We start from the raw sequence: 46153 nt of genomic DNA on the forward strand, positions 1-46153 counted from the left end.
AGGCATCCGCCACCAGCGGGCTGCGCGGCGCGTACCGGCCCCGACCCAGATCCCGCAGGAAACCGCCGTCCAGCGCGGTGAGCAGCGCATCGGTGATCCCGTCCACTTCGGACACCGCCGCGAGCGCCTCGTCGCCCGCCGGACGGCCGAGCACCACGGCGGCCTCGACGAGCGCGGCGCAGTCCGGATCCACTTCCGCGAACCGGGCGACGAGCGTGGCGGACCAGGCCGCGGGAACGATGTCGCCGGGTGCCTGGAGTACGGCGTGGACGGCGCCGCGCACTCCACCGGTCCGGCGGTGGACCCGCTCGCCGAGCTCCCGCGAGCCCGCCAGCGCCGCGACGTCGTCGACGTCCAACGGAGACAAGGTGAACCGCGCTGTCACTCCCGATCGGGGAGGCCACCAGGAACCGCCTCGCGCGGGCTGTCGCGTCAACGTCGCCGACGTGGTGACGACGGCCAGCCCAGGGGAAGGGTTGTCGGCCAGGAACCGAAGGAGGTCTTGGGTTTCCTCGTCGGCGTCGTGGGCGTCGTCGACGAGCAGGACAGTGCGTTCGAGCGTGGTCAGGAGCTCGCGAAGCGCCCGGAACACCAAGTGGCGGCCGGGAGGTTCGGGGAGCGGCGCCGGCAGCACTTCGCCCAGCTCGGGCACTATCGGCCGAAGAGAGCCGCCGAGCGGGGAAAGACGCGAGGCGGCGGCGCTCCATCGGCCGACGTCCGCGGCCAGCGCCTCGATCACCGGGCCGAGCGGGACCGGCCGTCGCCGCCGGGCACACCGGACGTGGAGTACGGCCACGTCCGGGCCTTCGCGGCGGCCCAGTGCGTCGAGAAGGCGGGTTCGCCCGGCTCCCGGTTCGCCCTCGACCACCACGAACGCGGGCGGTTCGACGGCGAAGTCCGGGGTCGTACCGCTCATGGCACGACCCTAAGCGGAAAACACCCGCGCGGGAGTTCACTAAGGACCCTCATTTATTGCGGGGAGGGCCGCGCCAGTTCGACGAGGCTGTCGAACAACACCTCCGCCGCCCGGCAGACGGCCGACGACGGCGCGTCGAACGGGCCGATGACGCCGGAGAGTTGTTCCCAGGCGAATCGGCCCAGCACCCGTGCCATCACCGCCCGGACCGCCGCCGGTTCGCCGGGACGGGGTCGCAGCGCCTGCTCGCCATCGCTGAGGTGGCCACCGGGCTCGAGCACGTCGAGACACCGCGACAGGACCTCACTCGTCAGCCTGGCCGCGACCGCGCGCGACGGCCCCCGCAGGTAAGGGGCGACGTCCGCGAGACCCGCCATCCGCCGAAGCGCGCCGATCACCAGGCGATCCCGGAGTTCGCGCGCTCCGAGGCCGGACGCCGTCGCGGGCTCCTCGAATCGCTGCGACACGTTCTCCCCTTCGGCCGGACACTCTTCCCCTCCACCTTCACGCGCGCGGGCGACGACGGCCAGCCCGCGCGCGATAGATGAGGACCCGTAGAGAAAGCGGTGACCGTCGGTCCCGCCTGGAAGACTGATACCCGGGGGCAGGCAGAAGGGAGCGAGCGTGGCGGAGGACCTGAAGATCCGGCTCGGGGTCGGGCTGGGGACCGGGACGGCGCCGGAGGAGTTCGGCGCGGCCGTCGATCTGCTGGAGCGCGCGGGTGTCGATTCGCTCTGGCTGCCGGAGGCGGTGTACTCGCCCAGGATCGACCCGGTCGTCGGGCTGACGCACGCGCTGGCGAGAACGGCGAACCTGAAGGTCGGCACCGGCGTGATGGTCCTGCCGGGCCGCGATCCGGTGCTGGTCGCCAAGCAACTCGCCTCGCTGGCCGCGCTCGCACCGAAACGGGTCTTGCCGGTCTTCGGGCTGAAACCCGCGCGCGACGCGGAACTACCGTTGTTCCCGGTGCCGCAGGGCCGCCGCGCCGCGGTGTTCGACGAGTCGTTGCGGCTGATCAGGGCGTTGCTGGAGCGGGAAGAGGTGACCTTCGAGGGCGAGTTCTTCCGCGTCGAGGGCGTGGGGCTGGGCATGCGCCCGCTCAAGCGGCTCGACCTCTGGCTCGGCGGGAAGGCGCCGGGCGCGCTGCGCCGGATCGGCAGGCTCGCGGACGGCTGGCTGGCCAGTTTCATCACGCCGGAAGAGGCCCGCGCCGGCCGCGAGGCGATCCAGAAGGCCGCGGCGGAGGCGGGCCGCGAGGTCGAGGCCGACCACTTCGGGATCAGCCTCATCGTCGCCGAGGACGGCATCCCGGACGCGCTCGCCGCGTCGATCGCCGCTCGTTCGGACGCCGATCCGTCCCGGCTGATCGCGGGCAGCTGGGCGGCCGCCCGCGATCTGATCGCCGAGTACATCGACGCGGGGCTGAGCAAGTTCGTGCTCTACCCGGCCGGGCCGGAGCCGATCGAACGGTTCGTCGAGAACTTCGTCGAGCACGCCGTCCCGATCCAGAACTGAGGAGGCCGCTCGCCCGGCGAGGGGGCTTCCGGTGCGGGGCGAGCGGCTCTAGCCGTGTCCCAGGGACGGTGTTGCGAAAGCCACTTTCGCAACCTTCAACGTTGCGAAAGTGGCTTTCGCAACCTCTCCTGCGGGCCCGCCTCCTGGTGTCCGATCGTGACCACCCCCTGGAGAACGCGGCTTCCGAAAGGTCAGTCGAACTTCAGCTGTTCGGTCCGCCGCGGCATCAGCAGCAGCGCGCCGACACTGAGCACGGCGACCACCAGCATCGCCAGGAAGACGTGGTGTGTGGCGTCCGCGAGGGCGTCGCGCACGAACGTCGTGGTCGGGGTGGCCGGGCCGTTGCCCTCCAGGACGACGCTGGTCGCGTCGACGCCGGAAGGCAGATTCGCGACACCCTCGGGCGGGTTCGCGAAACGGTTCGCGAGGGTGGCGTTCGCGATCGCGCCGAACATGGCCGCGCCGACGGCGCTGCCCAGTGAACGGCTGAACATGTTGGTCGCGGTGACCACGCCTCGGCGTTCCCAGCCGATGGTGGACTGCACCGCGACCAGTGTCGGACTCGACGCCAGGCCCAGGCCGACGCCGAGGACGAAAGCGGCCCCGGCCGCCAGCCAGATCGACGATCCCGCCGCCAGGAACACGGTGATGGCCGCGCCGGCGATGACGATCCCGCTGCCGATCAGGGCGGTGTCCCGGAATCCGATCCGCATGTAGACCCGCCCCGCGAGCGATGCCGAGATCGGCCAGCCGACGGTCAAGGCCGCCAGCGCGAACCCGGCGACGAGCGCGCCGGTGCCGAGCACGCCCTGCGCGTAGGTCGGCAGGTACGACGTGAGGCCCATCAGCAGCATGCCGACGACGACGGCGATCAGGTTCCCGCCGATCAGGGTCCGTTTGGTGAAGATCCACAGTGGCAGCACCGGTTCGTCCGCCTTGCGCTCCACCAGCACGAACGACACCAGCAGGACCAGGGCGACGCCGAAGATCACCAGGCTCGGCGCGGACGCCCAGCCCCAGGCGACCCCGCCTTCGAGCAGGCCGAGGATCAGCAGCGAGCAGCCGAGGGTGAGCAGGGTGGCGCCGAGGTAGTCGATGCGGTGCGAGCGGCGTTCGACGCGCTCGCGGAAGTTCCGGAACAGCATCCACGCCGCCAGCGCGCCGAGCGGCAGGTTGATGAAGAAGATCCAGCGCCAGTCCAGGTACTCGGCGAACACGCCGCCCAGCGTCGGCCCGACCACCGAGGAGATGGCCCACACGCTGGCGAGATAGCCCTGCACCCGGGCGCGTTCCTCGACCGTGTACATGTCGCCGACCATGGTCAGCGCGATCGGCTGGATGGCACCGGCGCCGATGCCCTGCACGGCGCGGGCGGCGATCAGCACCGGCATGCTCCAGGCGGCGCCGCAGAGCACCGAGCCGAGCAGGAACGCCGCGATCCCGAAGAACATCACCGGGCGCCTGCCGAGCACGTCGGCGAACTTGCCGTACAGCGGCACGGTGACCGCCTGCGTCAGCAGATAGATGGAGAACAGCCACGGGAACTGTGAGAACCCGCCCAGGTCGGCGACCACCGAGGGCACCGCGGTCGCGATGATGGTCGAGTCCAGCGCGATCAGGCCGGAACACAGCATCACGGCGATGAGGACGGGGCCGCGTTCGGACCGGAAACCGACCCCTTCCTTCGCGGTGACCGGGGCCGGGGTGGTCATCTGTGGCGGTCTCCTCAGGCTCATGGACGACGTCAACTGCTTCGCATGGGTAAGCATTCCACGGAGACACCCGGTCATGGGACCGATTTTTTCCGTGAGGTATCCCGCAAAATGGATCGGATGAGCACCTGGATCCGCCCGATCGACCGTGGCTGGGTTGTCCGCGACGCCGTCCCCGGACCCGACGTCGACGAGTTCGCCGACCCGGACCGGGTGGTCGCCGCGCTCGCCGGGGCCCGCGGCGACAGCCTGCTGGCGGTCCAGCATCCGGCCAGGACCCCGGCCGCGCTGGCGGGCGGCCTGTCCGTCGAGGCGGCCTTGCCGCAGGCTCGCGTCACGCTCGAACGCGTCCGGGAGGCGCACTACCGCCCCGTGCCGGACGTCGTCGCGCCTTATCGCATCGACGGGCCGGACGGCGTCGCGCTCGGCGTACTGTGCCTGGTCGACCCGGCGGCGGTCCGGGACGACGGGGTGACGCGCGTCCGGCACACCGAGGACGTCTACCCGGACGTCGTCGCGGAACGGGCCGCGATGCTCGCCGGGCTCGGTGTCGCGACCAGCGCCGCGATGCTGGTCCCCACGACCGGCGGTCGTGAGTTCACCGCGCTGGTCGAACGGGTCTGCCGCGGACAGGTGCCCGCGTTGTCCACAGTGGACGGCGTGGGCCGGAAGCACGAGCTGTGGCTCGCCGGTCCGGGTGAAGACCAGGACGCGTTGCTGGCGGCGCTGGACGAAATGGACCTGCTGGTCGCGGACGGCAATCACCGGGTCGCGGCCGCCGCGGCGTCGGGCCGCAGCGCGTTGCTCGCGTTGGTGACCGGGGGACCGGGGCTGCGGATCGGCCCCATCCACCGGGTGCTCACCGGCACCGGTTTCGACGCGGACACGCTGGTCCGGCGCTGGACGGCGGCGGGGTTCGACGTCCGTCCCGGCCCGCCCGCGCCGCCCGCCGAAGCCGGCGAGGTGACCGTCCTGGTGGGAGGGTCGGCGTTCCGGGTGGGGCTCGGCAAGGCGGGCGGCGATCACGCCGTCGTCGAACAGGATCTGCTCCGCGACGCGCTCGGCGTCGATCCGGAAGGGCCTGCCGTGCGGCCGCTGCTGCCGGGCGCTCCGGTGCCGGAGGACGCCGACGCGGTACTCCTCCTGGCCCCGGTCCCGTACGCGGAGGTGCTCGCCGTCCACGCGGCCGGGCAGCGGATGCCGAGGAAGGCCACCTATTTCACGCCGAAACCACGCAGCGGGCTGTTGCTGGCGGATCTCTAGCGGGAGCTTTTGTCGGTGGCCCGGCCTAGGATCACCTCGTGGAACTGCCCGTGATGCCGCCCGTCAAGCCGATGCTGGCCAAGGCCGTGCACGAACTGCCGCGCACGCCGGGGCTGCTGTACGAGCCGAAATGGGACGGCTTCCGGTGCGTGGTCTTCCGCGACGGTGACGAGGTCGTGCTCGGCTCACGCAACGACAGGCCGCTCACCCGCTATTTCCCGGAGCTGGTCGACCTGCTCAAGGAGGCGCTGCCCGAACGTTGCGTCGTCGACGGCGAGATCGTGCTGGTCACCGAAGGCGGGCTCGACTTCGAAAAGCTGCAGCTGCGTCTTCACCCGGCGGCGTCCCGGGTGAACAAACTGGCCACTGAGACACCGACGAGTTTCGTGGTGTTCGACCTGCTCGCCCTCGACGACCGCGATCTCACCCCGGAACCGTTCGGCGAGCGGCGGAAGCTGCTCGAAAGCGTCGTCGACACGAAGTTCGCCCGCGTGCACCTCACCCCGCTGTCGGAGGACGCCGACCTCGCCCAGGACTGGTTCACCCGGTTCGAGGGCGCGGGTTTCGACGGCGTGATGGCCAAACCGGCCGACGCGCCGTACGAACAGGACAAGCGGGTGATGTGGAAGGTCAAGCACCAGCGGACCGCGGACTGCGTCGTCGCAGGGTTCCGGTGGCACAAGGACGGCGTCGGCTCGCTGTTACTCGGGCTCTACAACGACGAAGGCGTCCTGCAGCACGTCGGGGTGGCCAGCAGTTTCACCGCCGCGAGGCGTCGCGAGCTGGTGGACGAACTCGCGCCGTTGAGGGAAGGCGCGCTGGAGAGCCATCCCTGGCGTGAATGGGCCGAGGCCCATGAGGAGGCCGGTGGGCGTATGCCCGGTGCGGGCAGCCGGTGGGCACCGGGGAAGGACCTGAGCTGGGAGCCGGTCCGGATCGAATGGGTCGCCGAGGTCCGCTACGAACACGTGGAGGGCACGCGGTTCCGTCACGGCGGCAGGCTCGTGCGCTTCCGCCCGGACCGTGAACCGGCGTCGTGCACGTACGCGCAGCTGGAAGAGGTCCCGCCCGCCGAGCTGGCCACGATGTTCACCGAGCTGGGGGAAACATGAAGGCAGAGCCGGTCACGCTGGACCTCGACGGCGTCGAGTTCACGGTGTCCAATCCGGGCAAGGTCTACTTCTCGCAGAACGGCGAGACCAAACTGGACCTCGTCGAGTACTACCGCGCGGTGTCGGTGCCGCTGCTGGCGCAGCTCGGTGGACGGCCGCTGCTGCTGGAGCGCTATCCCGACGGCGCCGGCGGGAAGTCGTGGTTCCAGAAACGCGTCCCGAAGAACGCTCCCGAGTGGCTGACGACGACGGTGGTGTCCACCCCGAACGGGACCACTTCGGACGCTCTCGTGGCGAAGGACCTCGCACACGTCATCTGGGCGGTCAACCAGGGCTGTCTCGGCTTCCATGTCTGGCCCAACCGGGCCGACGCGCCGGACATCAGCGACCAGTTGCGTGTCGACCTCGACCCGTCGCCCGGGATCGGTTTCCCCGAATTGCGGCACGGCGCCGTCCTGACGAAGGCGTTGCTCGAAGAGCTGGGCATCACCGCGCAGCTGAAGACGTCGGGCTCGCGCGGCCTGCATCTCTACGTGCCGCTGGAGCCGAAGTGGGACGGCTACGAGGTCCGCGCCGCCGCCGTCGCGCTCGCCCGTGAACTGGAGCGCCGCCACCCGGATCTGATGACGGCGCAGTGGTGGAAGGAAGAACGCGGCTCCCGGGTGTTCGTGGACTTCAACCAGAACGCGCCGCACAAGACGGTGTTCGGCGCGTGGTGCGTGCGGCCGCGGGTCGGCGGGCAGGTGTCGACGCCGATCGCCTGGGACGAACTGGAGACCATCGAGCCGGACAAGCTCACGCTGTCCACGGTCCCCGCCCGGTTCGCCGAACGCGGGGACCCTTGGGCGGAAACGAAACCGCAGTCGATCGAGCCGTTGCTGGAGATGTCCCGGAAGGACATGGAGAGCGGACTCATGGACGCGCCCTGGCCGCCTGTCTACCCGAAGATGCCGAACGAACCGCCCCGCGTCGCTCCCAGCCGGGCGAAGAAGGAGTAAGGCGCCTCGGACAGCCCGCGTTTAGTCCTCTGAATGCGGTACTTGCGCGTGCAAGTACCGCATTCAGAGGACTAAACGCGGTCAGAGTGGCAGGTCGAAGGCGAGTTGGGTGTTCGCGGCGGGCTCGGCCTTGCGCGTGGACCGGTGGCCCGGCAGGGTCGCGGCGCAGCGAGGGCACGGGGCGACGTCGGTGGTGGTGAGATCCACCGGTGTCCACATCCGGGATTCCTTGGCCCCGCAGGCGGAACGCCGGTAGCGGAGGTCTTCGGAGCGGGTCATCAGATGCGCGGCGGGGGAGTCCTCCGGCAGCGCGCCGACCAGGTACCAGCGTCCTGCGGTGCTCGTCATGGAACTGTCCTCCCGATACAGGTGGTCCAGCTCGAGATTCCTTCCACCTTCCAGTGTCAAGGAGACTCGCGACGATTCCCGCCATTTCACACCTTTCGGCGTGTCCGTCCGTCCACTAAAGAATGTATAACGCCCTATACGGCAAGGTGGGAGCCTGCCGAAGGGGGTTACATGAATCAAAAGAACGCGAAGACGGCGACGGGATTGGCGATCGTCGTGTCGCTGCTGGCGGGGTGTGCGGCGGAGAGTCCGGTCGACGGGGAGGACGTGAACCTGGCCGGGAAGATCGCGTGCCACCTTTTCGACAGGTCGCGACTGGCGGACTACGGGGTCCGTGAAGTCACGCAACAGGCGGACGAGGCGACGCTTTCCCGATGCGTCTGGCAAAGCCGGGCGGCGATGGGGAGCGTGTTGCTCACTCTGCACCTCGACTACGAAGACGGTTACGCGTACGAGTCCACCCGGAAGCGGATCAATGGTCACATCGGCGGGTTCCCCGCCGACATCGTCGGAACCCAGATCAAGCTCGTCACCGCGGAGCGGGAAGGCTCTGCTCTGCTCAACGCGCAGGGCACGAAGGTGTCCGCGGGGGTGATCGCCGAGGAGCTCGCGAAGATCCTTCGCCGCGGCTGACCTCAGTCCTGGATGAAGCGCAGGACGCGCAGCATTCCGCGCTCGTCGACGACGTCGGGATCGTCGGCGACGCATTCCTGAAGGCGTGCGGTGACGGCCTCGGCGTCGATACCCGAGCCGATCAGGACGAGTTCGCTCCGCCGCGGTTTGCCGGACGGCCACACCGACCGTTCCACCTGGACGAACGAGCCCACCGTGTGGAGACCGAACCGGGACCGCGGGCCGTTCGGGCCGAAGTCGAGGAACCCCTTGATCCGGTAGAGCCCGCCCGGGCGCCCTTCGAGGAAGTCCATCAGCCGGCGCGGGTCCAGCGGCCGGTCCGAAGTGAACGCGACGCTTTCGTATGTGGTGTGGAAGTGGTGCTCGTGATCGTGCTCCTCCTCGCGGAGGTCGTCGAACGACATCTGCCCCGCGCGCTCGCGCGGGCGCGCGTCGAAGAACAGTGTGGGGTCGATCCGGCCGTGGGAGGTCGCGATCACCGGCGTGCCGGGGGCGACCTCGTCGAGGGTGCCGCGCAGTTTGGCGAGCGCGTCCTCGTCGGCCCGGTCGGTCTTGTTGAGCACGACCAGATCGGCGAACCCGAGGTGCTCGTCCAGTTCGGGATGCCGCCGCCTGGTCTCCTCGAACTCGGCCGCGTCGACGAGTTCGACCAGGCCGCCGTACGCGATGCGGGGGTTCTCGCTGGCGATCATCAGGCGGATCAGGTCGCGCGGTTCGGCCAGACCGCTGGCTTCGATCACGATGACGTCGATACCCGCTTCGGCCTCGGAAAGCTTGGCGAGCATGGCGTCGAGGCCGCTCGCGTCGACGGCGCAGCACAGGCAGCCGTTACCGAACGACATCATCGTGTCGACCTGGCCGGAGACGGCCATCGCGTCGACGGCGATGCTCCCGAAGTCGTTCACCACGACGCCGATCCGGGCGCCCTGGCGGTTGGCCAGGAGGTGGTTGAGGAGGGTGGTCTTCCCGGAACCGAGGAAGCCCGCGACCAGGATGACCGGGATCCGCCTGTCGACCACGAGTTTCCTTTCCGCCGGGGGAGTTCCCCGCACTCTAGCGACGGCCGGTGCGCGTCAATACACCGGTCCGGGGAATGAACAGAAGGCCGGGCGGGTAAATACACTCGAAAGAGTGACGAATGCTTTTCGGTAAAACGATCATAATGGGATCTTGGCAGGCTTGATCATTTCTCTGTGGACAATTCGGTGAATCTTCCGCAAAGTCGGAAGCGATTCCAAATATTGTCGTCAGCAAGCATTCTACCTGCGTAAACCTCGCCTAGTGCTGGCCTTCTGCCATTTGGTGGAGCGTGTCCTTGTTTCTGTGGGGTATCGTCTTCCGTCTGGTCCGGACCCGGCCAGCTCGCCGAGCAGGCCGAGTCCTCCGGGCATTTCCGAAGTGCAGGAGGAATGGTGATCGTTCCCGCCACCGGCGCCGGCGTCGAATTCGGAGAGTGGGAGACCGAAGTATCGACTGCCTCCATGCGGGTGACGGATATCCCCCGCTTGCCTCCGGACGCGGGTCGCCGGGGACGCAGCGTGGACGTCGCCGAGGCCGAGGACTTCCTCCGGCTCTTCCACGAAGAGACCGGCGGCGGGGACGCGCTGCTGCGTGAGCGGCTCGACCGGGTTCGGGCCGAGATCCACGAGACCGGTACGTATCGGCACACCGCCGCCGAGGTCGAGTTCGGCGCGCGCGTGGCCTGGCGGAACTCGGCCCGCTGCATCGGCAGGCTGTACTGGCAGGGACTGAAGGTGCGGGACCGCCGTGACGTCACCGGCGCCGCCGCCATCGCCGAGGAGTGCGTCGGCCATTTGCGCGACGCGACCCGGGGCGGCCGGATCCGCTCGACCATCACGGTGTTCGCGCCGGACGGCCCGGCCGGACCCGGCCCGAAGATCCACAACGACCAGCTCATCCGCTACGCCGGCTACCGGCTCAGCGACGGCTCCGTACTGGGCGATCCGCGCTACGCCGACTTCACCGAGGACGTCCGGAGGCACGGCTGGCACGCGCCCGAACGCAAGGGTTCCTTCGACATCCTGCCGTTGCTCATCGAGTCCGAACCGGGGGAGCGGCGGCTGTTCCGGCTGCCGTCCGACGCCGTCCTCGAGGTCCCGCTCTCGCATCCGGACCACCGCTGGTTCGCCGGACTCGGGCTGCGCTGGCACGCGGTTCCGGCGATCAGCAACATGCGCCTGGTCATCGGCGGTATCACCTACCCCGCGGCGCCGTTCAACGGCTGGTACCTCGGCACCGAGGTCGGCGCGCGCAATCTGGCCGACGCCGACCGCTACGACCTGCTGCCGGTGATCGCGGACCTGATGGGCCTCTCGACGGCGTCGGAGCGCACCCTGTGGCGCGACCGCGCGCTGGTCGAGCTGACCTTGGCGGTCCAGCACTCCTTCGACGCGGCGGGCGTGACCGTCGCCGACCATCACACCGAATCGCGGCGGTTCCTCACGCATATCGCCAAGGAGGAACGCGCGGGCAGGCGGTGCCAGGCGGAATGGAGCTGGATCGTCCCGCCGATGTCGGGCGGGCAGACCGCGGTGTTCCATCGCTACTACGACGAACCCGATCCGGATCTGCGGCCGGCGTTCCTGCCTCCTGAGTAACCGGCGCTCCATGCGCCCCGATGGGTGAAGGGGTGAGCCGAATGCGGCGTGTCGACAGGCCGGACGGCGGCACGGCTTGCGGCCGCGCGGACAATGGGGGCATGACCGCTGTGCTCGTCGCCCACGCCGGGAGGTCCGGCGGGACAAAGGAGATCGCCGAGGTGATCGCCGCCGAGCTGCGCGAGAGCGGGCTGATGGTCGACATGGTGGACGCCGCCGAGGTCGACGACGTCGCACCGTACGGCGCGGTGATCGTCGGGAGCGCGTTGCACCACCGGAGGTGGCGCCCCGAGGCGGTCCAGCTCCTGACCGAGCACGAAGAGGCACTCCGGCATCGTCCGGTCTGGCTGTTCCACAGCGGTCCCTGCGGGCCGCTCGCCGCCGGCAAGCGGGTCAGCCTGCCCGCGGGGGTCGCCCTGCTGGCCGCCCGGATCGACGCCGAGCGCACGGCCACCTTCGGGGGCAGGCTCACCCCGGCCACCGCGAGCGGCCTCTTCTGGAAGATCATGGCGGCGGGTCCCTGGGCGGGCGACTTCCGCGACTGGCCCTCGATCCGGGCCTGGGCCCGCGACGTCGGCCGCCGTGTCCGGATCCGCGTCAGTCTCTGAAACGCCGGTTTCGTCGGTGCTTTGTCGTAGGGTGCCGGTATGGACAAACGGTTCACCGCGCCGCTGCAGAAGAGCCCGGAAAAGGGTGGCTGGACGTACGTCGTCATGCCCGGCTCCGCCGAATACTTCGGCACGAGGGGGCTGGTCAAGGTGCGCGGCACCATCGACGGGCATCCGTTCCGGAGCTCGTTCATGGCGCTGGGCGACGGCACCCACAAGCTCCCGGTGAAGGCCGAGGTCCGCAAGGCGATCGGCAAGGAAGAGGGCGACACCGTCGACGTCGTGCTCCTCGAAAGGCTGGAGGGCTGAGTGGCCGCGGAATGGAAACCGTCGCCGGTCATCAAGATCTACGAGGCGCTCGGCGCGGTGGCCGACGGGCGCGTCGAGCTCGAAGGTGACACGGCGCGCGTCGCGTCGTCGGACAAGGCGAAGACGTACGACGTGCGCCACGATCCGGCCGCGGGCTCGATCACGGCCAACGACAACGGGTCCTATTGGCAGGGTTATCTCGGCTACCCGGGGATCGCGTACCTGATGGAACGCGGCGCGCTCACCTACGACCGTGCCCTCGCCGACGAGCTGGCCGGGGTGCCGTGGAAGGAACTCGCCACCCGGTATCGCAACGACTGGGCGAAGGTCGAGAAGCACGTCCGCGACGACCTGTCCACGCGTGGCGTGGATCTGGACCGGTTCGACGCCGGGCTCGCGGAAATCTCCGGACAGCTGGAGAAGCTGGCGCTCACCAAGCTTTCCCCGCGCTTGAGGCCACCGAAGTCGTGAATGGTGAGGGCGGTTCTCTTGACCGGTAAGGCAAAGGTGGCGTGGGTGGTCGGTCGTCGCGTCCGGCCGGGTGGGAGCGGGCGCGTGTCTCGTGTGCTCGGGTCCGGATCTCGTGTGCTTGGAGACGTGACTCGCGTGCTTGGTCACCGCACTGGGGGTTTACGGCTCCGAGCACGCGAGATCCGTCTTCCGGCACGCGAGATCCGTCTTCGAGCACGCGAGTGCGCCGCGCAGGCCACCGCCTGGCCCGAGACACGCCACGTTCGCCTGACCTCTCAATAACCGTCCTCACCATTCACGACCTCCGAACTCAGCCGCAGTGTTCGAACGGGCTGTCGTACGCCGTCCCGCCCGCGGAACCACCCCACCGGACGCATTTGTCGGCCGCGGTGGCGCGGACGGGGCCCGCGAACCAGGAGAACGAGCCGGAGTCGGTGGTCCGCGCCGAACCCTTGACCTCGAGGTAGGCCGAAGTCGTAGTCGCGGTGCCGGCGGAGGTGCTCTTCATCGTGCTGACACAGTTCTGTCCGTTGGAAGCGTTGTAGGACAGGTAAACCGTGCCCGCCGTTCCGAGTGGGGCCGAGTCGATGACGCCGTAACCGCTGCCGCAGGCCGGGGCGCCGAGCGTCGCTTCGGTGACGGTCGAGAAGCGGATGGTCTCGTTGGCGTTGCCCGCCGGGCCCGCTTCGTACAGCACGCCGACCGAGCCCGAGGACAGCTGGACCATGTCGGAGTACGCGGCGTCGCCGCCCCACACCAGCGTTCCGGCGGACTTGCCCTGCCAGTTCGCGCCTTCGTCGAACGACGAGCGCACGACCAGTTCCTTGCGGCGGTCGCAGACCGAGGGTCCGGCGAACAGGATCCGGTTGTACTTGCCCGCCTTGTCGGTCGCGGTCATCCGCGCGGTCGAGGCCTGCACGACCGGCGTGATCAAGTCCTCCTCGAAGGTGAACTTCGTCGAGAAGCTCGCCCCGCCGTCGGAACTGATGGCGTACACACGGTTCTTCGCGCCGCCGCTGAGGCATTTGTCGCCGTCGTTGGCCTGGTTGCGTGCCGCGGCGTAGACCCGGCCGTCGAGTAGTTCGGTGACACTGATCTCCTGCGGGTTCACCGTCGCCGCCGGGCTGTCGGTGGCGCCGCGTTTCCACGTGACGCCCTGGTCGTCGCTGTAGATCAGCGCGCCGCTGTTCTTGCCGCCGGTGGTGTAACTCATCCCGGCGACGATCCGGCCCGCATGCGCGCCGCGCGCCAGTACGATGCCGTGCGACGGGCCGGTCGCGAGCCATTCCGGCGCGGTACCGAACCCGAGCTGGGTGGTGAGCACCTTCGGCGCGGTCCAGGTCTTTCCGTGGTCGTCGCTGATCGAGACGCGCGGAATCCGGTTGCAGTCCGGGTTCTTGACGCATTCCATCACCGACAGCAGCACGATCCGCCCGGTGGACGGAATCACGATCGGTGTCGGGTTTCCTTTGGTGTCACCGAAACCTTCGATGACGACCTTCGACGCGCTCCAGCTCTTCCCGTTGTCGGCCGAGCGTTTCACGACGAGATCGATGTCGCCGCGGTCGTTGCAAAAGCCGGCGCCACCCTTGCGGCCTTCCGCGAAAGCGAGCAGTTCACCGTTGCCCGCCTTGACCACGGCGGGGATTCTGAAGCAGTCGTAACCTTCTGTTTTCTCTTTGTACACCACCGTGTTTCCGACGGCTGCGGCCGAGATCCGGTCGGTGGAGACGGGTGCGGCGAGGGAGGTGGCCGGGGAGGCGCCGACCGCCGCGGTGGCGACGAGGACCGCGAACAGGCCCTGTGCGACGCGGGAGATCTTCACGGGAGTACTCCGTTCTGGATTCGACTCCGGGTGAGTCGGAGACGAGAGTCCTTCCGGCTCGTACAGCCGTCGTACAAGCCATGTACAACCCGGTCTCGCGTTGTGTGTCAGGTGACGCAGAACCCGAGCCTGGTTCCTGCCAGAGTTCCTTCAGCCGGCCACGGCGCGGCATCGGAAGGGGAGGGCCGAATGAAGGTGATCGATCCCGAGGGGCGCAAGTGGGAGATCAATCGCCGTTTCGCGCCGTGGCGCCGGTGGGTCCAGCCGTTCGCGGCGCTCACCGGCGGCTACCGGCGCTACAAGATCACCGCGGACTGGACGCTGTACCTCAAGGACCTTCCCGTGGACCGAGATGGGCGCGAGGACGCCGAGGACGGGCCCATGAGCAAGGCGGCAGGCGGACTGCTGGCGGTGCTGGTGCTCCTGCAGGCGCTCGTCGAATTCCCGGTCTATCTGCTACTGGGGATCGCGCTGGTGCCGGTCATGGTGCTGGAGATGTTGTGCCAGGGCGTCGCGGGGTCGGTCGCGTGGGCCATCCGATGGTTCCGGAAGGCACCGGAGCGGGTCGACGTCGCCGGCTGGAACAAGGACAAGGACGGCCTCGTCTCGCTGACGATCCTCAAGGTGCACGGCAAGCTCGCCGACCCGTTGACCACCGAACTGCGTGACCTGTTCCGTGACCGTGTCATGTTCGACCCGGGGGATCCGGAGGTGCACGACGCGCTCACCCGGTTCGGCGCGCGGGCCGAGCGGCATCGCACGCTGCTACGGCGCCGGGTCGCCCGAAGTGCCGCACGATGACCGGCGATCTGTGCCAAGATCCCGTCACCGAGGAGGGGGACTGCGATGCGGGTGTCCGGCGCGGACGGCGGCGAGTGGCTGATCGTGCGCCGCTTCGCGCCGTGGCTTCGCCGGATCCGCCCGTTCGCCATCGTCACCGAAAGCGAGCGGTACCGCGAAGTGTCGTTCACCCGGCACCGCGGCCGGCCCGCCGCCGAAGAACGCCTGGGCTTCGAGGACTGGCTGATGCTGGCGATCGCCGGTGCGCACGCGGCAGGGCTCGCGCTGGTCGTCTCGCCGGCACTGCTGGTGGAACTCGTCGCCTGGACTTCGGCGGGAGCCTTCCTCTGGCTCGCGAGGCTGACCGGACTCGTCCGCGCCCGCGTCGATCTGATCGCCCCGCCGCCCGCGACGCGCAGTCTCGCGCCGGTGCGGGTGTTGTCGGTGCCGCGGTCGGCCGCGGACAGGCTCACGCGGGAACTCGGCGAGCTGATCGAGAGCACGCCGGACTTCGACCCGGAGAACGAGCCGCGTGTCCGGAAGCTGTTCTCCGCCACCGGCGCGCGCGTCGACCGGCATTTCGGCCTGCCGTGGCGGCTCAGTGGTCGTCGGGTGCCAGCTGCCTGAGGTCGCGCAGGCTCCGGACGACCAGTCGTTGGCGCCCGGTGCTGAGCAGTCCGTCGGCGCGCAGGGTCCGCAGGGTCCGCGCGACGGCTTCCCGTGACGCGGACGCGAGTCCCGCGAGATCGCGCTGGCTGATCCGCAACGCGATCAACGTGCCGTCGGGAACGGGGACGCCGTACCGCTCGGCGAGATCGACCAGGATCGCGGCGATGCGTTCGGCGGCGGTGCTGTCGCCGAACTCGGTGCGCCGCGAGTTGGCGTAGCGCAGGCGGGAGGTGATGATCCGGAGCAGGACCACGGAGATCCCAGGGTGCTGGTGAAGCACCGAGTTGAACGCCCGCGAGGACAGCCACAACCCGCTGACCGGTTCGACGGCGACCGCGGTGGCCGAGCGCAGGCTGCCGTCCATCGAGGCCATCTCGCCGATGATGTCGCCCGGATCGCGGACCGCGAGCACGGCGTCGTAACCGCCGGTGGACACCGACGTGATCTTGACCCGCCCGGTCATCAGGATCAGCACCCAGTCCGACCGGTCGCCCTCGCGGATGATCACCGTCCCGGCCGGGTACCGGCGCAGTTCGGCTCCGGCGCGCAGCGCCTTGCGCTGGCCGTCGTCGAGCAGTTCCCAGAGCCTGCCGGGTCCGTCGTGCGGCTCCGCCGCCGGCTGTGTCATGCCTGTCGTTCGCCTCCGTGCGCGATCGTACGAGCAGAACCAGCCGGACGCTCGGGCAGGGTTAGCCGGGGATTTCCTGGTACGCCTGGGAAAGGCGCCGGACGCCGTCCCGGACCTGCGCGCTGGTCGCGGTGCTGACGTAACTCAGGCGCAGATACGGTCCGGGCGCCTCGGCGGCGAAGTAGAGCCTGCCGGGAGTGACCGCTACTCCGGCGCGGAAAGCAGCGCTGGTCAAAGCCACCTCGTCGGCGAATCCGGGCAGCGGCTGCCACAGGTGATAGCCGCCGGTCGGCACCGGGACGGTGCTCCAGGACGGCAGGAACTCCCGCAGCGCGGAGACGGCGACGTCGCGGCGTTCACGCAGCGCGGCGACGAGCGTCCGGAGATGACGGGACCAGGCGGGCGAGCTCACCAGTTCCAGAGCGGTTTCCTGCAAAGGCCGGGGCACGAAGAAGCTTTCGACGGCGTGGAGCCCGCGCAGCCGCTCGAGCGCCGGGCCGCGGGCGGCGAGCGCGCTGATCCGCAGGCTGGGCGATGCCGGTTTCGTCAGCGAGCGGATGTGCACCACGACGCCGTCGGGGTCGTCCGCGACCAGTGGTGCCGGGGGAGCGGGACTGCCGGGATGCGCCATCAGCCGGGCGAAGTCGTCCTCGACGACGAAAGCGCCCGCGTCACGGGCGATCCGCAGGACCTCGGCCCGGCGTTCGGCGGACAGGACCGCGCCGGTCGGGTTCTGGAACGCGGGCTGGCAGACGAACAACCGGGCGCCGGTGTCGCGGAAGGCGTCCGCGAGCAGTTCGGGCCGGACGCCGTCACGGTCGATCGGCACCGGCACCGGCCGCAGCCCCGACGCCCTGGCGATGGCCAGCATCCCCGGGTACGTCGGGGACTCCACCAGTACCGGCGCACCCGGGGCGCCGAGCGCGCGCAACGCCGTGGTCAAGGCACTCTGCCCGCCCGCGGTGACCAGGACGTTCTCGACGTTCACCGGACTGCCGATGTCGCGGGCGAACCAGGCGCGCAGTTCGGGCAGACCGCAGATCGGCGGGCGGGTCCAGGCGCCGGGACGGCGTCCGGCTCGGGCCGAAGCCGCCGCGAGTTCCCGTTCCGGCTGCAGGCTGGGATGCGTGTAGCCGCCGTTGAGGTCGATGACGCCCGACGGCGGATCGCTGAGCGCGGTCTGCACCCCGGTCGCGTCGATCGCGCGGATCCCGGTCTGCGAGCTGAGCGCGACCTCCTGCCACGAGACATCACCGGTCGGCACCACCGAGCGCGGCGGCGGTGCGCGGAAGACGCCGGCGCCGGGGCGGGCGATCACCAGGCCCTCGGCGGCCAGCGCGGAAATGGCGCGCGACACCGTCACCGGGCTCACTTTCAGCTGCCGGACAAGCTCCCGGCTCGACGGGAGCTTTCCCTCTATCGGATAGCGCTCAAGCTCGGAACGCAGCTGTGTGACCAGGCTGGCGACGCTGCTACCATCGGACATGAGACTGGATGATAGCGCTATCGCGGACCGGGCAGTAGCGGTCCGCTCCGGGACCGTGCTGGCGGCGTTGGGTGTCCTCGCCTTCTCGTTCACGTTCCCCGCCACCGTCTGGGCGCTCAAGGGCTTCGGCCCGTGGACCGCCACAGGCGCGCGCAGCGTCCTCGCCGCGCTGGTCGCCGCCGCCTGTCTTCGGGCTTTCCGGGTCCCGTTGCCGAAGCGTGAGCAGTGGCGCGGCCTGGCCATGGTCGCCCTCGGTTGTGTCCTCGCGTTCCCGATCCTGACCACGCTCGCGCTGCAGACGTCGTCGACGGCGCATTCCGCGGTGGTGATCGGCTTGCTGCCGCTGGCCACCGCCATCGTCTCGTCGAGGCTGACCGGGCATCGGCCGTCCCGCCGCTTCTGGCTCGCCGCCGGCGTGGGCGCCGTCGCGGTGGTGGTGTTCACCGTGAGCCAGAGCGGCGGTGGACTGTCCACGGCGGACCTGTTCCTGTTCGGCGCGCTCGTGCTGTGCGCGTTCGGCTATGCCGAGGGCGGCAGACTGGCCAGGGAGATGCCCGGATGGCAGGTGATCGCCTGGGCGCTGGTCCTCGCGTTACCGGTCACCGCCGTGTTCGGCGTCTTCGGGCTCGTGACCGAGCCGCCCCCGCATATCGGCGGCGAGGCGATCGTCGGCCTCCTGTACGTCGCGCTCATCTCGCAGTTCGGCGGGTTCTTCGTCTGGTACCGGGGAATGGCCGAGATCGGTGTCGCGCGGGCGAGTCAGCTGCAACTGGCCCAGCCGCTGCTGACCCTGATCTGGGCGGTGCTGTTCCTGGGCGAACACCTGCCCGCGGCCGCGCCGGTGACGGCGCTGATCGTGGTCGGCTGCATCGTGGTGACCCAGCGGTCCCGGAGCTCTTGAGAGGCAAGGCAAAGGTGACGGCACACGTGATCAGACGGACGCCACACGTGATCAGACGGACGGCACACGTGATTAGCCGGACGGCACACGTGATTAGCCGGACGCCACACGTGATCAGACGGACGGCACACGTGACGTCCATTGGCTCACGCGTGCCGTCCGTTCAATCACGCGTGACGTCCGGCTGGTCACGGGAGACCGCCGATTCCGGTCCATCGGGCTGACGAGACCACGGCCCTCTCGCGACCGGACAGGTTTCCCTTTCGGTCCGATAACCCCTACGGCGCTCACATCCACGTCGCGATTCCGCCAGACCGCGGTGCCCGCGCGGTGATGGGCTGGGGCACATGACCGCCTCGACCCTCGACACCACCGCCCGGACTCCGCTGAAGGGATGGCTCGCCGTCCTCGCGGTGACACTGGGGATCTTCTCCCTCGTCACCACCGAAATCCTCCCGATCGGCCTCCTGACCCCGATCGGTGAGGACTTCCGGATCTCGCCGGGGACGGCGGGCCTGACCATGACCCTGCCCGGTTTCCTCGCCGCGCTCGCCGCACCGGCCGTCACCGTCGCCGCCGGCCGCCTCGACCGGCGTGGCCTGTTGTGCGCGCTGATGGTGGTGCTGGCACTCGCCGACCTCGTCGCGGCGACGGCGCAGGCGTACTGGGCGGTGCTGCTCTCGCGTGTCCTGGTCGGACTGGTGATCGGCGCGTTCTGGGCGATCGGTTCCGGGATCGCCACCCGGCTGGTCGGTCCCGAACGCGCCGGGACCGCGACCGCGGTGATCTTTTCGGCCGTGCCGCTCGGTTCCGTTCTCGGCGTGCCGGCGGGGACGTTCGTCGGCGAACTGTTCGGCTGGCGGGCGGCGTTCGCGGTGATGGGCGTGTTCACCCTCGGCGTGCTCGCCGCGCTGGCCCTCTCCCTGCCGCCGCTGCCGTCGGCGCGGGCGACCCGGCTCGACGTCCTGCGCGAGATGACGCGCGGACGGGCGACCCGGCTCGGACTGCTCGTCACGGTGCTCGTCGTGCTCGCCCATTTCGGGACCTACACCTACGTCACGCCGCTGCTGCGCCAGGTGACGCAGGTGAGCCCGGAGCTGATCACGGTGTTCCTGCTGGTCTACGGCACCGCCGGGATCGCGGGCAACTTCGTCGCGGGGGCGGCGATCGCGCGCGACCTCCGCCGGACCTTCCTCACCGCGGCCGGATTGATCGGTGTCGCGACCTTGGCGTTGCCGTTTCTCGGCACTACGGACGCCGGCGCGCTCGTGCTGCTCGTCGTCTGGGGCTTCGCCTACGGAGCCGTCCCGGTCTGCTCGGGAACGTGGTTCGCGAAGGCGGCGCCGCACGCGCCCGAAGCGGCGTCGGTGCTGTTCACGTCGTCGTTCCAGGCGACGCTCTCGGCGGGCGCGCTGCTCGGCGGGCTCGTCGTCGACTCGGTCTCCGTCCCGGCCGTGATGATCGTGGGCGGAGTGGTCGCGCTGCTCGCGGCGGGTGTCCTCAGCCGAGCACGGCCAGCGTGACCAGCGCGGTCGTCCCGACCAGCAGCGTGGACAGCAGGCCGAGCAGCAGGGCGCGTCCGCCGGTGCGGACCAGCGTGCCGATCCGCACCGCGCAGCCGAGTCCGAACAGCGCCCCGGCCAGCAGCAGCGTGCAGGTGACCTTGGCGAGGTCGAGGGCGAACCCCGGCACGATCCCGATGCTGCGCACGGCGGCCATCGCGAGGAAACCGAGGACGAACAGCGGGACCAGCGGCGGGCGCTTTCCTTCGGTGGGACGGTGGCGTTCGTGCACGCCGACCGCGGCGACCATCGGGGCCAGCAGGACCACGCGGCTGAGCTTGATCACGATGGCGACCGCGACGGCGGCACCACCGGCCGGGGTGGCCGCCGCGACGACCTGCGCGACCTCGTGCACGCTGAGCCCGGCCCATTCACCGATCCGGACCGCGTCCAGGCCGAGCAGGCCGCCGAACAGCGGGACGGCCGCGATGGCGAGCCCGCCGTAGAGGGTGACCAGCGCGACCGCGGTCGCGACGTCGGAGTCCTTCCGCTTGACGACACCCTCCATGGCGGCGATGGCCGACGCGCCGCAGATCGAGAATCCGGTCGCGACCAGCATCGCGAGACCGCGGGGCACGCCGAGCAACCTGCCGAGGCCGATCGTGCCGAGGAACGTGATGCCCACCGTGAGCACGACGGCGAGCAGGGTGCCGGGGCCGAGGGCGAGCACCGCCGGGAGTGAGAGCTGTAGCCCCAGCAACACGACTCCGGCACGAAGGAGCTTCTTCGTGACACCGGAGATCGCCTTGCGCGTCTCGTCCGACAGCGAGAGCAGGGAACCGGCGAGGATGCCGAGTACGACCGCGATGGTGAGCGCGCTGAGGACCGGGATCGCGGTGCTGACCAGGTACGCGGCGGCCACGCCCGCCCCGGTGACGGCCAGGGCGGTGAGGTAGGGGTGGGTCCGTCTCGCGTGCGTGGTGCTCATGGTTCGAGCTTCGCCCGGCCGGGGTGGCCTCGGTAGCCGGGAAAGCGAGGGGTAGGTCATAGACTTGGGCTATGACCGCACCCGACCTGGACTCGCTGCGCCTGCTGGTGCTCGTCGACGAACTCGGCAGTATCGGACAGGCCGCGGCCAGGCTCGGGATCGCGCAGCCATCGGCGAGCAAACGTCTGTCCACAGTCGAGCGACGGCTGGGGCTGGTGCTGGTCGACCGCACGCGGCGGGGATCCGTGCTCACCCCCGACGGCCGCGTCATCGCGGGCTGGGCGCATCGCGTGCTGTCCGAACTCGACGGACTGCTCGACGGCGCCGAAGCCCTGCGCACCCAGCACGAGGCGCAACTCCGGGTCGCGGCGAGTATGACGCTGGCCGAGCACCTGGTCCCCGGCTGGATCGGCGAGCTCAAACGTGGGAATCCCGGGCTGTATCTCGGACTGGAGGTGACGAATTCCGATCAGGCCGCCGAATTGGCCAGGGAGGGCAAGGTCGACCTCGGGTTCGTCGAGTCGCCCGGCGCGCTGCCCGGTCTGTCGTCGAAGCGGGTCGCCACCGATCACCTCGTCCTCGTCGTGGCCGGAAGTCACCCGTGGGCGCGCCGGCGCCGTCCGCTCACCGCGGCCGAATTGGCGATCACACCGCTGGTGGTCCGCGAACCCGGTTCCGGCACCAGGGAAACCGTCGACACAGCGCTGCGCAGGGCCGGTGCGGGGCCGGCGAAACCGTTGCTGGAACTGGGTTCGGCCTCCGCGGTCCGTAATGCCGTGATCGCGGGCGCCGGCCCGGCGGTGATCAGCGAGCTGGACGTCGCCCGCGATGTCGCCGACCGCAGGCTCGTACCGGTCGCCGTCGAGGGCGTCGACTTCGGCCGGGAACTGCGTGCGGTGTGGCCCGCCGGGCGGCGGCTCGCCGGTCCGGCCGCGGCGTTGCTGGCACTGGCCGTCCGTTCCCGGCGGACTTGACGCGGAATGCGAAATCCCGGAGAGTCCCTTCATGTTTCTCCGTGAACGGCCCGTTAATCGCGCGTGATACCGAAAGGCCCGTCGGCGCGATACCGACGATAGGGCGAATTGCCGTCAATTCCCCCGGAATGGCGGCGGACCACTATTTCCGGGGTCCGGCGAAAGCGGAATGGTGAACTCCGGGTAACACGCCGGATGGCGTATCGGATGTTGGGACACCTGGTCGTTGACTGTTCTTCCCTGCTACTGCGGGAAATCCGGGCGTCCTCCATGTCGTCCGTGTATCCGGAACGCTAATTTTCCGCGTCGAACACCGCTTTCCGGCAGGTCGGCGTACCGCCATCCGGTTCCTGTGACCGGAAACCCTACTGCCGAGTATTGACGTGAAGCGTCGCCTGCGTTTAAGTACGCCCGGTAACTACGTCACTCTTCCGTGTGCTCGGAGGCTTCCCGTGGGTAAGTCGATTCGTGGCGCCGATGCCTCAATGTTGACCGGTACGGCGGATCTGCTCATCGCGGTGCACCCTTTCGGTGTGCCTTCCGCGCGGTTCGCCGCGGCGGCGGCGCGTGCCGGAGCACTCGGCGTGCTCGACCTGACCAGCGGGAATCGTGCCGCGCGCGAAGAACTGGACCTGGCAGGGGACTGGCTCGGGACGGGATTCGGCGTCCGCGTCGCGGGAGCCGTCGAGCTTCCCGCGGCGGCGCACACGGTTCTCCTCGCGGTGGGCACCTCTGTGTCCACTGTGGACTTCGGTGATCGGCGGGTGCTCGCGGAGGTCACCGACCGGGACGAGGCCGCCGAAGCCGTGGCGGCCGGGGCGGACGGCCTCATCCTGCGAGGGCACGAGGCGGGTGGCCGGGTCGGCGAGCTCAGTACGTTCGTCTTCCTGCAGCAGGTGCTGGCCGACCCGGGGATCACCGTCCCGGTCTGGGCGTACGGCGGAATAGGCGAGCACACGGCGGCCGCCGCGATCGCGGGCGGTGCGGCGGGGGTCGTCCTCGACACCGTGTTCGCGCTGCTCCCCGAGGCGGAACTCCCGTCGGACGTCACGTTGGCGTTGGAAGGGCTCGACGGCTCCGAGACCACTGTGGACGGCGGGATCCGTGCCGTCCGTCGTCAGGGCGGCGTGGTGGAAGCGGGGCAGGACGCGTTTCTGCCCCAGCGTTTCCGTGACACCTGGGGAACGCTCCCGGCGGCGATCCGCGGCGTCCACGCGTCGATCGCCGAAGGACTCGGGTCCGACGGCACCGCGTTGCCGCTCGCGCAGGGACCCATGACCAGGGTCAGCGACCAGCCGGAATTCGCCGGAGCCGTCGCCGCCGGGGGAGCGTTGCCGTTCCTGGCACTCGCGCTGTCCGGCCCGGCGCAGACCCGCGAGATGCTCGAAAAGACCAAGGCCGCACTGGGCGACGCGCCCTGGGGTGTCGGCGTGCTCGGCTTCGCGGCCGAGGAGGTCCGCACCGCGCAACTCGACGTGATCCGGGAGATCCGGCCGAGTCACGCGATCATCGCCGGTGGCCGGCCGGCGCAGGCGAAAGCACTGGAGGACGTCGGCATCTCGACGTTCCTGCACGTCCCGTCGCCGGGACTGTTGCGGCAGTTCCTCGAAGCGGGGGCGCGCAAGTTCGTCTTCGAAGGTTCCGAATGCGGCGGGCACGTCGGCCCGAGGACCAGTTTTCCCTTGTGGGAGGCGCAGATCGGGGTACTCCTCGAATACGGTGCCGACATCGAGGTGTTCTTCGCCGGCGGTGTGCACGACGAGCGCTCGGCCGCGATGGTCACCGCGGCGGCCGCACCGCTGACCCGGCGCGGCGCCACGGTCGGGCTCCTGATGGGAACCGCGTACCTGTTCACAGAGGAGGCCGTCCGTGCGGGCGCCGTCCTGCCGTTGTTCCAGCGCCAGATCGTCGAAGCCACGCGTACCGATCTCCTGGAGACGGCGCCGGGACACGCGACGCGGTGTGTGCGTTCGGCGTTCACGACCGAGTACGCGGAGCTCAAACGCGATCTCAAAGCCCAGGACATCCCGGATCGCGAGGCCTGGGAACGGCTGGAGAGGCTCAACGTCGGGCGGCTTCGGCTGGCCAGCAAGGGGATCGAACGAGCCGGGGACGTACTACGAGAAGTCGAGGAAGACCGGCAACTGGCCGAGGGCATGTTCATGGCGGGCGACGTCGCCGTCCTCCGGTCCGAGGTCACGACGATCGCCCGGCTGCACGAGTCCGTCGGCCCGGGAGCGGTCTCCTTCCTCGAAGCCAGGGCAGCCGAGCTTCTGGACCCGCGCGAAGAAGAGGCCGCGCCGGAACCACTCGACATCGCCATCGTCGGCATGGCCTGTCTCTTCCCGCAGGCCGGTGACCTGCCGTCGTTCTGGTCGAACGTGCTGTCCGGAGTGGACTCGGTCACCGAGGTCCCGGCGCAGCGCTGGGACCCCTCGCTCTACTACGCGCCCGACGGTGACGGGGAGAAGACGCCGTCGCGCTGGGGCGGCTTCCTGCCCGAGATCCCGTTCGACCCGCTCGACTACGGCATCCCGCCCGCGTCGCTCGCGAGCATCGAGCCCGTCCAGTTGCTTGCGCTGGAGGTCTCGCGGCGCGCGCTCGCCGACGCCGGGTACGCCGAGCGTGCCTTCGACCGGTCGAGGACGTCGGTGGTGTTCGGCGCGGAGGCGGGCAGCGACCTGTCCAACGCGATGACCCTGCGGACCGTGCTCCCGTCGTACCTCGGTGAACTCCCGGCCGACCTCGACGGCCAGTTGCCGCGCCTGACCGAGGACTCGTTCCCCGGCGTGCTCGCCAACGTCATCGCCGGGCGGGTCGCGAACCGGCTCGACCTCGGCGGCGCGAACTACACCGTCGACGCGGCGTGCGCGTCCTCGCTGACCGCCGTCGACGTCGCCTGCAAAGAACTCACCGCCGGCACCAGCGACCTCGTCCTGTGCGGGGGCGCCGATCTGCACAACGGCATCAACGACTACCTGCTCTTCTCCTCGGTCCACGCGCTTTCGCCGTCCGGCCGCTCGGCGACCTTCGACAGCGACGCGGACGGGATCGCGCTGGGCGAGGGCGTCGCGTGCGTGGCCTTGAAGCGGCTCGCGGACGCCGAACGCGACGGTGACCGGGTCTACGCGGTCATCAAGGGTGTCGGCAGCGCCAGCGACGGGCGCGCGCTCGGGCTCACCGCGCCGCGGCCGGAGGGCCAGCACAACGCGCTGACCAGGGCTTATCGCAATGCTGGGATCTCCCCGGCGCAGGTCGGGCTCGTCGAGGCGCACGGCACCGGGACCGTCGTCGGCGACCGGACCGAACTCGGCACGCTCACCCAGGTGTTCACCGAAGCGGGCGCGGAACCCGGCGGCTGCGCGCTCGGTTCGGTGAAATCCCAGATCGGGCACACCAAATGCGCCGCCGGACTGGCCGGGCTGATCAAGGCGACCCTGGCACTGCACACCGGCGTCAAACCTCCGACGCTGCACCTGGCGAAGCCGAACCCCGCGTGGGATCCGGCGAGCAGTCCGTTCGCGTTCCACGCCGAGGCCAGGCCGTGGGCCGCACGGGAGCGCGTCGCCGGGGTGAGCGCGTTCGGTTTCGGTGGTACCAACTTCCACGTCGTGCTCACCGCGTACGACGGCGGCGTCCCGCCCGCGAAGACCCTCGACGAATGGCCCGCGGAACTTTTCCTGTTCGCAGGCAAGGACGACGCGGCCGCGATCAAAGCGGCGCAGGACCTCCTGGCCGCCACCGGCGAGGGATGGCGGCTGCGTGATCTGGCGCTGGCGGCGTCACGGCGTGCGGAAAGCCGGGGCGGGCGGACGAGGTTCGCCATCCTCGCGTCCACTGTGGATGAACTCGCCGTGTCGCTCCGGCGGGCGATCGCCGGTGAACGCGACGAGAAGGCGGGGATCTTCGGCGCCGACGGCGAACCGGCCGGCGACGTCGCGTTCCTCTTCCCCGGGCAGGGGAGCCAGCGGCCCGGGATGTTCGCGGACCTGTTCGTCGCGTTCCCCGAACTCGGACGGTATCTGGCCCGAGGCGGTGACGTCGTCGACGTCCTGTTCCCGCCCACCGCGTTCGACGAGGCCGAACGCAAGGCCCAGCTCGCGCGGCTCACCGACACCCGGGCCGCGCAACCCGCGCTCGGGATCGTGGGCCTCGCCGCGCACCACCTGCTGGGGAAGGCCGGCGTGCGGCCGTCGATGGTCGCGGGCCACAGCTACGGCGAGTTGATCGCGCTGACCGCCGCGGGAGCACTGAGTTCGGCGGCACTGATCGAGTGCAGCCAGGCGCGGGCGGCGGCGATCCTCGGCGCGACCGGTACCGGCGACCCGGGGACGATGGCGGCCATCGCCGCGAGTGCCACCGAAGTGGCCGACGCGCTCGCCGCCGAGGGCCTGGCCGACACCATCGTCACCGCCAACCGGAACTCGCCGAAGCAGACGGTGATCTCCGGTCCGACCGCCGCCGTCGGCACCGCGGTGGAACGGCTCCGCGCCGGTGGTCTCGGCGCGAAGACCATCCCGGTCGCCTGCGCCTTCCACAGCCCGCTGGTCGCCTCTGCGGAGGCGGACTTCGCCCGCGTGCTCGACGTCGTCCCGGTCAGCGAACCGGAGATCCCGGTGTGGGCCAACCGGACCGCGACGACCTACCCGTCCGGCCCGGCGGCGATCCGCGCCGAACTGGCCGCGCAGATCGGCGCCCCGGTGCGGTTCGCCGACCAGATCGAAGCCATGTACGAGGCAGGTGCGCGGACCTTCGTCGAAACGGGACCCGGATCCGTGCTCACCCGGCTCGTCGACGTCATCCTCGACGGCCGTCCACATCGGACGGTCACCTTCGAAGGCGGCCGCCGCGACGGTGTTCCCGGCTTCCTCGCCGCCTTGGCGCGACTGGCCGTCGCGGGTGCCGACGTCCGCACCGGCTGGCTGTTCACCGGTCGTGCCTGCGAGGACGCGCTGTCCGCGCGGCCGCCGAAGAAGGCAGGCTGGACCGTCGACGGCCACCTCGTCCGCACCCGCGACGGCCGGATCCCCGACGCGGCCCTGCATCCAGCTCAGCGAATCTCCCCGGAGGCGATCGTGACATCCCGGCCAGGCCCCGACGGCGAGGCACTCGTGTCGGAGTTCCTCCGCACCAGCCGCGAGATGATCGCCGCGCAACGGGACGTGCTGCTCGGCTACTTCGGCACGGACCCCGGCGTCCGCCCGGCCGCTCCCGTGGTCCTTCCCGCGGTCCCCGAGCCGGTCCGCGTCGAGCCGGTCCGCCTCGAGGATGCCGTCTCCGTGTCTGTCGAGCGGTCGGTGTTCGACGTCGTCGTCGAGGTCATCGGGGAGCGCACCGGCTACCCGGCCGACATGATCGAGCCGGATCTGGATCTGGAAGCGGATCTGAGCGTCGATTCGATCAAACGTGCCGAGATCGCCGGGGAACTGGCGACCCGGCTGGGCTTGACCGAGGGCGATCCCGAGGTGCTGGCCAAGGCACGGACGGCGGCGGAACTGGCCGGCCTGCTCGGCGGTGAGCCCGTCCCGGAGACACCCGACGTCCTCGCGATGATCGTGGCGGTCATCGGGGAGCGCACCGGCTACCCGGCCGACATGATCGAGCCGGATCTGGATCTGGAAGCGGATCTGAGCGTCGATTCGATCAAACGTGCCGAGATCGCCGGGGAACTCGCGACGCGGCTGGGCTTGACCGGCGGCGACCCCGAGGCCCTCGCCAAGGCCAGGACCGCCGCCGCTCTCGCGGACCTGATCACCGGCGGCAGTGCCGAAGTGACCCAGCCCGTCGATGACACGGACGCCATCGTGGTGGCGCCGAAGCGGTACCTGATGCGGGAATTCGACCTCGCCGACGCCACCCCCGCCGACGAGGACCTCGCCGGGCTCCGGTTCGCCGTCATCGGCGAAGGCCAGGTGGCGGAAATGCTCGCCGCCCGGCTCGCCGGGTTCGGCGCCGCAACCGAACTCGTCCAAGGTGTCCCGGAGCACGGGGCGGACGGCGTGTTCCATCTGTCGCCGTCGTTCCCCGACGATTTCCCGCTGTACCAGGCCGTGCTGGCCGGTGGGCCGCGCTGGCTCATCGCGAACGGTCCCGTCGACGGTGCCCGAGGGTTCTTCCGGACGGTGACCCGCGAGTACCCGGACACGGTCGCCCGCGTGGTCGAGCAGCATCCCGAGTCCACTGTGGACGAGCAGGTGGAGACCCTGCTCGCCGAACTGTCCGCCGGGGATGGGGAACCGGTCGTCGTCAGCCGGGGTGGCACGCGACGTGGAGTGCGGATGACCGAGGAAGGATTGGGCCTGCTCGGCAGCACGGGCGCCGGCCCGGCGGGCAATGGCGCCGCCGAGGCCGAAGCACTCGGCCTGGACCGTGATTCCGTGGTGCTGCTGGTCGGCGGGGCCAAGGGCATCGCCGCCAGGCTGGCGACCACGCTGGCCTCGGCGTCCCGGTGCCGCATCGAGTTGTTCGGCCGCACCGCCGTCCCGATCGACAGGGAGGAGCCGGCGATCGCCGCGGCGTCCACGACGGCGGAACTGCGCGCGGCCCTGATCGCGAACGAGCTGACGAAACCCGCCGAGATCGAACGGACCATCCGGATCATCGAGGCCGAACGGGAGGTGCGCGGCACGCTGAGCCGGATCACCGCACTCGGCAGCCCGGTGCGCTACCACTCGGTGGACATGCTCGACGCGGAGGCCGTGCACCGCGCCGTCAAGGAGATCCACGCCGAACACGGCCGGATCGACGGCATCGTCTACGCGGCGGGCGTCATCGAGGACAAGCTGATCGCGGAGAAGGACCCCGCGTCGTTCAACCGCGTCTTCGGCACCAAGGTGGAAGGGGCGAGCACGTTGCTCGCGGCGGCGGGAGAACTGCCGGAAGCGCCGAAGTTCGCCGTCCTGTTCGGCAGTATCGCCGCGACACTGGGCAACCGCGGGCAGTCCGACTACGCGGCCGCGAACGACGCGCTGGAGACACTCGGGCACCGCTGGTCCACCGTGTACGGACGTCGCGGGCTCACCGTCCACTGGGGACCGTGGGCGCCGACCGGGGTCAACAACGGGATGGTCACCCCGGAACTCATGCGGGACTACGCCCGGCGCGGGATCGAGCTGATCGACCCCGAGGAAGGCACGTTGAGCCTGCTGCGCGAACTGGCGTGGGGCGACGAGGGCCTGACGGCCGTCACCTACACCGCGTCGGGGTGGTGAGCGGTGGCCGAAACGCCCCCGATCGCGATCGTCGGGATGTCGGTGCTGTTCCCGGGAGCGCCCGACCTCGACACCTACTGGCGCAACATCGTCGACGGCGCCGATTCGATCACCGAGGTTCCGGCGGATCGCTGGGATCCTGGGTTCTACGCGCCGGACGCGCCCGCGCGGGCGGACCGGATCTATTGCCGTCGTGGCGGTTTCGTCGGTGAACTGGCCGAGGTGGACGTCACCGGTTTCGGCGTGATGCCGTCGTCCGTCCCGGGCACCGAACCCGATCAGCTGATCGCCCTGCGGGTGGCCGCGCAGGCCATCGCCGACGCGGGCGGCGAACACCGGCTGCCCGCCGACCGGCAGCGGGCCGGTGTCATCCTCGGCCGCGGTGGCTACCTCACGCCGGGCCTGGTGCGGCTCGACCAGCGCGTCCGCACGGCCGCCCAGGTGGTCCGCACCCTCGGCGAGCTGATGCCCGAACTCGGCGGCGAGCGGCTCGAAGAACTCCGGCAAGCGTTCACCGACCGGCTCGGCCCCGAGGCGCCGGAGGCCGCGATCGGGCTCGTGCCCAACCTCGCCGCGTCCCGGCTGGCGAACCGGCTCGACCTGCGCGGCCCGGCGTACACGGTGGACGCCGCCTGTGCCTCCTCACTCGTAGCCGTCGACCACGCGGTGCGCGAACTGGCGTCCGGACGGTGCGACGTCGTCCTGGCCGGCGGCGTGCACCACTGCCACGACGTCACGTTCTGGAGTGTGTTCTCGCAGCTCGGCGCGTTGTCGCGCAGTCAGCGGATCCGGCCGTTCCACAAGGACGCGGACGGGGTGCTGATCGGCGAGGGCACCGGCGTCGTCGTGCTGAAGCGGCTCGCGGACGCCGAACGCGACGGCGACCGGGTCTACGCCGTCGTCACCGGGACCGGGGTGGCCAGTGACGGCCGGACCGCCGGACTGTCCAATCCGGACTCCGCCGGGCAGGTCCGCGCGGTGCGGCAGGCCTGGACCGCGGCCGGGATCGATCCGGCGACCATCGGGCTGCTCGAAGCGCACGGGACCGCGACGCCGGCGGGCGACGCCGCCGAACTCGCGACGATCGCGGAGGTCTTCGGTGCGGCGGACGTGCCGACGGCGGTGCTGGGCTCGGTCAAGTCGATGATCGGGCACACCATGCCCGCGGCGGGCGTCGCCGGGCTGGTCAAGGCCGCTTTGGCCGTCTACCACGGGGTTCTGCCGCCGACATTGCACTGCGAGGAACCGCATCCGGCGCTGGACCGGACCCGGTTCGAGACACTCGACGCCGCGAAGGTGTGGGAGACCGACGATCGGCGGCCGGTGCGGCGGGCCGGGGTCAACGCGTTCGGCTTCGGCGGGATCAACGCGCACGTCGTGCTGGAACAGGCCGCCACGCGTCCCGCCGTCGAGGTCCGCGAGCCCGAACGCGTCCTGCGGCTCTCCGCGCCGACCATCGCCGAGATGGGCTGCCTGCTCGACAGGGACGACCTCCTGAGCGCCGGGGAGGCCGGCCGCGGCCGGATCCGGCTGGGGCTGGTCGAACCGACACCCAAACGCCTCAACCTGGCCCGGAAAGTGGTCGCGAAGGGCAGACCCTGGCGCGGCCGCAACGATCTCTGGTTCGTCCCGGAACCGCTGCTCGGACCCGGCGGCGGCAAGCTCGCCTTCGTCTTCCCCGGACTGGAGAACGAGTTCGAGGCCCATTCCGACGACATCGCGCGGCATTTCGGGCTCCGGTGGGAATCGCCGGACGTCACGATCGGGGACGTCGGCAGGCACGGGACCGGTGTCTTCCAGCTCGGCAGGCTGCTCGACACCGCGTTGCGCAAGCTCCGGGTGATCCCGGACGCGCTCGCCGGGCACAGCCTGGGGGAGTGGACCGCCATGGCCGTCGCGGGCATTCACGCCGACGACGAGGTCGACGCGTTCCTCGCGGGCTTCGATCCCGACGCGCTCAAGGTGCCGGGACTGGCCTTCGCGGTGATCGGCGCGGCCGCGCCCGCAGTCATCGACGTCCTCAAAGGACAGTCCGAAGTGGTCTTGTCGCACGACAACGCGCCCAACCAGTCGATGATCTGCGGCCCCGCGGAAGCCGTCGACCACTTCGTGCGCGGATTCCGCGGTGAAGGCGTGATCTCCCAGGTCCTGCCGTTCCGGTCCGGGTTCCACACGCCGATGCTCGCACCGTATCTCGGCCCGATCCGCGAGGCCGCCGAGCGCTACTCCCTGCATCCGGCGAAACTCCCGGTCTGGTCGGCGACCACCGGACGGCCCTACCCGGCCGAGCCCGGTGAGGTGCGGGACCTGTTCGTCCGGCATCTGCTGGAGCCCGTGCGATTCCGAGGGCTCATCGACACCATGTACGCGGCCGGGTTCCGCGCGTTCGTGCAGGCGGGTGCCGGGCAGCTCGGCTCGCTGATCGGAAACACCCTGCACAACCGCGACCACCTCGTCGTCGCGGCGCATTCCACGCACCGGCCGGGGCTCGCGCAACTGCTGCGGGTCGCCACGGCCTTGTGGGCCGAGGGCGCCGACCCGGCGGTCGATCTCCTGCCGGGCCAAGGCGGCGGCAAACGTGGCCGGGCCATCCGGCTCGACCTCGGCGGTGCGCTGGTGTCGCTCGACGAGACCACACGACGCGGCTTCCGGCCCGCCGCGGCCAAGACGTCCACTTTGGACCGCATCGGGGAGCGGAACCCGCTGGCGGCCGAGTTCTCCGGGCTGCTGGCCGACACCGCCGGCCTGGCGGCGGAGCTGTTCGCAGCCAGGCCGGCGCCCCGGATCCGGCCGTTGCGCACCGAACTCCGTGTTTCCGTCGAGACGATGCCGTACCTGCTCGACCACTGCTTCTTCCGGCAGCCGCAGGGCGCCGAGCCCGCCGACGCGTGGCCGGTCGTGCCCGCCACGACGGTGATCGGGCACCTGATGGACTTCGCCGAGCAGGCGGCGCTGGGACGGCGTGCCGTCGCGCTGGAAGACGTCCGGCTGAATCAGTGGATCGCCGCGACGCCGGCGTTGGACGTGCCGGTGTCCGTGGTGCCCCAAGGGCCTTCGCGGGTCAGCACGTCCCTCGGCGAGTACTCCCAGGCCGTCATCGAACTGGCCGACGGTTTCCCGCCCGAGCCGCCCACGCCATGGACGTTTCCCGTCGACGCCGAGGAAACTCCGGACCTGCGCGCGGAACAGCTCTACACCGAACGCTGGATGTTCCACGGGCCCAAGTTCCAGGGTGTCTCGGAACTGGTCGCGGTGGGGGAGCGGCATGTCCGCGGGGTGCTGCGGACGCCCGAGGCGCCGGGAGCGTTGCTGGACAACGCCGGGCAGCTGCTCGGGTACTGGATCATGTCCCGGCTTCCCGAGCGCACCACCGTGTTCCCGGTCGGGATGCGGCGGATCCGGTTCTACGGTGAGCATCCCGTACCTGGGGAGTGGCTCGACTGCGTCATCCGTGTCGTTTCGGTGACCGACGCCGAACTCGAAGCGGACGTCCAGCTGATCCGCGGCGGCCGGGTCTGGGCCGAGGTCGACGGCTGGCGCGATCGCCGGTTCGACAGCAATCCCGTGATCCGCGCGGTGGACCGGCGGCCCGAGCGCGCCACGTTGTCCGAAGCGCGGCCCGAAGGCTGGGCGCTGGTGCGCGAGCAGTGGCCGGATCTGGCGACCCGCGACCTGATCATGCGGAACCTGCTGGCGGGTAAGGAAAGAGAGCTGTACGCCGGGCAGCCGCCGCGTCGGAAACGGGCCTGGCTGCTCGGCCGGATCGCGGCGAAGGACGCGATCCGCCGCATGCTCTGGGCGGACGGCGAAGGCGATGTCTTCCCCGCCGAGCTCCGGATCGGTAACGACTCCTCAGGCGCGCCCGTCGTTTCGGGAGCCTATGGCCGGCAGCTTCCCGAGCTCACCGTGTCGATCGCCCACCGGGACGCGCTCGGCGTCGCCATCGCCCGACCCGGACCATGCGGGATCGACATCGAAGCCGTCGAAGAGCGCCCTCGCGGCACCGTTTCCGCGGCGCTCTCCGATGCCGAGCTACCGCTGCGCGGTGAGCCGGAAGCCTTGTGGTTCACCAGATTCTGGGCCGCGAAGGAGGCCGTCGCGAAACGGCTCCGGACCGGCCTGCGCGGGGATCCGCGCGCTTTCACCGTCGTCGGCGCGGACGACAGGCGGCTCACCGTGGCGGTGGGCGGCACCCGGTATCCGGTGTGGCACACCACGATCAGCACACCGGCGAAGGACTACGTCGTGGCTTGGACGGAGAACGAAGATGACCACTGAAACCGTATCGGCCGACACCGTCTTGGCCGACATCACCGCGATGCTGCGTGAACTGCTCGAGGAATACGGGCTGGACGACGCCGAGATCGACCGGGACACCAAGTTCCACGACGACCTCGAACTGGAGAGCATCGACCTCGTCGCGCTGTCCGGGCAGCTGCGCGACCACTACGGCGACAAGGTCAACTTCGCCGAGTTCATCGCGGAACGCGAACTGGACGAGATCATCGCGCTGACCGTCGGCGAACTGGTGGACCACGTCGTCACCTCCCTGGCCGGGGAGGGCTGAGCATGGCGAAGGTCAAGGTCGGCGACCTCGACGTCCACGTTCAACGTTTGGGACCTTCGGACGGCGAGGCGCCGGTCGTCGTGTTCGTCCACGGCCTCCTCACCGACAGCCTGGCGAGCTATTACTTCACCCTCGGGCCCGCCTTCGCGGCGCAGGGGATCGACGTCGTCATGTACGACCTTCGCGGGCATGGGCGTACTACGCGCCCCGCGACGGGTTACCGGCTCGAAGAGTTCGTCGCCGATCTCGACGGCCTGCTCACCGTGCTCGACATCGACCGGCCGGTGCACGTGGTCGGGAATTCGTTCGGCGGTTCGGTGGCCTTCGGTCTCGCCGCGGAGCGCCCCTCGCGGGTCGCGAGCGTCGTCGCGATCGAGGCGGAACCGCCGGTGCGGGCCTGGATCGGGCATATGGCCGAAGGGCTGGCCGACGCCAAGTCGCGGCTCGGGCACGACGAGGTGATCGGCTGGATCGCCGAGAACCACGGCGCGCACACCGCCCGGCTGTCGAAGTCGGCGTTCAAGATCCTCGCGGCCACCACACTGGCCGAGGACATCCCGCTGAGCCGGACCATCGACGACGACCTGTCGGTGGTGACCTGCCCGGTGTTCGCGCTGTTCGGCGATCTGTCCGGGCTGGCGGCGCAGGTCCCGGACCTGGAGGCGAACCTCGCCCGCTGTCGCACCGTCGTCCTGCCGGACCAGGGACATTCGGTGCTGGTCGAGCGCACCGCGGAGACCTCGGAGCTGATCCTGGACTGGGTCCGGGAGCACTCGCGCGCGACGGCGGGGGTCGACTAGGTGAGCCGGTTCCTCTTCGTCACGCCGCCGCTGACCGGGCATGTGAACCCGGCCGTGGGGGTGGCGGCCGCGCTGACCGCACGCGGGCACGAGGTCGCCTGGGCGGGGCGGCCGGAGGTCATCCGGCGGCTCGCGGGCGACGGCGCCGAGGTGTTCCCCTGCGCCGTACCCCGTGACCTGCCCGAACGCGACGCGAGCCTCAAGGGGCCTGCGGCGTTCCGGTTCCTGTGGGAGGAGTTCCTGATCCCGCTGGCCGAGGCGATGGCGCCCGGCGTGCGCGCCGCTATCGGCCGGTTCCGGCCGGAGGTGGTGATCGCCGACCAGCAGGCCATCGCGGGCGGGCTCGTCGCCGACGGGCTCGGGCTGCCGTGGATCACCTCCGCGACGACGTCCGCGGAACTCGTCGATCCCCTGGCCGGGATGCCCAAGGTGGTGGCCTGGCTCGACGACCTCCTCGACGGCCTTCGCAGGCGGATCGACGGCGGGCCCGCCGACCCCAGGCTGTCCCCGCACGGCGTCCTCGCCTTCACCACCCGGGAACTCCTCGGCCCTGCGGCGCTGTCGAAAGGGGTCCGGCTGGTCGGACCGTCGATCGGCGGGCGCGCGCCCACCGGCGACTTCCCGTGGGACCGGCTCGACCCGGCGAAGCCGACGGTGTTCGTCACTCTCGGGACGGCGAACGCCGACGCCGCCGCCGACTTCCTCAACGCGGCCGCGCGGGGGCTTTCCCGGGTCGCCGGAGTCAGGACCGTCATCGCCGACCCCGGCGGTGTCGTGGAGCCGGTGGGGCCCGAGGTGCTCGTGCTGCCGCATGTCCCCCAGATGGCGCTGCTGGCCCGGGTGGACGCCGTCGTCTGCCACGGCGGGCACAACACCGTCTGCGAAAGCCTGTGGCACGGGGTGCCGCTGGTGGTCGCCCCGATCCGGGACGACCAGCCGATCGTCGCCGGGCAGGTCGTCGATGCGGGCGCAGGGGTCCGCCTGCGCTTCGGCCGGGTGAAACCGGACCGGGTCGCGGCGGCGGTGACCAGCGTGCTCGACGAGCCCGCGTACCGGTCGGCCGCGGAGAAGGTGGGGGCGTCGTTCCGGGCGGCCGGTGGCGCCGCGGCGGCGGCCGATCACCTGGAGTCTTTACTCGGCTAGCCCTTGAAAACCCCGCGTGTAGGGACTCTCCTGGAGGGGTACCAGCTTCACGAGAGTGTGCCGTCATGCTGGGAGTCGCCGTGACCGCAGTGAGGACAACGCACAAACCGCAGGCCATCCGGTTCGGCGGGAGGAGCCGCGCTCCCAAGGGCAGCGTGTTCCTCAGCGTCGTCCGCACCACCGATCACAAGACGATCGGCCTGCTCTACCTCGGCACCTCGTTCGCGTTCTTCCTCATCGGCGGGTTCATGGCGCTGCTGATGCGCGGCGAACTCGGCAGGCCGGGACTGCAATTCCTTTCGCAGGAGCAGTACAACCAGCTGTTCACCATGCACGGCACGATCATGCTGCTCCTGTACGCGACGCCGAACCTGTTCGCCTTCGCCAACTACATCCTGCCGCTGCAGATCGGCTCACCCGACGTCGCCTTCCCCCGGCTGAACGCGTTTTCCTACTGGCTGTACCTCTTCGGCGGCACGATGACGCTCACCGCGTTCATCACGCCGGGTGGCGCACCGGACTTCGGCTGGACGGCGTACACGCCGCTTTCTGCCGCCGCGCACGCGCCCGGCGTCGGCGCCGATCTGTGGATCATGGGCCTGATCGTGTCCGGGCTCGGGACGATCCTCGGCGCGGTCAACATGATCACCACGATCCTCTGCCTGCGCGGGCCCGGGATGACCATGTGGCGGCTGCCGTTGTTCACCTGGAACATCCTGTTCACCGCGATCCTGATCCTGATCGCTTTCCCGATCCTCACCGCCGCGCTGTTCGCCCTGGAAGCCGACAGACGGCTGGGCGCCCACGTCTTCGACCCGGCCAACGGCGGGGCGATCCTGTGGCAGCACCTGTTCTGGTTCTTCGGCCATCCCGAGGTCTACATCGTCGCGTTGCCGTATTTCGGCATCGTGACCGAGATCGTCCCGGTGTTCAGCCGGAAACCGTTGTTCGGCTACAAGACCATGGTGTTCGCGACGATCACGATCACCGGATTGTCGATCGCGGTGTGGGCGCACCACATGTTCGCCACCGGCGCGGTGCTGCTGCCGTTCTTCTCGATCATGACGTTCCTCATCGCGGTGCCGACCGGGATCAAGTTCTTCAACTGGATCGGCACGATGTGGAAGGGACAGCTGACCTTCGAATCACCGATGCTGTGGTCGGTCGGGTTCATGGTGACGTTCCTGCTCGGCGGGCTGACCGGGATCATCCTCGCCGCGCCAGCGATCGATTTCCATGTGCACGACAGCTATTTCGTGGTCGCGCACTTCCACTACGTGCTGTTCGGCACCATCGTGTTCGCCACCTTCGCCGGGATCTACTTCTGGTTCCCCAAGATGACCGGCCGCCTGCTCGACGAGGGACTGGCGAAATGGCATTTCTGGACCACGTTCCTCGGTTTCCACACCACGTTCCTGGTCCAGCACTGGCTGGGCAACGAAGGAATGCCGCGCCGCTACGCCGACTACCTCACCTCCGACGGCTTCAGCACGCTCAACACGATTTCCACCATCGGCGCGTTCCTGCTGGGCGCGTCGGTGCTGCCGTTCCTCTGGAACGTCGTCCGCAGCCACCGGTTCGGGGAGATCGTCGAAGTCGACGACCCGTGGGGCCACGGGAACTCCCTGGAATGGGCGACGACCTGCCCGCCTCCCCGGCACAACTTCCACGACCTGCCGAAGATCCGGTCCGAACGGCCGGCGTTCGAACTGCACTATCCGCATATGGTCCCGCGGCTGCGCGCCGAGGGGCATTCACACTCGGGCCGATCGAAGGAATGAGGTGACGCGCATGATCCCGATGGACGTCGAAGGGATGGCCGTCCTGGCTCCGGAAGCGGCACCCGTCATGCTGCTGCGGGAGCGGGAGGGCGAACGCCGCTGGCTGGCGATCACGATCGGCGGCCCCGAGGCGAGCGCGGTGGCACTCGCGCAGGAGAAGATCCGATTGCCCCGCCCCGGCACGATCGAACTGATCGGCCAGGTCGTCGAATCGTTCGGGCATCACGTCATCGGAGTCGAGGTCACCGCGCTGCGGGACGGCATCTTCTTCGCGGATCTGGTCCTCGACTCCGGCATCCGCGTCTCGGCACGGCCGAGCGACGCCGTCGCGATCGGGTTGCGCGCCGGCGTGGTGATCAAGGTGGCCGACTCGGTACTGGAGGTCGCTTCGGTCCGGGTCGAGATCGTCGGCTCCGGACCCGACGCGGAACTGCCGACGGTCCCGGCCGACCCGGTCGAGCAGGAGCGTGAGGTGGAGGAGTTCCGGGCGGCCCTGGACCGGATCGCGCCCGAGGACTTCGTGGACCCTCCGCCCGACGATCCGAAGCCCTGAGCCCGCCCTCCGGGTAGCCGCCGTAATGCTATGAACGGCCCGTTACTTGCAAATTTTGCAAGTAACGGGCCGTTCATAGCGCTTAAGTACTACTTCTTGGCCAGGCCCCGCTCGATCGCCTCGATGATGCGCGGGCGCAGTTCGGCCGCGCTGATGATCGCGTCCACCGAGCCGACCTTCACCGCGCGCTCGATGCTGTGCACGCCGTCGAACTCGGACGCGACCGCGCCCAGCTTCTCGGCCCGCACCGACGACTGGACGTCGGCCAGTTCCGCGGCGAGCGCGGCGCGTTCGGCACCGGTCGCCCCGCTGAGCTTCTCCGACAGCGACCGCACCCGCGGGTCCGCCGCGGTCCGCGCGTTGACCTCACCGGAGAACACGACCGCCGCGGCGGGCGCGCCGCCGAGCACGGAGGCGAACGAGCCCTCCAGCGCCAGCACGGTCATGTTCGGGTTCAGCGCCTTCGAGAAGACCACGAACGCGCCGCCGTGGTACCGGGAGATCACGGTGAACACGATCGGACCGTCGAAGTTGACGATCGCCCGGCCGATCTCGGCGCCGTACTCCAGCTGCAGTTTCCGCATCGACTCCGGCGAGCCGTCGAAGCCGGACAGGTTCGCCAGCACCACCAGCGGCCGGTTGCCGCTGGCCGCGTTGATCGCCCGCGCCGCCTTCTTCGACGACCGCGGGAACAGCGTGCCCGCGGTGTAGGTGTCCGGGCCGTCGGTGGGAGGGAAACCGCGGCGCGGCACCGAACGGGATTCGATACCGAGCAGGCACACCGGACGTCCGCCGAGGTGGACGTCCTGCACGGCCGCGGTCTCCGCGTCGGCCATCCCCGGCCACCGCTCCAGCACCGGGTGGTCCTGGTCCGACAGCGCGCGCATCACGGTGCGGATGTCGAACGGCTTCTTGCGGTCGGGGTTGGCCTCCTTCGAGAAGATCTGGCCGACCGTGGTGAAGTCGCTGTCGACGGCCGCGTGCGGGAACGGCGAGACGTCCCGGTCGATCGGGTCGTTCGTCAGCGCCTTGCGCGGACCGGTCTCCTCCGGCGCCACGTAGGTGTGGTCGTAGTGCGACATCAGCACGTCGCGGGCGGCCGCGAGGTTCGGCGCCCAGTACTGCGCCTGGCCGTTCGGGCCCATGACCCGGTCGTAGCCGCCGATGCCGAAGTTGTCCTCGGCCGACACGCCACCGGAGAAGTCGAGCGACTGCTTGCCGGTCAGCACCATCGCGGAATCCGGTGTCATCACCAGGATTCCCTTGGTGTGCATGAGCATCGTCGCTTCGGCGTTCCAGTACGGCTGGGCGCCGACGTTGATGCCCGCCACGACGATGTTGATCTCGCCGCCGTCCTGGGTGAAGTTCACGATCCGCTTCAGCGCGGCCGCCACCCAGTCCATGTTCTCGGTGCCGGATTCCATCGAGATCCGGGCACCCGCCGAAAGCGCGAACCATTCCAGCGGGACCCGCATCCGCTCGGCGAGGTCCAGTGCCGCGATCACCCGCGAGCATTCCGGCTCCGACAGCGCGCCGAGCGCCTTCGTCGGGTCGCCCAGCAGCACGACCCGCTTGACGCCCTCCGGGTAGCGCTCGGTCGGCGTGGAGACCACACCGGCGACGATCGCCGCCTTGTTGCGCCCCTTCGGCCGGTCGACCGGGACGAGCGTGTTGCTGTCGTCCATGTCGTACTCGGTGAACGAACCGAGCATCTCGGTCAGTTCGTACGGGTAGACGGTGTCGCGGCGCCGGGCGCGCAGGACGTTCTGGCGGTAGTCGTCGAGCGGCTCGATCGGCTCGGTGGTGGGCTCGGCCAGCGACATCTGCACGCCGCCGCTGACGTCGTAACCGATCCGCACGGCGACCTCGGTGAGCTCGCCGGTCGCGCGGTCACGCTGCCTGCCGAGGAACTGGACCTCTTCGAGGCCCGCGCCCGCCGTCGACGGCTGCACGCGCTGCGCGACCGTGTTCAGCTCCTCGCCGGTGAGCTCACTCGTCGGCCACACGTAGAGCATGATCCGGTTGGTGTCGAAGCGTTTCTTCGCCGGGAGCTTCGCCTGCACCTCGCGGATCGCGTCGAGGCAGCCCGCGAGCGTGCCTTCGACCGCGGGCAGCGCGAGCAGCTTGCCGTCGTTGTCCCGCAACGGGGTCAGGTCACGGACCTGCGCCAGCGCGACCAGCCGCTGGTCCGACGGGTTCTTCGGCGCGACGCACTTGAACAGGTAGACGTCCTCGTCGCCGGTCGGCAGCCGGGTGAGGTCGAAGTTCGCCAGGCGCTGCAACTGCATCCGCTGTGCGATCAGCGGGTGCAGGCCGCGGATCAGCCGCTCTTCGGTGAAACCGGTCGAGGACGGCCGGAAGGTGAAGTGGTGGTGCACCACCGCGCCGCTGTGCCCGGCGACCGTGGTGGTGATCCGCCGGACCCGGCTGGGCAGTGACTCGGCCGCGAGGATCTCGCGCAGTCCCGCCGCCATCGTGTCCTCGTCGGCCGACGCGTCGTCCCAGGTGAGGTACAGGTCCGCCTCGACGTCGGTGTCGGCGGGCAGCCCGGCCGCGAGGTCCGCGACGGCCTTGATCGCCCCGGGCAGCCCGGCGCGGTCGACGGCCGTGGTGGCCATGTGGAACCGTTCGCCGTCGTAGGCGTAGTCACCGGTGACGAAGGTACAACCGCCGACGGTGACCGACTGGACGCCGGTGAGCGCACGGTTGCCGTAGTAGCGGCGGCTCAGGACTTCGAGCAGCGGGGTGTGATCGGTGCCGGGGCGGCCGATCCGCTGTCCGAGCAGGCGGACCAGCGGCTGTGCGCTGGCCAGCATGCGCGCGATCCGCTCGGCGCGGTCCGGGGAGTCCGGGTGCTGGTCGAGGTGCCGCAGGTGCTTGCGGACCTCGCTGTAGACCTCGGCGCGGGTGCGACGCAGCAGCGGCTGGGCGAACCAGCGGAACACCACGCTGCGGGCGAGGTCGCCGACCACCGGGAACCGGAGCTGGGTGGCGGCGATGAGCTGCTCCAGCGCCTTGCCCGCCGGTTCGCGCATCGACTCGAACGGCTGGGCCTCGGTGAGCCACTGGCGCAGCAGCGCGGTGACGATCGCGACGTCGGAGGCGGCGCGCTGCTGGGCGAGGAAGATGCGGAAGACCGCCTCCTCCAGCTCCGGCGTGCGCTCCAGGTCCTTGACGCCGTAGTGCGCGAGGACCTTCTTCAGCTTGTTCTGGAACGACTCCGACAGGCCGGCGCGTTCGACGTCGAGACTCTGCAGGTAGGTGTGGAAGAACTCGCGGGCACTGTGCACGCGGGTGTCGGTCTTGGTCTCCTCGCCGGCCGGCTTGTTGCGGATCAGCTCGGAGAGATCGGCGAACACGGTCAGCAGTTCGACCTCGCCCTCCAGCGGGCGGTCGCCGTTGGCCTCCACCTCGGTCCTGGCGGCCAGGTACGCGCTGAGCGTGCGGCGCTCGTCGTGCGGGTCGACGTCGAAGCCGAGCAGGAGGCTGCGCAGGTCCTGCTGGCCCCGCGCGATCCGCTGCAGCGCCGACGCGCCGCCGGGTTCCGTGGGCAGCTCGATCTCGACGCTGCCGGTGTCCTCGGCGACTTCTTCGCCCTCGTCGGCCAGCGGTTCGAGGCGCAGCAGCGGCGCGCCGGTCTCGACCTGGCTGCCGACCGAGACGACGCACTCGCGCAGCTTCGCGCGGAACGGCGCGCGGAGCACCGTCTCCATCTTCATGCTTTCCAGCACCAGCACGGGTGCGCCTGCCTCGACCTCCGCGCCGACCTCCAGCGGGGTCGCGACGACCAGCGCGGGCGCGGGGGAGCGGACGACGCCGCCCTCGTCGCGGCTGATGCGGTGGGTGACGCCGTCGACCTCGACCAGGTGGATCGGGCCGTGCGTGCCGGTGACGAGGCGGAAGCGGGTGCCGTTGACGGTGATCTGGCCGGTGTGCTCGTCGAAACGGTCGACCTCGACGTCGGCGGGGTGGACGTCGCCGCCCGCCCAGATGCCGGCGCGGAACCGGCGGTGGCCGACCCTGGCCACGCTCACCCGGTACGCGGCGCCGCGCAGTTTCAGGTCGAGCGGACGGCCGCTCTCGTGCTGCACCTGCGGACGGCCACCGTGCGCGGTGGACAGAAGTCGTTGGCGCTCAACGGCTTCCTCATCCTCGTAGGCCTCGATGGCGGCGGCCGCGAGCGCGATCGCCGAATGCCGGTGGGTGACCAGTTTGCCCTCGCCGCGGACGCGGTCGATCCAGCCGGTGTCGGCGCTGCCGTCGATCACCTCGGGCTGGTCGAGCAGGTCGAGGACGAAGCTCTTGTTGGTCGCGCCGCCCTCGATGATGACCGTGGTCTGCGCCATCGCGCGGCGGAGCCTGCCGAGCGCCTCGTCGCGGTCGCGGCCGTAGGCGATGATCTTCGCGATCATCGAGTCGAAGTCGGCCGGGATCGTGTCGCCTTCGCTGACGCCGGTGTCGACGCGGATGCCCGGTCCGGCGGGCAGGTCCAGACGCGCGATGCGGCCGGGAGACGGCGCGAAGTCGCGGTCGGGGTCTTCGGCGTTCAGCCGCGCCTCGACGGCGTGACCGGATTCGGCGGGCTGGGTGCCTTCGAGCTTGCCGCCGGAAGCGACGTGCAGCTGGGCCTTGACCAGGTCCATGCCGGTGGTCGACTCGGTGATCGGGTGCTCGACCTGCAGGCGGGTGTTGACCTCGAGGAACGCGAAGAGCTTGTCGCCCGGGTGGTAGAGGAACTCGACCGTGCCGGCGCCGCAGTAGTCGACGGCGAGCGCGAGCCGCTCGGCGGACCGCTTGAGCTCGTCGGCCTGCGCCGGGCTCAGGACGGGGGAGGCGGATTCCTCGATGATCTTCTGGTTGCGGCGCTGCACCGAGCAGTCGCGGACGCCCAGCGCCCACGCGGTGCCCTGGCCGTCGGCGATGACCTGGACCTCGACGTGCCGCGCGCCCGTGACCAGGCGCTCCAGGAAGACGACGCCGCTGCCGAAGGCGCGAGCGGCCTCCTGGCTGGTGCGCTCGTAGGCGTCTTCGAGCTCGTCGGCGGAGGTGATGACGCGGATACCGCGGCCGCCACCGCCTGCGGTGGCCTTGAGCATCAGCGGGTAGCCGATCTCGTCGGCCGCCTTGATGGCGGCGTCGAGATCCTCGACCGCCCCGCGGCTCCAAGGAGCCACCGGCACGCCGACCTCTTCGGCGATCAGCTTGGCACCGATCTTGTCGCCGAGCTTGCGCATCGCGTCCGCGCTCGGCCCGATGAAGGTGACGCCCAGCCGCTCACACAGCTCGGCGAAGGCCGGATCCTCGGCCACGAACCCCCAGCCGACCCAGGCCGCGTCGGCCCCGGTCTCGGTCAGCGCCCGCTCCAGCACGGCGAAATCGAGGTAAGGACGCGCCGACGCCGGCCCCAGGTTGTAGCTGATGTCGGCTTCCCGCACGAACGTCGCCGACCGGTCCGCATCCGTGTAGAGAGCGACGGTCTCGATCCGCTGTCCGGTCTCCGCGGAAAGCTCGCGGGCGGCGTGGATGAGCCGCATCGCGGCTTCTCCGCGGTTGACGATGGCGACACGACTGAACACCGACTGAGCCTCCCAAGTACGCAGCACAACAGGCGACGTCCCGCCGGATCACGCGCGGGACGGTCATCTGTACCTGCCTTACAGCCTGCCTCTTACCGGCCGGTACGAGAATGTCGTCGGTGACGCACGCCGAGGGCCGGGTCTTGTAGGAACCCGCCAAAAAGTGGCCTGGAACACCTAGTCGAGGGGGCGGATGACGTCATGAAGTGGACAATCGCGCGGCCGGAGTGATCGTCGGGTTCGCGAGGTGTCATCGAGTGTTCACGCCGGTTTCACCGGGTCCGTCGGTCACCTGGGTCCGCCGGTCGCGGTTCGTGAGTGGCGAGTGCCGCTCCTTGTGTCCGGCCGAGTCGCGGGGGCGTTGCGAAAGCCACTTTCGCAACGTTGAAGGTTGTGAAAGTGGCTTTCGCAACACCCCTCCCCGCGAGTCACATGTATCGGCACGCGAGCCCGGCGAAGGAAAACTTCACCCCACGAATTGCCATTCACGACCCCAAAGCGCCCTTACTGCTGGGGAGGGGCCAATTCGACGCGGTTGCGTCCGCCCTGTTTGGCCCGGTACAGCGCGGTGTCCGTGGCCACCAGGAGGTCGTCGACGCCGGTGATGTTGTCGGCCGGGTACAGCGCCCCGCCGATCGAGACCGTCAGATCGGTCAGCACCGTGTCGCGATCGGGCAGGGTGACCGCGACGCCCGCCACGCGGTGCCGGATCCGTTCGGCGACCTGGCGCAGCGTCTCCTCGCTGTGGACGTCCGGGATGACGATCGAGAACTCCTCGCCGCCCCAGCGTCCGCAGACGTCCTGTTCGCGGATCTCCGCGCGCAGCGCGTCGCCGACGGCGCGCAGGACGAGGTCGCCGTTGGGATGGCCGTAGGTGTCGTTGATCGTCTTGAAGTTGTCGAGGTCGAGGAACAGCACGCCGAGCTTCCGGCCCGCGCGCGTCCGGCCGAGGTGTTCTTCGGCCAGCTGGCGCCAGCGGCGTTTCGTGACGAGCCCGGTGGTGGCGTCGGTGTGCGCGTCGCGCCGGTACTGCGTCAGCAGCAGCCCGCGGTGCAGGGCGACGAGCGCGATGACGACGCCGACGAGCACCACCGGATTGGCTTCGACGAGCACGACGGCCGTCACCAGGCCGAGCCCGAGCGCGCCCGCCTCGAGGATCTGGTCGCCGAACCCGGAGAACAGCTCGCCGATCGACTTCGGCGGCGACGACAGCGAGATCGCGATCATCACCAGCGCGGTGTTGATCGCCCAGCGCAGGGCCGCGGCCACGATGATGACGGCGAGGTCGCCGAGTCCGGGAAGCAGGCCGGAGTCGGGCGAGCCGGGGTAGTGGCGCATGCCGAGGCTGAGGACGACGACGGCGGCCTGCGTGCCGCAGAGCACCGTCGCGGCGGAGAAGATCCACCGATGGGGGAGAACCGGCCGTTGGTGTGGCCAGATCCTCAGCCATGCGATGGTGTAGGTCACCACGACCATCGCGGCGGCGAGCACCGGAGGCAGCGCGATGACGGCGGCGACGCTCCAGACCGCCTTCGTGTCGACGTAGGCGACCGATGGGGCCCTGTCGTATTCCCGTTGGCGTTCGATCTGCCGGGTGCCCTCGATCGCGATGGCCGCGCACAGCGTCAAGACCCCGAACCGGACCAGGTCGGTACCGGTGACCGGGACGAGACGGGCCGTGGCGGCCGTCGAGAGGACTGCGATGAGATTCACGACCAGGACGTAGGAACGCACAGGTCGCGGCAGGCTCCACAGGTGCCAGGCCTTGAGCCTCCGCCGCGCGCCGCCTAGTCGTCCGTCCACGCACCCTCTTCCGTCGGTGATCTACACCGTAATCGAACCGGGACTGCGACGGCCTTCGTTGTCCGGACGATAAGAAGCGCGGCCCGGAATTCCCCCGGACAGCCCAACCGAAACGAGGGAGGTGCACCGATGCAGGACAACAACTGGTGAGTGATTTGCCGGATTCCTGGCCATTTCGAGGGAGGTGAACAGCATGCGGGACAACAACTGGACCACTCGTCGTGACAACAACTGGACCTGAGTGATTTCGCCCACCGGAGCGGATTTTCGAGGGGAGGTGAACGTAGTGCGTGACAACAACTGGACGACCCGTCGTGACAACAACTGGACGTGATGATCGGATCGAATCAGCCCTGTTCACCAACGGGTGTCGTCCCGCCGACCGGACCCGCGGCGGTATCGAGGTCCCCGGGATCGCGGCGGGACGACACCGCCCGTGACCAGCCCACCCCGGCGACGCAGG

At 70.1% G+C, this 46153-nt stretch carries 32 protein-coding genes; 21 read left to right on the forward strand and 11 right to left on the reverse strand.

The features are described 5' to 3' along the window. A partial coding sequence (locus tag H5J31_RS28420) for an AAA family ATPase (protein ID WP_181775725.1) occupies positions 1 to 916 on the reverse strand: 916 nt, incomplete at its 3' end. A 53-nt stretch (positions 917 to 969) separates the two neighbouring features. Further along, positions 970 to 1383 carry a hypothetical protein gene (locus H5J31_RS28425; RefSeq protein ID WP_181775726.1) on the reverse strand — a complete coding sequence of 138 codons (414 nt, stop codon included), beginning with the start codon at positions 1381 to 1383 and terminating at the stop codon, positions 970 to 972. 157 nt (positions 1384 to 1540) lie between these two features. Between H5J31_RS28425 and H5J31_RS28430 the strand changes: the two genes are divergently transcribed. Then, on the forward strand, positions 1541 to 2431 hold the full coding sequence (locus H5J31_RS28430; protein ID WP_181775727.1) for a TIGR03854 family LLM class F420-dependent oxidoreductase: 891 nt from the start codon (positions 1541 to 1543) through the stop codon (positions 2429 to 2431). Positions 2432 to 2622: 191 nt separating this feature from the next. Here H5J31_RS28430 and H5J31_RS28435 read toward each other — a convergent pair whose 3' ends face one another. Continuing rightward, a complete protein-coding gene (locus H5J31_RS28435; protein ID WP_181775728.1) occupies positions 2623 to 4143 on the reverse strand; it encodes an MDR family MFS transporter in 1521 nt (506 codons plus the stop codon). Between the two features lie 120 nt (positions 4144 to 4263). Here H5J31_RS28435 and H5J31_RS28440 point away from each other — a divergent pair, with 120 nt between their 5' ends. Genes H5J31_RS28440 through ligD form a run of 3 tightly spaced genes read left to right on the forward strand, consistent with a single transcriptional unit; the run spans position 4264 to position 7516 of the window. Beyond that, positions 4264 to 5406, forward strand: a complete 1143-nt coding sequence (locus H5J31_RS28440) for a DUF1015 family protein (protein ID WP_181775729.1) — start codon at positions 4264 to 4266, stop codon at positions 5404 to 5406. Between the two features lie 38 nt (positions 5407 to 5444). Then, complete coding sequence (locus H5J31_RS28445) at positions 5445 to 6518, forward strand: ATP-dependent DNA ligase (protein WP_181775730.1); 1074 nt, start codon at positions 5445 to 5447, stop codon at positions 6516 to 6518. Further along, positions 6515 to 7516 (forward strand): non-homologous end-joining DNA ligase, encoded by a 1002-nt coding sequence (ligD, locus tag H5J31_RS28450; RefSeq protein ID WP_181775731.1) that lies wholly within the window; start codon positions 6515 to 6517, stop codon positions 7514 to 7516. Before H5J31_RS28445 ends, ligD begins: the two co-directional genes overlap by 4 nt. An 81-nt stretch (positions 7517 to 7597) precedes the next feature. On the opposite strand, the gene H5J31_RS28455 is transcribed toward ligD, so the two are convergent. Further along, complete coding sequence (locus tag H5J31_RS28455) at positions 7598 to 7864, reverse strand: hypothetical protein (protein WP_181775732.1); 267 nt, start codon at positions 7862 to 7864, stop codon at positions 7598 to 7600. 171 nt (positions 7865 to 8035) lie between these two features. On the opposite strand from H5J31_RS28455, the gene H5J31_RS28460 reads away from it, so the two are divergent. Beyond that, positions 8036 to 8497 carry a hypothetical protein gene (locus tag H5J31_RS28460; RefSeq protein WP_181775733.1) on the forward strand — a complete coding sequence of 154 codons (462 nt, stop codon included), beginning with the start codon at positions 8036 to 8038 and terminating at the stop codon, positions 8495 to 8497. Between the two features lie 2 nt (positions 8498 to 8499). Here the strand turns inward: H5J31_RS28460 and H5J31_RS28465 are convergent, their stop codons facing one another. Next, complete coding sequence (locus H5J31_RS28465; RefSeq protein ID WP_181775734.1) at positions 8500 to 9516, reverse strand: CobW family GTP-binding protein; 1017 nt, start codon at positions 9514 to 9516, stop codon at positions 8500 to 8502. Positions 9517 to 9906: 390 nt separating this feature from the next. Here H5J31_RS28465 and H5J31_RS28470 point away from each other — a divergent pair, with 390 nt between their 5' ends. The 4 genes from H5J31_RS28470 (at position 9907) to H5J31_RS28485 (ending at position 12503) form a co-directional block, all read left to right on the forward strand. Then, entirely contained in the window at positions 9907 to 11115 is a 1209-nt protein-coding gene (locus H5J31_RS28470; RefSeq protein WP_181775735.1) for a nitric oxide synthase oxygenase, read from the forward strand. Positions 11116 to 11216: 101 nt separating this feature from the next. After that, positions 11217 to 11723 (forward strand): flavodoxin domain-containing protein, encoded by a 507-nt coding sequence (locus H5J31_RS28475; RefSeq protein ID WP_181775736.1) that lies wholly within the window; start codon positions 11217 to 11219, stop codon positions 11721 to 11723. Between the two features lie 39 nt (positions 11724 to 11762). Then, complete coding sequence (locus tag H5J31_RS28480; RefSeq protein ID WP_181775737.1) at positions 11763 to 12032, forward strand: DUF1905 domain-containing protein; 270 nt, start codon at positions 11763 to 11765, stop codon at positions 12030 to 12032. Next, on the forward strand, positions 12033 to 12503 hold the full coding sequence (locus H5J31_RS28485; protein ID WP_181775738.1) for a hypothetical protein: 471 nt from the start codon (positions 12033 to 12035) through the stop codon (positions 12501 to 12503). A gap of 310 nt (positions 12504 to 12813) precedes the next feature. Here the strand turns inward: H5J31_RS28485 and H5J31_RS28490 are convergent, their stop codons facing one another. Next, complete coding sequence (locus tag H5J31_RS28490; protein ID WP_181775739.1) at positions 12814 to 14328, reverse strand: sialidase family protein; 1515 nt, start codon at positions 14326 to 14328, stop codon at positions 12814 to 12816. A 189-nt stretch (positions 14329 to 14517) separates the two neighbouring features. On the opposite strand from H5J31_RS28490, the gene H5J31_RS28495 reads away from it, so the two are divergent. Together H5J31_RS28495 and H5J31_RS28500 are read left to right on the forward strand one after the other, a co-directional pair. Further along, on the forward strand, positions 14518 to 15129 hold the full coding sequence (locus H5J31_RS28495; protein WP_181775740.1) for a hypothetical protein: 612 nt from the start codon (positions 14518 to 14520) through the stop codon (positions 15127 to 15129). 45 nt (positions 15130 to 15174) lie between these two features. Continuing rightward, the gene (locus H5J31_RS28500; protein ID WP_181775741.1) at positions 15175 to 15735 is read left to right on the forward strand and encodes a hypothetical protein; all 561 of its coding nucleotides are present in this window, start codon (positions 15175 to 15177) and stop codon (positions 15733 to 15735) included. On the opposite strand, the gene H5J31_RS28505 is transcribed toward H5J31_RS28500, so the two are convergent. After that, positions 15707 to 16405 carry a Crp/Fnr family transcriptional regulator gene (locus H5J31_RS28505; RefSeq protein WP_181775742.1) on the reverse strand — a complete coding sequence of 233 codons (699 nt, stop codon included), beginning with the start codon at positions 16403 to 16405 and terminating at the stop codon, positions 15707 to 15709. The two genes, H5J31_RS28500 and H5J31_RS28505, sit on opposite strands and share 29 nt — an antisense overlap. A 61-nt stretch (positions 16406 to 16466) precedes the next feature. Further along, a complete protein-coding gene (locus H5J31_RS28510) occupies positions 16467 to 17891 on the reverse strand; it encodes an aminotransferase-like domain-containing protein (RefSeq protein WP_181775743.1) in 1425 nt (474 codons plus the stop codon). Here H5J31_RS28510 and H5J31_RS28515 point away from each other — a divergent pair. Together H5J31_RS28515 and H5J31_RS28520 are read left to right on the forward strand one after the other, a co-directional pair. Continuing rightward, positions 17890 to 18792 (forward strand): DMT family transporter, encoded by a 903-nt coding sequence (locus tag H5J31_RS28515; protein ID WP_181775744.1) that lies wholly within the window; start codon positions 17890 to 17892, stop codon positions 18790 to 18792. The two genes, H5J31_RS28510 and H5J31_RS28515, sit on opposite strands and share 2 nt — an antisense overlap. A 347-nt stretch (positions 18793 to 19139) precedes the next feature. Next, the gene (locus tag H5J31_RS28520) at positions 19140 to 20315 is read left to right on the forward strand and encodes an MFS transporter (RefSeq protein WP_181775745.1); all 1176 of its coding nucleotides are present in this window, start codon (positions 19140 to 19142) and stop codon (positions 20313 to 20315) included. Here the strand turns inward: H5J31_RS28520 and H5J31_RS28525 are convergent. Further along, positions 20293 to 21282, reverse strand: coding sequence for a YeiH family protein (locus tag H5J31_RS28525; RefSeq protein ID WP_181775746.1), 990 nt, complete (start codon positions 21280 to 21282; stop codon positions 20293 to 20295). The genes H5J31_RS28520 and H5J31_RS28525 overlap by 23 nt on opposite strands. Before the next feature lie 71 nt (positions 21283 to 21353). On the opposite strand from H5J31_RS28525, the gene H5J31_RS28530 reads away from it, so the two are divergent. The 8 genes from H5J31_RS28530 to H5J31_RS28565 all read left to right on the forward strand — a co-directional run bounded on the left by H5J31_RS28530 (position 21354) and on the right by H5J31_RS28565 (position 38311). Continuing rightward, the gene (locus H5J31_RS28530; protein WP_181775747.1) at positions 21354 to 22256 is read left to right on the forward strand and encodes a LysR family transcriptional regulator; all 903 of its coding nucleotides are present in this window, start codon (positions 21354 to 21356) and stop codon (positions 22254 to 22256) included. 485 nt (positions 22257 to 22741) lie between these two features. Continuing rightward, on the forward strand, positions 22742 to 29467 hold the full coding sequence (locus tag H5J31_RS28535) for a type I polyketide synthase (RefSeq protein ID WP_181775748.1): 6726 nt from the start codon (positions 22742 to 22744) through the stop codon (positions 29465 to 29467). A 3-nt stretch (positions 29468 to 29470) separates the two neighbouring features. Further along, positions 29471 to 33745 (forward strand): beta-ketoacyl synthase N-terminal-like domain-containing protein, encoded by a 4275-nt coding sequence (locus H5J31_RS28540; protein WP_181775749.1) that lies wholly within the window; start codon positions 29471 to 29473, stop codon positions 33743 to 33745. Further along, positions 33735 to 34034, forward strand: a complete 300-nt coding sequence (locus tag H5J31_RS28545; RefSeq protein ID WP_181775750.1) for an acyl carrier protein — start codon at positions 33735 to 33737, stop codon at positions 34032 to 34034. The genes H5J31_RS28540 and H5J31_RS28545 overlap by 11 nt, the downstream gene beginning before the upstream one ends. A gap of 2 nt (positions 34035 to 34036) precedes the next feature. After that, positions 34037 to 34834 (forward strand): alpha/beta fold hydrolase, encoded by a 798-nt coding sequence (locus tag H5J31_RS28550; RefSeq protein WP_181775751.1) that lies wholly within the window; start codon positions 34037 to 34039, stop codon positions 34832 to 34834. Then, positions 34835 to 35977 carry a glycosyltransferase gene (locus tag H5J31_RS28555; RefSeq protein ID WP_181775752.1) on the forward strand — a complete coding sequence of 381 codons (1143 nt, stop codon included), beginning with the start codon at positions 34835 to 34837 and terminating at the stop codon, positions 35975 to 35977. A gap of 65 nt (positions 35978 to 36042) precedes the next feature. Continuing rightward, on the forward strand, positions 36043 to 37758 hold the full coding sequence (gene ctaD / locus H5J31_RS28560; RefSeq protein WP_181775753.1) for an aa3-type cytochrome oxidase subunit I: 1716 nt from the start codon (positions 36043 to 36045) through the stop codon (positions 37756 to 37758). Positions 37759 to 37768: 10 nt separating this feature from the next. Continuing rightward, positions 37769 to 38311, forward strand: coding sequence for a bifunctional nuclease family protein (locus H5J31_RS28565; RefSeq protein WP_181775754.1), 543 nt, complete (start codon positions 37769 to 37771; stop codon positions 38309 to 38311). An 89-nt stretch (positions 38312 to 38400) separates the two neighbouring features. On the opposite strand, the gene H5J31_RS28570 is transcribed toward H5J31_RS28565, so the two are convergent. Together H5J31_RS28570 and H5J31_RS28575 are read right to left on the reverse strand one after the other, a co-directional pair. After that, positions 38401 to 43887 carry an ATP-binding protein gene (locus tag H5J31_RS28570; protein ID WP_181775755.1) on the reverse strand — a complete coding sequence of 1829 codons (5487 nt, stop codon included), beginning with the start codon at positions 43885 to 43887 and terminating at the stop codon, positions 38401 to 38403. A 504-nt stretch (positions 43888 to 44391) separates the two neighbouring features. Then, positions 44392 to 45690, reverse strand: coding sequence for a GGDEF domain-containing protein (locus H5J31_RS28575; RefSeq protein ID WP_407925071.1), 1299 nt, complete (start codon positions 45688 to 45690; stop codon positions 44392 to 44394). Between the last annotated feature and the right edge of the window lie 463 nt (positions 45691 to 46153).

The sequence above is a fragment of the Amycolatopsis pittospori genome, assembly GCF_013870525.1.
GTDB lineage: Bacteria > Actinomycetota > Actinomycetes > Mycobacteriales > Pseudonocardiaceae > Amycolatopsis > Amycolatopsis pittospori.

Bases quoted from the DNA above. Each gene is read 5' to 3' on its own strand.
- H5J31_RS28480 (WP_181775737.1), top strand. From the start codon at position 11,763: ATGGACAAACGGTTCACCGCGCCGCTGCAGAAGAGCCCGGAAAAGGGT.
- H5J31_RS28535 (WP_181775748.1), top strand. From the start codon at position 22,742: ATGTTGACCGGTACGGCGGATCTGCTCATCGCGGTGCACCCTTTCGGT.
- H5J31_RS28545 (WP_181775750.1), top strand. From the start codon at position 33,735: ATGACCACTGAAACCGTATCGGCCGACACCGTCTTGGCCGACATCACC.
- H5J31_RS28505 (WP_181775742.1), bottom strand. From the start codon at position 16,405: ATGACACAGCCGGCGGCGGAGCCGCACGACGGACCCGGCAGGCTCTGG.
- ctaD (WP_181775753.1), top strand. From the start codon at position 36,043: ATGCTGGGAGTCGCCGTGACCGCAGTGAGGACAACGCACAAACCGCAG.
- H5J31_RS28520 (WP_181775745.1), top strand. From the start codon at position 19,140: ATGACCGCCTCGACCCTCGACACCACCGCCCGGACTCCGCTGAAGGGA.
- H5J31_RS28525 (WP_181775746.1), bottom strand. From the start codon at position 21,282: ATGAGCACCACGCACGCGAGACGGACCCACCCCTACCTCACCGCCCTG.
- ligD (WP_181775731.1), top strand. From the start codon at position 6,515: ATGAAGGCAGAGCCGGTCACGCTGGACCTCGACGGCGTCGAGTTCACG.
- H5J31_RS28510 (WP_181775743.1), bottom strand. From the start codon at position 17,891: ATGTCCGATGGTAGCAGCGTCGCCAGCCTGGTCACACAGCTGCGTTCC.
- H5J31_RS28495 (WP_181775740.1), top strand. From the start codon at position 14,518: ATGAAGGTGATCGATCCCGAGGGGCGCAAGTGGGAGATCAATCGCCGT.
- H5J31_RS28550 (WP_181775751.1), top strand. From the start codon at position 34,037: ATGGCGAAGGTCAAGGTCGGCGACCTCGACGTCCACGTTCAACGTTTG.
- H5J31_RS28475 (WP_181775736.1), top strand. From the start codon at position 11,217: ATGACCGCTGTGCTCGTCGCCCACGCCGGGAGGTCCGGCGGGACAAAG.
- H5J31_RS28565 (WP_181775754.1), top strand. From the start codon at position 37,769: ATGATCCCGATGGACGTCGAAGGGATGGCCGTCCTGGCTCCGGAAGCG.
- H5J31_RS28515 (WP_181775744.1), top strand. From the start codon at position 17,890: ATGAGACTGGATGATAGCGCTATCGCGGACCGGGCAGTAGCGGTCCGC.
- H5J31_RS28460 (WP_181775733.1), top strand. From the start codon at position 8,036: ATGAATCAAAAGAACGCGAAGACGGCGACGGGATTGGCGATCGTCGTG.
- H5J31_RS28455 (WP_181775732.1), bottom strand. From the start codon at position 7,864: ATGACGAGCACCGCAGGACGCTGGTACCTGGTCGGCGCGCTGCCGGAG.
- H5J31_RS28440 (WP_181775729.1), top strand. From the start codon at position 4,264: ATGAGCACCTGGATCCGCCCGATCGACCGTGGCTGGGTTGTCCGCGAC.
- H5J31_RS28500 (WP_181775741.1), top strand. From the start codon at position 15,175: ATGCGGGTGTCCGGCGCGGACGGCGGCGAGTGGCTGATCGTGCGCCGC.
- H5J31_RS28435 (WP_181775728.1), bottom strand. From the start codon at position 4,143: ATGACCACCCCGGCCCCGGTCACCGCGAAGGAAGGGGTCGGTTTCCGG.
- H5J31_RS28470 (WP_181775735.1), top strand. From the start codon at position 9,907: ATGGTGATCGTTCCCGCCACCGGCGCCGGCGTCGAATTCGGAGAGTGG.
- H5J31_RS28530 (WP_181775747.1), top strand. From the start codon at position 21,354: ATGACCGCACCCGACCTGGACTCGCTGCGCCTGCTGGTGCTCGTCGAC.